At 46.8% G+C, this 46,398-nt stretch carries 36 protein-coding genes, 1 other RNA gene and 1 riboswitch; of the genes, 18 read left to right on the top strand and 19 right to left on the bottom strand.

Features of this window, described 5'->3' with window-relative positions; genetic code table 11:
• The 4 genes from ACWIP2_RS11160 to purB form a co-directional block, all read right to left on the bottom strand.
• Nucleotides 1-679 (bottom strand): NADAR family protein (locus ACWIP2_RS11160; protein WP_448520009.1); only part of this gene is annotated, 679 nt, incomplete at its 3' end.
• A gap of 2 nt (nucleotides 680-681) precedes the next feature.
• Nucleotides 682-1,824 carry a phosphoribosyltransferase-like protein gene (locus ACWIP2_RS11155; protein WP_448520008.1) on the bottom strand — a complete coding sequence of 381 codons (1,143 nt, stop codon included), beginning with the start codon at nucleotides 1,822-1,824 and terminating at the stop codon, nucleotides 682-684.
• Between the two features lie 238 nt (nucleotides 1,825-2,062).
• Nucleotides 2,063-2,971: a ribonuclease Z gene (locus tag ACWIP2_RS11150; protein ID WP_448520011.1), complete on the bottom strand. Its 909-nt coding sequence runs from the start codon at nucleotides 2,969-2,971 to the stop codon at nucleotides 2,063-2,065.
• Complete coding sequence (gene purB / locus ACWIP2_RS11145) at nucleotides 2,971-4,314, bottom strand: adenylosuccinate lyase (protein WP_448520007.1); 1,344 nt, start codon at nucleotides 4,312-4,314, stop codon at nucleotides 2,971-2,973. The genes ACWIP2_RS11150 and purB overlap by 1 nt, the downstream gene beginning before the upstream one ends.
• A 96-nt stretch (nucleotides 4,315-4,410) precedes the next feature.
• Here purB and ACWIP2_RS11140 point away from each other — a divergent pair, with 96 nt between their 5' ends.
• The 4 genes from ACWIP2_RS11140 to ACWIP2_RS11125 all read left to right on the top strand — a co-directional run bounded on the left by ACWIP2_RS11140 (nucleotide 4,411) and on the right by ACWIP2_RS11125 (nucleotide 8,374).
• The gene (locus tag ACWIP2_RS11140) at nucleotides 4,411-4,932 is read left to right on the top strand and encodes a hypothetical protein (RefSeq protein WP_448520006.1); all 522 of its coding nucleotides are present in this window, start codon (nucleotides 4,411-4,413) and stop codon (nucleotides 4,930-4,932) included.
• Between the two features lie 120 nt (nucleotides 4,933-5,052).
• Nucleotides 5,053-5,529 (top strand): MarR family winged helix-turn-helix transcriptional regulator, encoded by a 477-nt coding sequence (locus tag ACWIP2_RS11135; protein ID WP_448520005.1) that lies wholly within the window; start codon nucleotides 5,053-5,055, stop codon nucleotides 5,527-5,529.
• 112 nt (nucleotides 5,530-5,641) lie between these two features.
• A complete protein-coding gene (locus ACWIP2_RS11130; RefSeq protein ID WP_448520004.1) occupies nucleotides 5,642-7,438 on the top strand; it encodes an acyl-CoA dehydrogenase family protein in 1,797 nt (598 codons plus the stop codon).
• A gap of 291 nt (nucleotides 7,439-7,729) precedes the next feature.
• Nucleotides 7,730-8,374, top strand: coding sequence for a transglutaminase-like domain-containing protein (locus tag ACWIP2_RS11125; protein ID WP_448520003.1), 645 nt, complete (start codon nucleotides 7,730-7,732; stop codon nucleotides 8,372-8,374).
• Nucleotides 8,375-8,385: 11 nt separating this feature from the next.
• Here the strand turns inward: ACWIP2_RS11125 and metX are convergent, their stop codons facing one another.
• From metX to ACWIP2_RS11110, 3 genes are all read right to left on the bottom strand, one after another.
• A complete protein-coding gene (metX, locus tag ACWIP2_RS11120; RefSeq protein ID WP_448520002.1) occupies nucleotides 8,386-9,495 on the bottom strand; it encodes a homoserine O-acetyltransferase MetX in 1,110 nt (369 codons plus the stop codon).
• A 41-nt stretch (nucleotides 9,496-9,536) separates the two neighbouring features.
• Nucleotides 9,537-10,859 (bottom strand): O-acetylhomoserine aminocarboxypropyltransferase/cysteine synthase family protein, encoded by a 1,323-nt coding sequence (locus ACWIP2_RS11115; protein ID WP_448520001.1) that lies wholly within the window; start codon nucleotides 10,857-10,859, stop codon nucleotides 9,537-9,539.
• A 253-nt stretch (nucleotides 10,860-11,112) separates the two neighbouring features.
• Nucleotides 11,113-11,210, bottom strand: a riboswitch (SAM riboswitch).
• Nucleotides 11,211-11,311: 101 nt separating this feature from the next.
• On the bottom strand, nucleotides 11,312-11,836 hold the full coding sequence (locus ACWIP2_RS11110) for a shikimate kinase (RefSeq protein WP_448520000.1): 525 nt from the start codon (nucleotides 11,834-11,836) through the stop codon (nucleotides 11,312-11,314).
• A 101-nt stretch (nucleotides 11,837-11,937) separates the two neighbouring features.
• Between ACWIP2_RS11110 and ACWIP2_RS11105 the strand changes: the two genes are divergently transcribed.
• The 4 genes from ACWIP2_RS11105 to ACWIP2_RS11090 are packed head-to-tail and all read left to right on the top strand — an operon-like array spanning nucleotide 11,938 to nucleotide 14,805.
• Nucleotides 11,938-13,185, top strand: coding sequence for an MFS transporter (locus tag ACWIP2_RS11105; protein WP_448519999.1), 1,248 nt, complete (start codon nucleotides 11,938-11,940; stop codon nucleotides 13,183-13,185).
• A complete protein-coding gene (surE, locus tag ACWIP2_RS11100) occupies nucleotides 13,185-14,012 on the top strand; it encodes a 5'/3'-nucleotidase SurE (protein WP_448519998.1) in 828 nt (275 codons plus the stop codon). The genes ACWIP2_RS11105 and surE overlap by 1 nt, the downstream gene beginning before the upstream one ends.
• An 8-nt stretch (nucleotides 14,013-14,020) precedes the next feature.
• Nucleotides 14,021-14,473: a D-aminoacyl-tRNA deacylase gene (dtd, locus tag ACWIP2_RS11095; protein WP_448520010.1), complete on the top strand. Its 453-nt coding sequence runs from the start codon at nucleotides 14,021-14,023 to the stop codon at nucleotides 14,471-14,473.
• A 5-nt stretch (nucleotides 14,474-14,478) separates the two neighbouring features.
• Nucleotides 14,479-14,805 carry a nucleotide pyrophosphohydrolase gene (locus ACWIP2_RS11090; protein ID WP_448519997.1) on the top strand — a complete coding sequence of 109 codons (327 nt, stop codon included), beginning with the start codon at nucleotides 14,479-14,481 and terminating at the stop codon, nucleotides 14,803-14,805.
• 13 nt (nucleotides 14,806-14,818) lie between these two features.
• Here the strand turns inward: ACWIP2_RS11090 and ACWIP2_RS11085 are convergent, their stop codons facing one another.
• The 4 genes from ACWIP2_RS11085 to ACWIP2_RS11070 all read right to left on the bottom strand — a co-directional run bounded on the left by ACWIP2_RS11085 (nucleotide 14,819) and on the right by ACWIP2_RS11070 (nucleotide 19,276).
• On the bottom strand, nucleotides 14,819-15,679 hold the full coding sequence (locus ACWIP2_RS11085) for an SDR family oxidoreductase (RefSeq protein WP_448519996.1): 861 nt from the start codon (nucleotides 15,677-15,679) through the stop codon (nucleotides 14,819-14,821).
• An 83-nt stretch (nucleotides 15,680-15,762) separates the two neighbouring features.
• Nucleotides 15,763-17,262, bottom strand: coding sequence for a helix-turn-helix domain-containing protein (locus ACWIP2_RS11080; RefSeq protein WP_448519995.1), 1,500 nt, complete (start codon nucleotides 17,260-17,262; stop codon nucleotides 15,763-15,765).
• A gap of 17 nt (nucleotides 17,263-17,279) precedes the next feature.
• A complete protein-coding gene (locus tag ACWIP2_RS11075; RefSeq protein ID WP_448519994.1) occupies nucleotides 17,280-17,987 on the bottom strand; it encodes an RloB family protein in 708 nt (235 codons plus the stop codon).
• Nucleotides 17,966-19,276: an AAA family ATPase gene (locus ACWIP2_RS11070; RefSeq protein WP_448519993.1), complete on the bottom strand. Its 1,311-nt coding sequence runs from the start codon at nucleotides 19,274-19,276 to the stop codon at nucleotides 17,966-17,968. Before ACWIP2_RS11070 ends, ACWIP2_RS11075 begins: the two co-directional genes overlap by 22 nt.
• A gap of 320 nt (nucleotides 19,277-19,596) precedes the next feature.
• Between ACWIP2_RS11070 and aceB the strand changes: the two genes are divergently transcribed.
• Together aceB and aceA are read left to right on the top strand one after the other, a co-directional pair.
• Nucleotides 19,597-21,189, top strand: a complete 1,593-nt coding sequence (aceB, locus tag ACWIP2_RS11065; RefSeq protein ID WP_448519992.1) for a malate synthase A — start codon at nucleotides 19,597-19,599, stop codon at nucleotides 21,187-21,189.
• Nucleotides 21,190-21,246: 57 nt separating this feature from the next.
• A complete protein-coding gene (gene aceA / locus ACWIP2_RS11060) occupies nucleotides 21,247-22,524 on the top strand; it encodes an isocitrate lyase (RefSeq protein WP_448519991.1) in 1,278 nt (425 codons plus the stop codon).
• Nucleotides 22,525-22,714: 190 nt separating this feature from the next.
• Here aceA and ACWIP2_RS11055 read toward each other — a convergent pair whose 3' ends face one another.
• From ACWIP2_RS11055 to ACWIP2_RS11040, 4 genes are all read right to left on the bottom strand, one after another.
• Complete coding sequence (locus tag ACWIP2_RS11055) at nucleotides 22,715-23,566, bottom strand: alpha/beta hydrolase (protein WP_448519990.1); 852 nt, start codon at nucleotides 23,564-23,566, stop codon at nucleotides 22,715-22,717.
• 302 nt (nucleotides 23,567-23,868) lie between these two features.
• The gene (locus tag ACWIP2_RS11050) at nucleotides 23,869-24,735 is read right to left on the bottom strand and encodes an ABC transporter permease (RefSeq protein WP_448519989.1); all 867 of its coding nucleotides are present in this window, start codon (nucleotides 24,733-24,735) and stop codon (nucleotides 23,869-23,871) included.
• A gap of 76 nt (nucleotides 24,736-24,811) precedes the next feature.
• Nucleotides 24,812-26,719: a serine hydrolase domain-containing protein gene (locus ACWIP2_RS11045; RefSeq protein ID WP_448519988.1), complete on the bottom strand. Its 1,908-nt coding sequence runs from the start codon at nucleotides 26,717-26,719 to the stop codon at nucleotides 24,812-24,814.
• A gap of 5 nt (nucleotides 26,720-26,724) precedes the next feature.
• Nucleotides 26,725-30,522, bottom strand: a complete 3,798-nt coding sequence (locus ACWIP2_RS11040; RefSeq protein ID WP_448519987.1) for a gliding motility-associated C-terminal domain-containing protein — start codon at nucleotides 30,520-30,522, stop codon at nucleotides 26,725-26,727.
• Nucleotides 30,523-30,562: 40 nt separating this feature from the next.
• Between ACWIP2_RS11040 and ACWIP2_RS11035 the strand changes: the two genes are divergently transcribed.
• The 3 genes from ACWIP2_RS11035 to proB all read left to right on the top strand — a co-directional run bounded on the left by ACWIP2_RS11035 (nucleotide 30,563) and on the right by proB (nucleotide 33,027).
• Complete coding sequence (locus ACWIP2_RS11035) at nucleotides 30,563-31,348, top strand: hypothetical protein (RefSeq protein WP_448519986.1); 786 nt, start codon at nucleotides 30,563-30,565, stop codon at nucleotides 31,346-31,348.
• 73 nt (nucleotides 31,349-31,421) lie between these two features.
• Nucleotides 31,422-31,787: a transfer-messenger RNA gene (ssrA, locus tag ACWIP2_RS11030) on the top strand.
• A 169-nt stretch (nucleotides 31,788-31,956) separates the two neighbouring features.
• Entirely contained in the window at nucleotides 31,957-33,027 is a 1,071-nt protein-coding gene (gene proB, locus ACWIP2_RS11025; protein WP_448519985.1) for a glutamate 5-kinase, read from the top strand.
• A gap of 2 nt (nucleotides 33,028-33,029) precedes the next feature.
• Here the strand turns inward: proB and ACWIP2_RS11020 are convergent, their stop codons facing one another.
• Entirely contained in the window at nucleotides 33,030-37,787 is a 4,758-nt protein-coding gene (locus tag ACWIP2_RS11020; RefSeq protein WP_448519984.1) for a PKD domain-containing protein, read from the bottom strand.
• 105 nt (nucleotides 37,788-37,892) lie between these two features.
• Between ACWIP2_RS11020 and ACWIP2_RS11015 the strand changes: the two genes are divergently transcribed.
• The 4 genes from ACWIP2_RS11015 (at nucleotide 37,893) to ACWIP2_RS11000 (ending at nucleotide 42,248) form a co-directional block, all read left to right on the top strand.
• On the top strand, nucleotides 37,893-39,158 hold the full coding sequence (locus ACWIP2_RS11015; RefSeq protein ID WP_448519983.1) for an NAD(P)/FAD-dependent oxidoreductase: 1,266 nt from the start codon (nucleotides 37,893-37,895) through the stop codon (nucleotides 39,156-39,158).
• Between the two features lie 27 nt (nucleotides 39,159-39,185).
• Nucleotides 39,186-40,328: an ABC transporter substrate-binding protein gene (locus ACWIP2_RS11010; RefSeq protein WP_448519982.1), complete on the top strand. Its 1,143-nt coding sequence runs from the start codon at nucleotides 39,186-39,188 to the stop codon at nucleotides 40,326-40,328.
• Nucleotides 40,329-40,331: 3 nt separating this feature from the next.
• Complete coding sequence (locus tag ACWIP2_RS11005) at nucleotides 40,332-41,132, top strand: alpha/beta hydrolase (protein WP_448519981.1); 801 nt, start codon at nucleotides 40,332-40,334, stop codon at nucleotides 41,130-41,132.
• Nucleotides 41,133-41,195: 63 nt separating this feature from the next.
• The gene (locus ACWIP2_RS11000) at nucleotides 41,196-42,248 is read left to right on the top strand and encodes a sugar phosphate isomerase/epimerase family protein (RefSeq protein WP_448519980.1); all 1,053 of its coding nucleotides are present in this window, start codon (nucleotides 41,196-41,198) and stop codon (nucleotides 42,246-42,248) included.
• 130 nt (nucleotides 42,249-42,378) lie between these two features.
• On the opposite strand, the gene ACWIP2_RS10995 is transcribed toward ACWIP2_RS11000, so the two are convergent.
• The 3 genes from ACWIP2_RS10995 to ACWIP2_RS10985 form a co-directional block, all read right to left on the bottom strand.
• A complete protein-coding gene (locus tag ACWIP2_RS10995; protein WP_448519979.1) occupies nucleotides 42,379-43,323 on the bottom strand; it encodes a bifunctional riboflavin kinase/FAD synthetase in 945 nt (314 codons plus the stop codon).
• Nucleotides 43,320-44,006, bottom strand: coding sequence for a tRNA pseudouridine(55) synthase TruB (gene truB / locus ACWIP2_RS10990; RefSeq protein ID WP_448519978.1), 687 nt, complete (start codon nucleotides 44,004-44,006; stop codon nucleotides 43,320-43,322). Before truB ends, ACWIP2_RS10995 begins: the two co-directional genes overlap by 4 nt.
• Nucleotides 44,007-44,135: 129 nt before the next feature.
• Nucleotides 44,136-45,680, bottom strand: a complete 1,545-nt coding sequence (locus ACWIP2_RS10985) for a cryptochrome/photolyase family protein (RefSeq protein ID WP_448519977.1) — start codon at nucleotides 45,678-45,680, stop codon at nucleotides 44,136-44,138.
• Nucleotides 45,681-45,780: 100 nt separating this feature from the next.
• On the opposite strand from ACWIP2_RS10985, the gene ACWIP2_RS10980 reads away from it, so the two are divergent.
• The coding region (locus tag ACWIP2_RS10980) for a serine hydrolase domain-containing protein (protein ID WP_448519976.1) at nucleotides 45,781-46,398 on the top strand (618 nt) is incomplete at its 3' end.

The following is a 46,398-nucleotide window of genomic DNA, read 5'->3' as shown; positions in this document are numbered from 1 at the left end:
ATTCCTTTTCTTTTGATGTCCAATTTTTCAGATTTTCAATTTCAAAATATCTTGTTGATTTTTTAATTTTTGAAATAAATGTTTCTCGTTCATCAATTGTGTCAATTTTTTGTCCAAAGAGTGTGAAATTTGGAATATTTAAAGGCTCAACTACGAACATTTCATAACTATATCTCTTTTCATTGTAAAATTGTCTTAGCTCCATAAGTAGCCGTCCTAATGCATTTGTGCCTTTAAGAATGTTCTCATCTTGTTTATCTCTAATTGCACCCCAAAAATCATCCTTACTACTATCTTCAACTATCGGCTTATCAAAAGTGCTTTCTAATAACTTACCAAACTCAAAAAAATTCTGTGAAAGTTTTACTTTCAGGCACCATCGCATTATTTTGATACGAGTATCATCCCAATCTTCTCTTGAGTTATTCCTGTATGGCTTGCCAACCATTTTTGCAGACATTGGACTTTTCTCCTTAATTATTTTCTCTTGAATGTCTGGAAGATGTGGAAATCTACAAGCCTGATATAATGCTTCAGAAGTAAGTATATGAACCCCATTAACTCTCAATGGAAAGCCTGAGGCCATATTTGAAAGACCACCATAAAGCTCTTTTGTCTTTCTGAATACACAACACTCATTTGCGTAATAGACTTTATGTTCGTGTTTTTTCGTTTCCATAATTAAAAATGTAAATCATCATCAGGAGTTGTAGGATTAGCTACAAAGTTAAAGTTTACAATTGGGTTACCACCCCGTGTTACCTTAAATAGTGGAGTAAACCCATCACCCGAATACCAAAATACTAATGGAGCATTATTAGGAACATTCCGCCACGTAAAACACAATGCACCAAATCCAAAATCCTTTAATGAAGGAAGTGAATACCCTAAGGCTCTCATATTAGGTATTTGTGAATTTGCATTGTCAAGAATTTGAATTCCTTTTTGTAGGAATGCGTTCTCCACTATTTTACGATTTTCGGCTGTGGTGAAAAAAACTTCATTTATCGGTAGGTTTACTGGGCGATAAAACTCATTTGGCCCTGTTTTCCAACCCTTTTCATTTGCTCTTTGGTCAACACGGTTAGTAATTTCCGCTTGATATTCTTTAACTCTGTCCGTTTGTCCTTCTTCTAATGGAAATATTAAATCAATCTTTGAGGATTGGGAAACACCATTTTCAATTTCAATTAGTCTATACATTTTGTGCTTTGAGGATACGTCATTAGAAATCTTATGTCGCATCTCCGCTACTTTCTTTCTGTAATTTTTTTCGTGTATAAAAACGTATGCAAATACCAATGTTGTAGAATTGTCTGCTACTGCTTGACCATTAGTTTTATTTGCCGAAAAATTTTGTTCTGACCAGTCTTTTATGTCGGAAATAAGTGTCAGTCCTGTGCAAAGTATGTCGTCTATATAGATTGAGTATTTTTTTGAAGTCGTTCCACAGTCAGCAAGAGAAAGTCCATATTTATCCTGAATTAACTCGTCAAACAATGACAGCATTATCCTTTGGCTCTTGCCTTCTGGTTGAAGATTTAGAAAGTCAGAATTTTTCAGAAATTCCTTAGCACTTTTGAAGCCGAAGTCCTTTGTCAGAACTTGAATAACCTGGTCTAAGAAGTCCTTAACTTTTGATTTTGAGCAATACCTTTTCTTGAAAATATTGTCAAGTTCAGTAAGAATTGGCACTCTCAAGTCATTGTCAAACTGATTAATCCAATTTCTAATACTGTCGGTTGTCATACGAACATGGGGTCTGTTCTCGTCTGCCCGATAGTCTTCTAAAGTCTGATAAATACTGGTTATTAATTGTTCCATTGTCGTTGTCTTTTTAGCATTATCGCCAACTCTCAAATATACGCAACTCGCGCACATCCCTGTAACAATATTACGCATTGATGCGCTAACAAGCAAATACGTCTATAAAAAGTCATAAGATACTCATAATGAGCTTTATATGGACTACGACAATGCAAAATACGCATCGCGGCAATACAACTTGCGAAACAGGAAAATAATTGCGCCAATCCAACCGACAATACCAAACCCGCACCCCCTAACCCACCTCAAAAACAGCCCCGTCCGCAGCAGCCAGCGTGTTGGGGAATACCTCGCGGGCTTCGCTGAGCAGTATATCTACTTCGCGGTAGCGGGTCGAGAAATGTCCCAGCAGCAGTTGCCCGACTGCTGCTTTTTGTGCAATCGTGGCTGCCTGTCGTGCGGTGGAGTGCGTTGTTTCTATGGCTCGTGCTTCCATGTCGTCGGCGAAAGTAGCTTCGTGGTAAAGCAAATTGACACCTTTTGCCCATTCTATCACCGGCGGGTGGTACAGCGTATCGGAACAGTAGGCATAACTGCGCGGCGGCTTGGGCGGCTGTGTATAGTCATCCGCCGCCAGTGTTTCCCCTCGCCAAACAACATCTTCACCGCGTTTGAGCGCTTGCAAATGTCCGAAAGGCAGGTTGGCAGGTAGTTTTTCTTTGATCAGGTTGCGTGGCTTTGCTTTTTCGCGAAAGAGGAAACCGACGACGGGCAGCCCATGTACCAGTGGCAGCGTGCTTACCGTAATTACTTCATTGTCAATAATTACCGAAGGCTTTTCCATATCCAACGGATAGAAGTTAAGCGGAAAATGCAGTATAATGCCCGTGCAGCGAAATTGCACCGTCAGAATTTCTGCCAGTTCGCGCGGAGCGTAGAGATTGATTGGCTGGGTGCGTCCTTGCAGGCTCATACTGGAAAGCAGCCCTACCAGCCCTAAGTAGTGGTCGCCGTGCAGATGGCTAATGAGAATGTGGCGAATGCGGCTTGCTTTTATGCCAAACTTTTGAATTTGCATTTGCGTGCCTTCGCCGCAGTCAATCAGGTAGAGTTGTTCGTTAAAATTGACCACTTGTGCGGGCAATCCGCGCCCCCAACCCGGCACAGCGGACGAACTGCCTAATATGGTAACATTGAAAATCATCAAATTCCTGTGTAATTAAATGGACTCACCGCCAGCATTTCGGCTTTGACAGCGTCGGAAACCTCCAGCGAGCGGATAAACTCGGCGATGCTTTCCCGCGTAATATCGCCCTGACCGCGCGTAAGGGCTTTGAGCGTTTCGTAAGGCTGTGGATAGGCTTCGCGGCGGAGGATGCTTTGCAGCGCCTCGGCAACTACTGCCCAGTTGTTGTTCAGGTCGGCTCGCAGGCGATGCTCGTCTAATCCGATTTTACCCAAGCCCTTTTTGAGCGAGTGCAGTGCCACTACCGTATGCGCCAGCGGAACGCCCACATTGCGCAGCACTGTAGAGTCTGTCAGGTCGCGTTGCAGGCGCGAAACGGGTAGTTTTTCAGCCAAAAAGCCAAAAATCGCGTTGGCATAAGCCAGATTGCCTTCCGCATTTTCAAAGTCAATCGGATTGATCTTGTGTGGCATAGCCGATGAGCCTACCTCATGAGCGACGGCGCGTTGTTTGAAATAGCCCATAGAAATATACGACCACACATCGCGGGCAAAATCAATCAGGATGGTGTTGATGCGGCGCAGCGCGTCAAAAAATGCTGCCAAGTGGTCGTAATTGTCAATTTGGGTTGTCCATTGAGAGCGGCGCAAGCCCAATGTTTTATTGACAAAGTTATTGGCAAAATTTTGCCAGTCAATGGCAGGATAGGCTACCTTGTGCGCGTTCATATTGCCTGTGGCGCCGCCGAATTTGGCGCTGTAAGGAACTGATTGCAAGGCTTTTAACTGTTCTTCTAAGCGATAGACAAACACCTGAATTTCTTTGCCCAAGCGGGTGGGAGAAGCCGGTTGCCCGTGCGTGAAAGCAAGCATCGGAACGTCTGCCCATTGGCTTGCCATTGCCGAGAGTTTTTGAACAACTTCGCCCAAAAGCGGCAAATAAACGGCAGTTACAGATTCTTTCAGCAAAAGCGGAATGGCTGTGTTATTAACATCCTGTGAAGTAAGTCCAAAATGTACAAATTCTTGGTAACGAGCAATTTGTAGCCGTTCAAAATGTGATTTGATGTAATATTCAACCGCTTTTACGTCGTGATTGGTCGTTTTTTCTATTTTTTTGATTTGCTGTGCATCTGTTGCGGAAAAATTGCGGTAAATGTTGCGCAATTCTTCAAAAAGATGGCTGTTAAAATCGGCCAGTTGGGGCAGCGGCAACTCGCAAAGCGCGATAAAATATTCAATTTCAACCTGTACGCGGTAGCTAATCAACCCTTGTTCAGAAAAAAAGGAGGCGAGCGCTTCGGTTTGTTTTCTGTAACGCCCATCTATCGGAGAAATTGCAGAAAGCGGGGAGAGTTCCATGCCAAGCTTTATTAAGCGACAAATATCGGATTTTTTTTCATTGATATTCCTGCAAACTTTGTTACTTTGCTATATGGTTTTTTAAACTTTAGAACAATGAACGAAGGATTCAACCCCGAAAAAATTGCTGCGCTGAAGGAAAAGTGCAAGCAAGCCAAGAAGTCATTCATATACGTAACCGACGAGCAGCAACCTGATGAGGACTCTGCTTATTTTCAATTTGTGGGTAAACACGATGGCAAAGAAGTCATTTTCGATGCGTTTATTTATCCGCTTCGCGCAGAGTACGAAATGGCAGTTTTCGACATGGCAGAGCAAAAACTGAAGGAGAAATTCCCGAACTATACCAACTATGACGAAGCCACCGAAGAGCAACAGGACTATCTGGATCTGTTGATCGAAGAGATTGAGAGTGAAGACGAAGTTGGTGTTTCTGAATTTGTCAATATTGATGAAGCAGTTGATTTTGGCATTGGCATTGACATATGTTTGAATGTAGAAGAAATCAACGACGAGGTAATCGAGAAATTTGTTCGCCAATTTAACGACGGCACGCTTGAATTGGACGACTCTGTCTATTCATTCAGCTATGCTACTGAAGATGGCGACGAGGAATAGGTATGTAAGTGGCTCTTTCTGTAGTTATTCAATAACGAAATCCTGTTAGGTTTTTGCACCTGACAGGATTTTTACAAACAGACTCTTAGCCCCTTTTTTCATCAACAATTAAAACGATACATGGAAAATTCTACCGCTACTGGCATGGATTCTCAGATAGAGCAGGAATTTCTTACCCAGATTACTAACTATGGCTTTGTCATCGAGCGGACGACCAAACGCATCCGCCAGAACCTGCAACGCCGTTTCAATGCACACCACTTTGGCGTAACCGTTGACCAGTGGGTTGTGCTGGACTGTATTTACCAAAACAAAAGCATCAGCCAGAACGAAATTGCCGATCGCACCTTTAAGGATGCCCCCACTGTTACGCGCATTATAGATCAACTCTGCAAGAAAGGACTCACTACCCGTTCGACCGATGAGAACGACCGCCGCCGGTTCATGCTGAAACTGACTGCCAAAGGATATAAGAAAGTTAATCAAATGCTGCCTGTGGTAATCCAGATGCGCAAAGACGGCTGGAAAGGACTCGATATTACTGACTATCAGCGGCTTATGCACATCATGAGCACCATCTTCAACAATCTGGATTAGAGGCAAAATTTTTTTTCGATTATTATGCGTGCATAACATTTTTTTCTTTACCTTTGTATTGTTATGCTTGCATAACATTTTTCGTGCACCTAATCATTAAACGCTGTATATTATGGAAATGGTAGAAAGAAAAGAAGCTCTCAAAGGCGGAGAGTTTCTGATTCGCGAGTCTGAAGCACATGATGTATTCATTCCTGAAGACTTTACCGAAGAACAACGCATGATGGCGCAAGCCTGTACGGACTTCCTGCGCACCGAAGTTTTCCCCAATATTGAGAAAATGGAAGATGTGGAATCAGGTTTTACCGTAGAATTGCTGAACAAAGCAGGCGAACTGGGCTTGCTGGGCATTTCAGTTCCCGAAGAATACGGCGGGCTGGGCATGAGTTTTAACACCTCTATGCTTGTAGCCGACGTATTGGGAACAGGAGGCTCTTTCTCTACTGCTTTTGGTGCACATACAGGCATCGGTACGCTGCCTATTTTGTACTATGGCAACGAAGATCAAAAGAAAAAATATTTACCAAAATTAGCTACCGGCGAGTGGAAAGCCAGTTATTGCCTCACCGAGCCTGATGCAGGTTCTGATGCAAACTCGGGCAAAACAAAAGCCCGCTTGAGCGAAGATGGCAAATATTATATCATCAACGGACAGAAAATGTGGATTACAAATGCAGGTTTTGCTGATTTGTTCATCGTTTTCGCTAAAATTGATGATGATAAAAACCTCACCGCGTTCATTGTAGAAAAAAACTACGGCGGAATTACCATGAATGACGAGGAGAAAAAACTCGGCATCAAAGGTTCTTCTACCCGTCAGGTGTTCTTCAACGACTGCCACGTGCCTGTGGAAAACATGCTTTCCACACGCGGCAATGGCTTCAAAATCGCTGTCAATATCCTTAACATTGGTCGTATCAAACTGGGTGCTGCCGTTATTGGCGCCAGCAAAGATGTGATCTCGATGGCTACGAACTATGCCAACGAGCGCAAACAATTCGGAAAATCTATCTCTTCTTTTGGAGCTATCAAATACAAAATTGGCGAGATGACGGCGCTGACTTATGCTACTGAGTCGGCTGCCTACCGTGCAGGACAGTGTATCGAAGATAAAATCGAATCGCTCATTGCCGAAGGTATGGATGAAGCGCAGGCAAAATTGAAAGGCGTAGAGCAGTTCGCGATCGAGTGTGCTATTATGAAAGTACACGGTTCTGAAGTATTAGATTACGCAGTGGACGAGAGTCTGCAAATTTATGGCGGCATGGGCTTCTCTGAAGAAGCGCCTATGGCACGCGCCTACCGCGATGCACGCATCACCCGCATCTATGAAGGGACAAACGAAATCAACCGCATGTTGCTTGTAGGAATGATCCTGAAACGTGCAATGTCGGGCGAGTTAGACGTTATGGGCCCTGCAATGGCAGTTGCCAAAGAACTGACCAGCGTTCCAACTTTTACCGCTATTGATACTTCTGTACTGTTTGCAGAAGAAAAAGAAGTAATCAAAAACCTGAAGAAAGCCGTACTGATGGTAGCAGGTAAAGCTGCTCAGACTTTCGGTCCTGCACTGGAAGAGCAACAAGAAGTGATGATGCACGTTGCCGATATGATTATCGAAACTTATGTAGCTGAATCTGCTCTGTTACGCACCGAAAAACTGATTGGCATTCGTGGTGAAGCGGCTTGCCGCCAGCACATCAACATGTCGCGCCTGTACCTGAATCGTGCAGTGGACAAAGTAGGCTACCATGGCAAAGAAGCCATTAATAGCTTTGCAACCGGAGATGAGCAGAAAGTAATGCTGATGGGCCTGAAGCGTTTTGCTAAGATGAACCCAATCAATGCAACAGCGATCCGCCGCGAAATAGCTGACTTTGTGATTGAACAGAATAAGTATCCTTTCTAATTCATCATATTTCCATTTCATTTATCCCTGATACAAGCATGAGTCTGATGGCTTATGCTTGTATGCCTTTTCAGTCATTCACCTCAACATGCAACTAATACCATATATGAATTGCATGATGGGTAAATCTACAACCATTGTCCTCTTCTTCCATTGTTCGATTAAGAGCTTCACCAATTACCAATACAGCTCCTAAGGAACAGAAAAAGGGGCAGGGATAATTTCAACGCTAACCATATGCCATTCCTACGGTATAAAAACTGCATGGTATCTGACTTATTTTAGTATAACATGGAACAATATCTTAGAAGCACCTACTTCATAGACCATACGAGCGAAGCTATCCGGTCTTTTGTGGCAGCTATTGATTTTTCAGAAGATACAACTGCTACTGAAAAAGCAGTGCGACTCTACTACACTGTTCGCGACGGCTTCCGCTATAATCCGCACAAGATTTCCATGCAGCCCGAAGATTTTCGGGCTAGCGCACAGGTGCAGCAAGCCGAAGGACATTGTATAGACAAGGCTACTATTCTGGCAGCAACAGCCCGGGCCATCGGTATTCCTTCAAGGCTGGGTTTTGCTAATGTGACCAATCATATCGGAACGGAAAAATTGGAAAAAGTGCTGGGAACTAACGTGCTGGTTTTTCACGGCTATACAGAACTCTACTTAGAGGGACGATGGGTGAAAGCCACCCCCGCCTTTAATGCAGCACTTTGCGAAAAACTGAACGTAGATCCGCTAGAATTTAATGGAAAAGAAGACTCTGTCTTTCAGCAATTTAGTCGCGATGGCAACCGCTTCATGGAATACCTGCACGACTACGGGTCTTTCGATGATCTGCCCTTCGAGCAAATGATTGGCGAGTGGCGCAAACACTACCCCAAACTATTTACCGAAGATATTGAGCAATTGATCATCTCGACAGAATAAGCCTTAGTTGATTACGCCGCTACCCTCAGTAGCGGTTTTCTTTTGTAGAAAGATACTAACAGTGAAGTAATTTGCTCGTATTCTACCAGAAAACCATCGTGTCCGTAAACGGAATCTATTTCGGCATAGCCTGCATCAGGAATCAGACGAGCCATGAACTGCTGCTCTTCAGGCGGAAACAGGATATCGGAAGAGATGCCTACAACCAATGTTTTGGCACGAACTCCTGCCAGTACATCGGCAATATCGGCGCGTCCCCGTGCTATGTTGTGGCTGTCCATCGCCCGCGAAAGGCGCAAATAGGCAATCACATTGAAGCGCTTGATCAGTTTTTCGCCCTGGTATTGCATGTAGCTTGCTGCTCTGAAATCAGTAAACTTTTCGTTCGAGCTTTCGCTTTGGCGCAGTTGGTAAGCCTTATAGTTGCGATACGACAGCAGTGCGATAGCACGGGCTGCCTTCAACCCATTTCGACCTGCGTCAGGCTGCGCCTCTTTCCACGTTGGATCGGCATAAATAGCCATGCGTTGCGCTTCGTTGAATGCGATTCCCCATGGCGAATGATAGGCATTAGAAGCCAGCATTACTAAATGACGGATGAGCGCAGGCTGGATAATCGCCCACTCAAGCGCCTGTTGCCCACCGAGCGATCCGCCTATGCAAGTATGTATTTGCTTGATATTCAAGTGTTTGCGAAGTAAATCGTGCGCGCGCACCATGTCGCGAATCGTTACTTCGGGAAAGTCTGCATAGTAATGCTTGCCCGTTGCCGGATTGATGGAAAGCGGTCCGGTACTGCCATAGCACGAACCAATCACGTTAGCACAGACAATAAAATACTCCTGCGGATCGTAAAAACGCCCCTCGCCTATCAGACCTGCCCACCAGTCGGCAGCATCGGAATTGCCTGTCAGCGCATGGCAAACCCAAATGACATTGTCCTGTGTCTGATTGAGTGTGCCAAGCGTAGTATAAGCCAATTGTAATTGTGGCAACACTGCCCCCTGCTCTAAGACAAAAGGCTGATTATATTCAAAAATACGCATGGAGGTCTTGTTTTCCATAGCTGCATGATCTGTATTGAGCGCGTGGAGTGCGGAGGTTTGCCTCGCCTTATCCATTTTTGCAAACCCCGCCCTCTCTGCGTTTGGTTGATAGATGATTATACTAAAGCGCCTTCCGGTTCTGTAATTTTTGCAAGTGCCTGCTCAATATCGCCGATGATGTCATCTACGTGCTCGATACCGACAGAAAGACGCAACAAAGTAGGCTGTATGCCTGCTGCTAACTGCTCTTTATCAGAGAGTTGCTGGTGGGTAGTTGAAGCAGGGTGAATAATCAGCGTTTTGGCATCTCCTACGTTGGCCAGATGGCTGATCAGTTGCAGGCTGTTGACAAATGCTGCCGCCCGTTCGCGATCGCCGCGCAAGGTGAAAGTCAGTACGCCGCCAAAGCCTTTCTTGAAGTACTTACGGGCTATCTGGTGGAAAGGACTGCTCGCCAGTCCGGGATAGTTAACAGCAATCACCTCAGGATGCGCCTCTAACCAACGTGCGATTTTGAGCGCATTATCTACTGTGCGATCTACACGCAGCGAAAGCGTTTCCAAACCTTGCAACAGCAGGAAGGAATTGAAAGGACTCAGCGCGGGTCCGAAGTCGCGCAGCCCCTCTACCCTTGCGCGAATGATAAAAGCAATGTTGCCAAACGGGCCTTCGCTACCAAACACCTCCCAGAAATTCAATCCATGGTAGCCTTCAGCAGGTTCTGAAAACTGTGGGAACTTGCCGTTGCCCCAGTTGTAGTTACCGCCGTCAACGATAACGCCGCCGATGCTCGTACCATGCCCGCCGATCCACTTAGTGGCAGAGGCTACTACAACGTTAGCTCCGTGCTCAATCGGACGGAACAAGTATCCGCCCGCACCAAAAGTATTATCAACAATCAGCGGTAGATCGTATTTACGTGCCAAAGCCGCTACGCGATCAAAATCAGGCACGCTGAATGCGCCATTGCCAATCGTTTCAACATAAATAGCTTTAGAATTAGCATCTATCTGCGCTTCTAAATCTTCTGCACTATCGCTGTTGGCAAATTTAACTGTAATACCCAATCTTTTGAAGGCTACTTTGAATTGGTTGTAAGTGCCGCCATATAAATAGGGGCTGCTGACAAAATTATCGCCTGCCTGCAAAATATTATTAAGTGCGATAAACTGCGCTGCCTGCCCCGAACCTACCGCCAAAGCAGCTACGCCGCCCTCCAAAGCGGCTACGCGTTTCTCAAATACGTCGGTAGTAGGATTCATCAAACGGGTGTAGATGTTGCCAAACTCTTTGAGCGCAAACAGATTAGCCCCGTGTTCAGCATCTTTGAACACATAGGAAGTAGTCTGATAGATCGGTACAGCTCTAGAGCGTGTTGTGGGATCAATTTCTTGTCCGGCATGGAGCTGTAATGTCTCGAAATGAAGTGATTTTGACATGGTTTGTTAATAAATTAAGATGGAATGTATAAAATTTGCATAAAAGATAGTAATACACACCAACCGAAGCGGTGTATCAACCCCAAAGGATCAGCAAAACAACAGGAGGACTAACAACAGTAACAACAACACATTTGAGCGAATGTGTTGGCAAAAGATCTGTTAGTGAAGGGATAATTCACAGACAAAGCTGCAAATGAATGAGGATGTGAATTTGTGGAATTAATGCTCTGTGTGTTCATAAGTAGCAATCAATTTATATTCCCCTTTTGGGTTAGGAATTAGCACCTTGAATGATTCAGGTTGCTAAGGGTTCATCGAGCCTAGTCTCTCCCCCTTTCTGTATAAATCAATTGCACGAGCAATTGACTGATATAGCAAAGTAATAAAGTGCTTTTCTAAACTCCAAACTTTGCAGGCGTTTTTTTGAAAAAAATGTACAGTCTCTTTTTTTATTGCTCGGAAAGGTATTTGTGGATCTTGTTGTAGATGTAGTCGGCGTTCAGATCCAGCCCGCTAATGGCTACTTCTGCCTGATCATAATACGGGAATCGTTTTTGATACAACTCCTTGAGTTTTTCTAAGATATGCTCAGCGCTTTCAGAGGCGAGCAGCGGGCGCTCTTGTTGCTGGCGTTCAATCCTACCTGCAATTAATGAAAGCGGTACATTAATAAAAACTGCTAACCCATGAGTATTAATCTGCTCCATGTTATCGAAAAAGCAGGGTGTTCCGCCTCCGGTGGCAACTATGGTACGCGACATTTTAAAAGTGCTATGCAAAGCCTCTTTCTCAAGCTCGCGAAAATACGCTTCACCTTTTTGTGCAAAAATATCGGCAATGCTCATTTGTGCCTGTTCTGCAATCAAATCGTCCAGATCAACGAAGTGGTATGCAATTTTGCCGGCTAATTGTTTACCTAAAGTTGTTTTGCCCGATCCGGGCATACCAATCAAATAGATACGCGAAGGAATCATTCGTATTGTAAGGGTTTAACTTTTGGTTGGCAATATACAACACAAATGGGTTTCTGAGAGAAAATTGATACATTTGCTTTGTTGTCTTGTCGGATAGTCCCATGAATGAAGTCAGACTAAAGAATCTACTATATTGGTCTTATGCTGTAGTAGCAACGCTGGTTTTTTCGGCTATTTTTATCAGTGTGGCTGCTTATCAGTACGATATAGATAGCAGTAGCATCCGCAATGTAACCTTGTACAGAGAGTTGGCAGGCCTGGTAGGCGGCGTGCTGGTAGCTTCGCTTGTTACAAGCATAAATCTGCGCAAGATCCTATTGGCAGGCTTTTTATCGCTCGCAGTAGCTTCTTTGTTTGCCTTTGCAGTACCCGGTTCATGGACATTCTGGTCGCTTTATATAGTTGTCGGTTTCATATTTGGCATTTTTCGCCTTTGCTTTGCTTATGAACTATCGCTGCAAAATAGCAGGGAGGAAGGTTTGCTTTCCGATATCTGCCACTTAGAAACTGCCTACATGTCGGGTGTAATGCTTACTGTATTGCTCTCGGGTGCAATGATTTATGCACAACAACTCGAACTGCATCAGTTATATTTAGTATCTGGTATCGCCTGCCTGGCACTCGGGGCTTTGGTCTTTTTTATGAAAGATCGTTACGAGTTTGGCAAGCCCTCTCCTATATCGGGAAATCAGTTCAAGGCTGTTGTTATGAGTCTTCCCAATATTTTGAGTACCTTATCGCGTACACTTATTGCACTGATGGCATTTTGTCTTGGGCTTATTATCATAGTTAATACTTTTATTTTTGCATGGATGAGCTACTACAATGCGAGTTTTTTACAACTAAGCGATACGCTGGTATGGCAATATACGATCCTATTAATTGCCTCTATCATCAGCAGTCGTTTGATTACTGCTGCGCTGGTACATTATTTTCCTTTACAGGCTATTCTGATTACCAAACTATTGATAAGCATTATCATCATTATGATTTTTGCTGTTAGTATGTTTGATTTTCAGCCCACTAGTACAATAGACTCGATGCCCGATCTGCCAACACCTATGTTGCTAATATTGGTACTCTCTTTTACTACGGGAAGCATTGGCCCTGTATTGGTAGGCATTGCAACCTTCCACTCCCCCATTGAAAGGCGCGGACACATCTTGGGTCTAATTACTGTTGTTACGGTTATAGGTGCAATTGCAGGCAGATTACTTTTTAACCAAATGAACAAACTGTTCGATCCTGTCGTACTTTTGGGAAGTATGGTGATCCCATTGGCTATCACAGTGGTTTTGAGTACATTATTTATCTACGATTTAAGAAGAAGCACTTCATCAGCTGCCTAATGAAAGAATCTGACAGACCTCTTATACTAATTTCTAACGATGACGGCATTACAGCCAAAGGTATCAGCGTACTGGTAGAAGCCATGCGTCCGCTGGGCGATCTGCTGGTAGTAGCGCCCAACAGCCCGCAGTCGGGCATGGGACACGCCATCACGATCCACTCGCCGCTCAAAATCTACAGATCATCTGTTTTTGAGGGCGTAGAGTCTTACGAAAGTTCGGGAACTCCAGCCGATTGCATCAAACTGGCAAAGTATTACATCCTTAAGGATAGAACCCCTGACCTTGTCGTTAGCGGCATTAACCACGGCAGCAATACTTCTATCAGCATTCTCTATTCGGGTACGATGTCGGCCGCGATCGAAGCCGCGATCGAAGGAATGCCTGCCATCGGCTTTTCGCTCTGCGATTTTAGCAAAGATGCCGACTTTAGCCATGTCATCCCCTATGTAACCTCGATCGCACAGCAAGTGCTCAAGACAGGGCTGCCACGCGGAACAGCACTCAATGTCAATTTTCCAAGAAAACAGGAAGAAGAGATCAAAGGCATCAAGATCTGCCGTCAGGCAAAAGCCCGCTGGAAGGAAGAGTTTGACGAACGAACTGATCCCTACGGCAGAAAATACCTGTGGCTGGCAGGTAGTTTTGAAAATCCCGATAAAGGCGAAGATACCGACGAGTGGGCAATTGCACATAATTATGTCTCAGTAGTGCCCTGCCTCTTCGACCTGACGGCGCATCATGCGATGGCGACGCTTAACTACGAGTGGGATATCTTGCGCGAAACAGCGCCTCGCATTATCAAAGAACACTACGATAACTTCTGATGCTACTGATGATTGCTGTTGTGCAACGCGTTACAGAAGCCTCTGTAACCATAGAAGGACATGTACACGGGCAGATTGCAACAGGCTTTCTGGTGCTGCTGGGCATTGCCAACAACGATACCACCGAAGACGTAGAATGGCTGGCAGGAAAAATTGCCGGGCTGCGTATTTTTAGCGACGAGGAGGGAAAAATGAACCGCGCACTGGCAGATATTGATGGTAACATCTTGCTTATCAGCCAGTTTACGCTGCATGCAAGCACCAAAAAAGGCAATCGTCCCTCGTTCATAGAGGCTGCCCCACCGCCTGTGGCTATTCCACTTTACGAGGCAATGATTGCCCGCTTGCAACAACTGACCGGTAAAAAAATTGAAACGGGTATTTTTGGCGCTGATATGAAAGTGCGCCTGCTCAACGACGGCCCCGTAACGATCATCATTGATTCCAAAAATAAAAAATAGTTCTTATGACCATCCGGGAAGCCCAAAAAATTGTTGATGAATGGATCAGCACGATCGGTGTGCGCTACTTCAACGAACTGACCAACACTGCCATATTGATGGAGGAAGTCGGCGAAGTGGCCCGCATCATGGCTCGAAAATATGGCGAACAGTCGTTCAAAGCATCCGATCAAGAAGTAGATTTGGGCGAAGAGATGGCAGATGTACTTTTTGTATTAATTTGCTTAGCCAATCAGACGGGAATAGACCTGACCGAAGCCTTCCAACGGCGCATGGACAAAAAAACCAAACGCGATGCAACCCGCCACAAGGAAAACGAAAAGCTGCAATAAACAGTCTTTTCATTTAATATCGAACGCCGGTCAGTTGTTCACTCATTTCCCAAAGTCGGCGGGCAATTTGCGCGTCTGTAGCAGCGGCAATCATATTTCGTCGCATTCGTTTTTTATAGAAGTAGCCACCGCTGATGCCTTTGACATCGGGCGAAGTAGCCAGATAGATTGAGGTTTCAGCACCTTCTTCCTCGCTGATCAGGAAAGGTTTGGCAATTTTGAACAGCCACGCGAACCAGCCCGAAGTATCACCTGCAAAACCTGAGTTAACAGCCCCGGGATGAAGCGAATTGGCTGTAATATTTTTTCCTGCCGTTTTTCTGGCAAGTTCTGCCGTAAAGATAATATTGCACAACTTAGAGACGCAATAGGCTTTTATACCACTATATCCACGTTCCATTTGTAGATTTTCCAAACTAAAAGGAGCATAGCGATGTGCTTCGGAAGCCACGCATACTACCCGTGCCTCTCCGTTCTGGGCAGCAGCTTTTTCCAAGGCAGGCATTAGCAATCCTGTCAGCATAAAATAGCCCAAATGATTGACCGCAAAAGTTGTTTCTATGCCGTCTTCAGTCAGTTGTCGCTTGTCGGAAGCCAGAAACCCTGCATTATTGACCAGCACATCTAAGCGATCGTAACGGGCAAGGAACTGCGCAGCCGCCTTCCGAATCTGCTGCTGTGAGGCAAAATCTACCTGAATAACCTCCACTTTGTCGTTGCCCGAAAGGTTGATGATTGCATCGCGGGCTGCATTTGCCTTTGCAAGGTTGCGGCACATCATCACAACCCTATCCCCGCGTTTGGCAAGTGCGATGGCTGTTACTTTGCCAATACCCGAATTAGCGCCCGTTACGATGCTGATTTTATTTTCCATAAGCCGATATATATCAGCCAACAAGTTAAAACAACCGAAGGCTTTTAGCAAGTATCGCGGCGGCAAAATGAAAAGAGTTGTTTCTAATCCTCGCGCTGCAAGGTTTCAAGGGCTGCTTTCAGATTAGCGATGCGCTGCTCCTGACGGCGGATCGTCGGTTCGGCTGCCCGCGACTCGCAGTCCGTAGCAATACATCGCTCGCAGGTTTCACCTACTAAGCGGATGGGAATTGCTGGATCGTTCCAAAAGCGAATACTCTTCTTAAGCGCATCATTGACAAGCAAGCCAATCGAAACGCTGTGAATTATAGGCGAACCTTTAAACGAAGGCTTTGCCATACTCAGAATCAGGTACTCTTTTTCAAGCCCGTAGTATTTGGAGCGCTGCGCCTTGCACAATACGTCCGCCTCGCCTGCCTGTAGCTTTGCCCGCAAGTCCTGAATGACCTGAATGGACACCCAACGACGACAGTAATGCTCGTTGAGCATAGATGCGTGAGGTGCTTGCAAACCTGAGAGATGCAGTTCTTTGCTCAAATCGTAGAGGTCTGTACCTGCCCGATTGTTGAAACGGAGGAAAAACAGCTCATGCAACCCAAAAAAACGCGGCAATAAATTGGTCAATCGGTGGTAAAACAACTCTGGGGCAACTTGGTATTTATCCAACAGTTGCAGCAGTAGCTCAGGCTGAAAGGCTTTGGACTGAAAAACGGCTCGCAGATCTGCCAGAAACTCTTCGCGAGGTAAAAAAAGTGCGCAACTAAAATATGACCCTTTAAAATTATTGACTGCCTGATCAAAAGAGTTTACCTCTACCCACGAGGTAGTATAAGAGCGATCCGTGATTTTCATAAACTGAAAGCCCAGCTCGCGCCCCAGAATAAAGCATTTTTGCGTCTCGCTTAGGTCTTTGTTGAGCAACAGCCGCGGCTGTTTACCCTTCAATGTTACCGAACGAAGTTCTTGTAATTCAGGCTGTTGTGAAAGCCCATTTTCCTCGATGCGATAGTTGTACGCATCGCTGAGAATACGGATCAGCTCTTGCGCACACAGCGGGAAATGATGAATTGCATGTTGCTTTTTAAAGGCTTCTACCTGTTGCTCGATATCGTCAAAATAATTTTCGTGCATTTCTTGGTAGGAGCGCAGCGCCGAGAAGTAAATATGCTCTACCTTCATGCCGTAGTTGCGGCTGATTTCAATGATGGTGTTGATAAAGGCATTGAGTTTTACAGGCGCAACCGACAGAATGTCAAATAGTTGAGACTTATCTATCCCAAAAAAATCCAGCGGCAACTCTTCCAGCAAGTTGGTGCGCAGCAATTCGGCGACAGGTTTGAGACTCTTTTGGGTCTGAAGTGAAACCAACCAGTCGTAGCTTACGCCGAGGCTATCTGCCAACTGGGCAATCTTTTCAATTTTAGGCAGCTTTTTTCCTTTCTCGATTTCGTTGAGATACGATACCGAAAGGCCTGCCTTTTCGGCAAGTTCGCTTTGAGAAATATTTTTTTCACTGCGCAACTGTCTGATTTTCAAACCAAAAAGTAGCTTAACTGCCGATTCGCGGATAGGAGGACGGGACATAGAGTTTTTCGTTAGTTTTATTCATTATACCATGCAATGAGGTCTCTCAACTGAATTATCAGCCGGTACACCATTGTACCCGGATTGGCTTGCAGTGGCTTATTTCCTGCTTTTTGATGAAAGTTTTCCAATAACTGCGCACGCCGAATAGCTTCCGTTTCATTGCCTATTGCCTCTATTATGTCCAAAATAGTAAGGTTGCCATGAACATACTCAAACTTATCGTAACTAAGGTACTGCCGTATAGTTTCCTGTAAACGCAGATAAACTTCTTGCCTGCCTATCGGATGATCGGGGGCTACATCTGCTACGTGTAGCAGCAGCCATAATTCAAACACCTCATTGCTAAATGCAAGATTCAAATTTTCAGCAATCGCATTACCCCACGCCTCCTCAAAATTTTGCAACGTAGTTGGGTTATTACCTTCATCATCTTTGTCAAATACAAGCCAAACCTCATCTGCTTCTTTTTTAGCTTCCTCATGTAGCAGGTTTCGCTCGCGGATTGCCTGTTCTACAATGCCTTTGGTCTTCCTGCCTGTACCTACTGTCCTGATAAAAACTGTTTCAGGTGGAAAAAGTAAAGTAAAACGCTCAAAATAAGCAGGTTCTGTTTTCTGGTCTTCGCAAATAATCAGCATAAAATGCTTGTACTTGCGCCAGCGAATAGGACGACTGATCTCACTGCGCGCTTCCTTACCTGTTAGCTTGCCTCTTTTTGCCATTGCATCTGCCGAATAAGTTCTTGAAATTTACCCAGCAGCGGCACTGCGCCATAGCGCCCTTCCATGTAGCGCTTTTCTTTATTGGCATCCATGCGTTCTTTGGAAGGCTTTGCGCTGCCTTGCTTATCTGTGTAATAGATAAAATCGGAAAGTGCATATATTTCGCTGCTTTCCCAGTCGTTTTTTTCTACAAAATAAATTTGATCGCGGCGCAGATGTGCGTAGCTGAGCAGGTTGGTATCGTGTGTGGCAAAAATCAGTTGTGCCCGTCGGGGATTGGTTGCAGGATTCAGAAACAGTTCAATGATTTGCAGGGTCATTAGCGGGTGCAATGTTGCTTCTATTTCATCGGCTATCAGTACGCCCCCATTCAACAGCGTCCACAGTACAGGCCCGCTCAGATGAAAGGCTTTCTTTGTTCCGGCAGATTCCCGCTCATCAAAATCCCAGCGAAGCAGGTTAGCTGTCGGCTTGCCATTTTCTGCATATAACTTATGTGCAGCTTGTACTTTGGGCGTAAGGGTTTGTATCGGTATTGGCTTTCGTAAATTATCCTTATTTTCATCAGACGCTCCTGTAAGTTCAATATCTGCCAGCCCTACGCCGACTTTTTGCAAGTAATGCCGAATGAGCGTCTGATAATCAGCCTGTTGCAGTAGATTTAATGTCGTAGGATTGTTGGCAAGCTGCAAACTGTCAATGCTTACCAGATGGCGAAACCAGCTCATAATTTTGACAGCCTCTTCTACGTTCATCATATCGGCTGTTGAAAGGAACAGACCATTGGCGCGGGTGGCATCAACAGCAATATTAATCACTGACTTATTGCCTTTGAACCCGTGCTTAATGTCAATCGTCTCACCCTCACGTTGAAACAGCAGCACTTCGCGCCCTGTTGTTTTACGAAAAAGCCATTCCTGTTCCACCGCATCAGCCTTGAAAATCAGCCCGTAACGATAGCGTGAAGGCGGAATAACAAAAGTAATTTCTAAGGTACACGGGCGCTCCTGCCAGCCTTGGCGCAGCAAGAAAGGGTCGTAGGGCAACTTTACAGTTGACGAGTCTTTGGCTGAATACTTGACAAGACGCTCCAGCAGGCCAATTGCTTTTAGCAGATTACTTTTTCCGCTACCGTTAGCGCCATACAAAGCAACCGCATTCAATGCTTCAAAGCGACCTGCGTGAAAGATATTCTGCGGATATTCCTGCTGTTGCCGCGCCGGAAGCAGACTAATAATCTGCTCCTCACCTACGGAACGGTAGTTAGCAACTCTAAATTCAATCAACATGGCTTAAAATGTGGCTTTTTTGTAAAAATACACAAGTTCGCTTGAAATATAAAGAACTACGCCAGTTCATTAAATACTTTGCTTGACCTGATCACACCACACAACATTCCAGCGAATTTTCGCTCAAAAAAAGAATTTCGGTAAAGCTAAAAAAATTTTTGGGCTTTTCAAGCAGCGCAATACCCGCTCTGAGACCTCCCTGATGCCTTTCGCTTAAAAAAATCATTTTGCGAAAAAATTTATTTTGCGAAAATTCGCTTGACTTGTGTTTTTCTCTTTTGTAAGTTTGTATCATCAATTACATCAGACACCAACAGGATATGGAAGCCATGCAGACAGATACCGCCATTCAATTTTTAGCGCCCGTAACGCCGCAACAGGAGGAAATCCTCAGCCCCACAGCACTAGAGTTTTTACACCATTTGCACGAGAGTTTCAATACGCGTCGCAAGGATCTGCTCGCCCACCGCAAGGAACGGCAAGCGTCTTTTAATCGAGGCGAGTTGCCAGACTTCTTACCCGAAACTGAACACATTCGTCAAGGCGATTGGCAGGTAGCACCCATTCCTGCCGACCTGCAAAATCGCCGCGTTGAAATTACCGGCCCCGTAGATCGTAAAATGGTGATTAATGCACTCAATTCAGGTGCAAAAATTTTCATGGCAGATTTTGAGGATGCTAACGGCCCGACATGGGAAAACTGCCTTGAAGGACAAATTAACCTGTATGACGCTGTACGCAAGACCATTGATTTCCGTTCGCCCGAAGGCAAGTTGTACGAACTCAAGGAACAAACTGCCGTGCTCAAAGTGCGTCCACGTGGCTGGCATCTGGTCGAAAAGCACCTGCGCATCAACAATGAACCTATTTCAGCCTCGCTATTTGACTTTGGTTTGTATATTTTCCATAACGCACATGAACTGCTATCCCGCGGCTCAGGTCCTTATTTCTACCTGCCTAAGTTAGAAAGCCATCGCGAGGCAAGACTTTGGAACGATGTATTTACCGCAGCGGAGAACTACCTGCGCATCCCACATGGCACGATCAAGGCGACTGTACTGATCGAAACCATTACAGCAGCTTTTGAAATGGATGAAATTATTTACGAACTCCGCGAACACATGGCGGGATTGAATGCCGGTCGCTGGGATTATATATTCAGTTTTATCAAAAAATTTCATCGGCATCGCGCTTTTCTGCTGCCCGATCGCTCCGATATTACGATGACTGTTCCTTTTATGCGGGCTTATGCAGAGTTGCTCGTTGCTACCTGCCACAAGCGCGGCGCACACGCTATCGGGGGTATGGCGGCGTTTATTCCCAGCAAGGACGAGACTATCAATGCACGTGCATTTGCCAATGTTCGAGCCGATAAGGAGCGCGAGGCGCAGCAAGGCTACGACGGCACATGGGTAGCACACCCCGGACTTGTACCGATTGCAGAAGAAGTATTTAACCGCATACTTGGCGAGCAACCGCACCAGAAAAACCGTCTGCGCGAAGATGTTGCCGTTACAGCCGATCAACTGCTCGATGCGCAGGCAACGCCAGGTCAAATTACTTTACAAGGCATCAAAACTAATATCCACGTGGGTATCCTCTACACAGCCTATTGGCTCAAAGGACAGGGCGCTGTAGCGATTAACAACCTGATGGAGGATGCCGCTACCGCTGAAATCTCACGTGCGCAACTATGGCAATGGCTGCATCACCGTATTTCCGTAAATGGCGAACTGTTCGATGAAGCAACTTACCGCAACTTGCGGGCGCAAATCTTGGAAGAACTGATAAGACAATACCCTGAAACTTTTGCCGATAAACTCATCACTGCTGCCGAATTGCTTGATCAGCAGGTGCTTTCCAACGAATTTGAAGATTTTCTGACCATTCGGGCTTACCAACTACTGGCTTAACACAAGCACACAGATTCATCTAAAATACATTTTCATTAAGTAAATTTTTTGTCAATCATGCAAAACAAACAAGAACGCATCAGTCAATTAGTAACTGATTGGACAATCAACCCACGCTGGAAAGGCATCGAACGTCCTTACACAGCAGAAGAAGTAATCAATCTGCAAGGCAGTTTTACTTTGGAGTATTCGATCGCTCGCATGGGCGCGGAACGCCTCTGGAATCTATTGCACAGCGAAAATTACGTAGCTGCGCTTGGTGCGCTGACAGGCAATCAGGCTGTCCAGCAAGTGCAAGCAGGTTTGAAAGCGATTTACCTAAGCGGCTGGCAGGTTGCGGCAGATGCCAATTTGGCAGGCGAAATGTACCCGGACCAAAGTCTTTATCCGGCCAACTCAGTGCCGATGGTAGTCAAAAGAATTAACAACGCCTTGCTCCGCGCCGATCAGATCGCGACATTGGAAGGCAACAACGATAAGTATTGGCTTGCGCCCATTGTGGCAGATGCGGAAGCCGGTTTTGGTGGCAATCTGAATGCTTTTGAATTGATGAAAGCCATGATTGAGGCCGGCGCCTCAGGCGTACACTTCGAAGATCAGCTCTCCAGTGCCAAAAAATGCGGGCATTTAGGCGGTAAAGTATTGGTTCCGACCCGCGAAGCAGTAGATAAACTCGTAGCAGCAAGGCTGGCAGCCGATGTAATGGGTGTACCAACCCTTTTGATTGCCCGTACCGATGCGGATGCTGCCAATCTGATCACCAGTGATATAGACGAGCGCGATCGTCCGTTTATCTACGGCCAGCGCACCATAGAGGGCTTCTACAAAGTCCGCAACGGCATTGAGCAAGCGATCAGTCGCGGACTGTCCTATGCACCTTTTGCCGACCTAATCTGGTGTGAAACTTCTCATCCGGATCTGGGCGAGGCACGCGAATTTGCAGAGGCGATCCGCGCACGGTATCCCGGAAAACTATTGGCCTACAATTGCTCACCGTCTTTCAACTGGGCTTCCAAACTGAGCTACGAAGAGATGCTTACCTTCCGCGAAAAAATCGCCGAAATGGGCTATAAGTTTCAGTTCATCACGCTGGCAGGTTTCCACTCGCTCAATGCAAGTATGTTTGAATTGGCAAGCGCCTACCGCGACAAAGGCATGGCGGGCTACTCTGAATTACAGCAAAAAGAGTTTGCACTAAGCGCTGAAGGTTTCCGCGCTGTTAAGCATCAAGCGTTTGTTGGTACGGGCTACTTTGATGCTGTTCAGAATACTGTAATGAATGGACAAGCCTCTACTCAGGCTCTGAAAGGTTCCACAGAAGAGGCCCAGTTCTAAATCCGCATGTGAATTGCATAGCATATAAACAGACCGATTTTAGACGAGTAGTATCTTACACTATTTACAAAAGAGTGAGATGCAAATCATCATCAATCAGTTGCCTGAAACATGGCAGGTCTTTCAGGCCTGCTATGTTTATTTATGAACAGGCAAACGATCATTACATTTTGCCAAATACTCCCTAATATCAGAATAAGTCAGGGCGAATATCGAAACGATCGTCGGATAAGTGTTCCGCTTCAGTCAAAATTTTATGCATCGCATCGTGATATTGCTTAAAAAGCGGTAAATTATTATGTCCGCCGCTTTTAATGGCAAAAAGCTCTATTTGATGCGGCATGAGTTTTTGTAAATCAACACTTTGTTTAAATGGAATCAAACGGTCATGGGTTCCGTGTAGAATCTTGATCGGACACTTAACGTACTTAATCCACGTGTAGGTACGGATCGGGTAGCGCAAAATCCATGGAATCGGTAGAAACGGCAGGTAGCGCTTAGCCACGCGGCTCATGCTATAGTAAGGCGCATCCAAAATCAGCATGCGCGGGTGGTTGGCAGAAGCCAGTTTGGTAGCAAATCCCGATCCAATCGAGCGCCCATAGACCAGAATACGACTTTCGGGATAATCTGCTTTTAGTTGGTCATAGACAAACTGCGCGTCTTTCTTCAGGGCTTCCTCGCTGCGCCGCCCGATGCTTTTGCCAAAGCCTCGATAATCAATCATCACAACGTCGTAGCCATGTTGCGTAAAATCGGTCGAGTATTTTCCCCAACCTTTGATGCTTCGGCTGTTGCCATGGAAATACATAATCAATCCTTTGGGCTGACCTTCCTGTAAGGATGTGAATTTCAGTCCATTAATCCGAACGCCCGGTTCTATGTCAAAAAAAAGTTCTTCGAAGGGAAAATCGTATTTGTACTTAAAATGCTGCGGCAATTTTTCAGGGCGAAACAAAAAACGCTCTTGTATCCGAAAAGCAATAATATTGATCGAAATATAGCTCAGGATCAGTAAGAGGATGATTTGCCACGTTTCCATAGCCACTTCAGTCAGGTTGATGAATTTCCATTTGCTGCAAGGTAACACTGAAATGAATCATGTACCACGAAGATTTTATCCCGTAGGCATTGGTAACATGGAAATCATCCCTGCTCCCCTTTTTGTGCTTCGTGAGACTGTCCCAAAAGTAACAGGGACTTTAGTATGTGATTTGTTAATCACTTGATAATCAAACAGCTATAGATCAACATCTGTGCTACATTCATCCTTTTTGGATAGCCTCGATTGGCCCCATCATGCAATTCATAATGGTATTATAGCTCAAAACTCGTGTTGTGAACCTACACACTATCAATAAACGTCCGTTCGGCGCGGTTGAACATAGCTATGCCCACAAAGAAAATCAGTATGGCAAAGCCGGTGCTAATCAGTAAGCCGCTGAGGCTCACCTCGCCAACGCCGAGCAGCGCATGACGACCCAGTTCCATCAACGGTACAATCGGGTTCAGGTTAACATAGCGCTGGAAGCCATCCGGAACAGCAGACAAAGGGAATACTACCGCAGATATATACATCAATATAGACAAGCCATAGCCAACGAAGAGATTCAGATCGCGGTATTTGGTAGTTAGCGAAGCCACGATTGCACCAAGTCCCATTGCCGTCATCGCGAAAAGCAGCAGCCACACGGGTAGCAATGCAAAAAACAGCCAGTTAATCGCGATTGATTTGCCCTGCCAGCTATACCATGCAACACACAACACATAAAAAACAAACAGAATACCAAACTGAAAAAGTGCAGAAATAGCACCCGATACGGGTACTGCCAGTCTTGGAAAATAAACTTTACTAAAGATACCTGCATTGCCCAGAAAAGTATTTTGCGCAGCATTGAAACAGCGCGTAAAATAGCTCCAAAACATCATACTGGTAAATTGAAACAGAAAAGGCGGAATACCTTCCATAGGAATCTGCGCAATGGCCCCAAATACGATGGTATTGATAATCGTACTGACAAAGGGGTTGATAAAATGCCACATCGGGCCGAGCAGCGTCTGTTTGTAGGCAGCCACAAAGTCGCGCCAGACAAAAATGCGTACCAAATCGCGGTAGCGGTACAACTCCCTCAGTTTCAGATCCCACCACGGGGTTTCAGGGCGGATAATTTCCGTCCATTGTTCCTGATTTTCTGTTGACTGATCCATCATTCGATTGTGTAGCAATCCCTTTTTGTTCGGTAATTTCGAGCGTAAATGTAGCCAAACAATCTGTATTCAGCCTTTTTTACTGTCGGAACAACTGATAAAACGACTCAAGTACATTCGTCCGCGTACTCAAATCTGAAAGGAGGTTATTGTTGCGGGAAGGATTTACGCGATTGGAAAGGAATACATAGAGCAGTCCGTTGGCAGGATCTGCCCAACTAAATGTCCCTGTAAAACCCGAATGCCCGAAACTTTGCGGCGAGGCAGAGGGGGCAGTGTTGTTGCCGCGCATTCTGTCAAAGGCAATGCCTCGCTGGTTGCCTTTGGTAGGGTCTTTACTGTCGCAAAAGTGGCAGCGCGTAAAGTACTCGATCGTTTCGGGGCGGATGTATTGCTTGCCTGCATATTGCCCTCTGTTCAGATACATTTGCATCAGTTTGGCAATGTCTGCGGCGTTGCCAAACAGCCCCGCATGCCCCGAAATGCCTCCCATCATTGCTGCACCTTCGTCGTGCACTGTTCCATGCAGCAGTTGCTGGCGAAACGCTATGTCCAATTCGGTCGGGACGATGCTGCGCAGCGGTATGCCGTTTTGCAAGGGGTTGAAAGTAAGCGTAGTTGCGCCGAGCGGTTGGTAAAAATTCCTGCTCAGGAAATCATCAAAGCTCCGCCCTGAAAGCCTGCGAACCAACTTTGGATAGTAGTAATAAGACAGATCGCTGTACACATACTCGCCGCGCTTGTCCAAAGGTGAGTTACGAATCTGAAGCAGGAGGCTATCGGGATAATTGCGTTGGATGTACAAGCGATCAGCAACTTTCAGAGGATAAGCAGCCGAAGAATCCTTGCTGAAAACTGTGCTACGCAATGCACCATTGGGCTGGCGAGCGTTCTGCCAAAAAGGAATCCAAGCCTTTAAACCTGCCTGATGCGTCAGTATTTCCTTAAGTGTCAGACGGCTTTTATCTGTTTTAGCCCAAGATCTTTCGTAACGCGAAAAAGGTCTTTCCACGTCTATCTTTCGCTCGTCCTGCAATTTCATCAGGGCGGCAGCAGATGCACAGATTTTGGTAAGAGATGCCAGATCGAACACATCGTTTTTCTGCATCGGCAGCAAGGAGTCAAAAGTGTGATACCCAAAAGATTTGTAATAAAAAACTTTACCACCTTTGGCGGCAAGCACTACAGCTCCGGGAATAGCCCGCCGCTCAATAGCAAAACGGACAATAGAGTCGGTTGCGCGCAGTTGCAGGCGCGAAAGTCCCAACTCTTCGGGCCAAGTAAACTTCAACCGTCCCAGCGGCTGTGTAGCTATGCCCGCCTCCCGCTGAAAAATAGGTGGCAGATGAAAGGGTAACTTTCCCTGAAAACCAATCGCACCAAAGATTGCTTGCGCCATCAATTCTTGCGAATCCTGCGTATCGTCGTAGGTGAGCGCTACAGCCTCTACCCTGTCCAGACGGTCTATTTGCAGCAGTTGGATCGGGCTACCGAACACAGCCAGCACAAGTTTTGTTTGCTTGTCTAACCTGCTGATCAGATAAGCCACGTCCGACTCGATCGTGCGTGTACTTTCCAGCAAATCCGGCTTCCCGTGCAATCCGATAATGACAGCATTAAAGGGCTTCAACTTTGTTACCAACGCATCCGCTGCCTCTTTTGTCAGGCTGCGCCGTGCCGTAAAGAGTTTTACGGGGGCATAGAGTTGCAGGGTATTCTCAAAATCGGGCAGCATGGGCCCATCGCTGATAGAAACGGCTGCAAACTGATAATTTTCAAGTGCATCAAAAGGCAGCAGGTTATTCTTGTTCTGCAACAAAGTCAAGGCCTGCTCTGACGCCCGTCGCTGCTCCCATGCCGCCTGCCAGATATAGTATTCCAAACTATCGGCGCGATTGCGCAGGATCTGTGCACAGGCAGCAAATTGTAGTATCGCCGCATAAAAACCTATCCATAAGGCAAAAAATCTTGTCTGTGTCCTCGTCATGGCGACTACATCTCATCAATTTTCGTTACCGTACCTTTAAATTTGCTGTTGGTGAAAAAAATCGTGTAGTAGTACACGCCCGAAGGGAATCCCTTACCGTCCCACTCAAAATCTTTGCGGTCGCTTTGGAAAACCAACCTGCCCCAACGGTTGTAAATCTCAATTTTCAAGAACTCATTCCGACAGTCGTCGGGCGGCCAGTTTGGAATGCGGAACGTATCGTTGATGCCGTCTCCATTAGGCGTAAAGACATTAGCAGGCTGAAAATTGCGCAAATCAAACTCGGCAGCATAGCGCATCTGTACCAAAATAGTATCTGTGCGGCTCAGTCCGCAGTCGCTCTTATCGCGAACTGTAAAACGAATATCAAACTCGCGGCGGCGGTTCAGCATTTCGCAGTCGGGAGTCCATGCAAATGGCACCTGCAAAGGTGCAGCGCCTTCCCTGTTCTGAAAACTCATGCCAAACTCTGCCAGCGAAAAACCCTTTGGTTCGGCCGAAATGCTGATAATATCGCGATCGGGATCGTCGCCGCGCACATCGAAGTTAATCGGCTGCCTAGGCAGAATATTGACCTGATAACGACGGGTTTGCGGTACCTGCGTCAAATTAGCGCTGATTACAGGTGGATTCGGGTTCGGTACAGGCAGCAAACGCAGCGTTACGCGGATCGTATCAGAGCGGTTCAGGTTACACAGTTTTCTGTCAGTGGCAATAAACGTCAGTTGAAACTCTCGCGGCTCGTTATTGGTCAGCAGGCTGCAAGGGGGTTGCCATGTAAATATACTTTGCACCATTCCGCGCCCTGTAACAGGGTTGGGAACAATTGAAATGCCTGTTGCTGCCAAAGTAAAACCATTAGGCGCACCTACCAGTGTCAGCGTATCGTTGTCTGCATCGGTAGCGCGGACAGTAAAACGCACCTGATCCCCTGCACGTACCTCGCGGAAATAGCTTTTAGCCGAAGTTTCTGTCAAATCTGCCGTAACTACAGGTGCACGGTTATTTTGCTGACGATAAAGCAGCACCAATCGCACGCGAATGGTATCACTTGCAAAAGGCTGGCAATCCCTGAAATCGCGGGTCAGAAAATCAATTTCAAAAGTACGGCTGAATACGCCCCGCGCCAGATCGGGCAGTAAATCACAATCAGGGTTCCAGGTAAGCGCAGAGCGCAGCACTGGTCTGCCACTGCGATCAGTAAAGCGCATACCTACATCTGCCAGATTGAATCCTTGCGGCAATGCACGAAGCAGCAGGCTGTCTCGGTCGGCATCATCAGCCAAAATATTGGCGGTGTAAGGTCTGCCAAGTTCTACCGTATCTACATAAAATTTGGTGAAACCGGCCCGCAGCGGAAGCTCCGCACTTGCTACAGGCCGCCTGTTGGGGCTTGTATTGGGCAAAATACGCAGCCGTACACGCGCCGTATCGAATTTAGGACGACCGCATTCGTCAAAATCATTAATCAGGAAATTGACAAAGAAATCCTGCGCACGGGTACTGTCTGCCAGCATCGAACAAGCGGTCGGCCATCGGAAAGTGCCGCTGACGGGCGCTCTGCCGCGCACATCGGGGAATACCATGCCCAGTGCCTGCGGGTTCAGGTTGATACCTTGCAAGCGCAGCAGTACACTATCGCGCTCATTATCAATTCCTTGTACAGTAAAGTTGAAAGCCCGCCCTACGACCACCGAATCAACATAGGTGCGAGTTTGCGCATCAAACGGCAAGTTGGGTCGCACCTCAGGGCGCAGGTTCGGAGGCGTTTTGACAAAAAGCCGCACACGAACTACAGAGTCGGAAGTAGCAGGCGGGCATAGCTGAAAATCCTGTGCGCGGAATTCTAAATCGAAGGCGCGATGCGCACCCGGCGGCAGGTTTTCCACCAGTTCGCAAGGCGGAATCCAGCGAAATGTACCACTCAGCGGCGGCAGACCAGCCAACGTTGGGAACTGCGCCCGCACAGCAGCCAGATCGAAGCCGATACCTCTGGCGCTCAGACGGATGCTATCTCGGTCGGCATCTGTACCCCGCACGGGAAAGCTGATCGGGCTGCCAACAAATGCAGTATCGTAAAATACGCGAGCTACAGGATCAAACCGCAAACTTCCAATCGTCGGAACAGGTCTCTGATTGGGTAGCTGCTTGTTTTTCAAAATGATGCGCACAGTAGTTTGCGTACTTCGCGGGGGCTGGCAACGCGGCTGGTCGGTTGTTGTAAAGCGCAACACATACTCGCGCTGGGCTTCGCCGGATGCGAGCAAATCGCAGCGCGGAGTCCACTGGAAAGTATTGCGCAGAGGCGGCGTTCCCGTCAGATTGCCGCCCAAGGTCATTCCCAGCGCAGCAGGATTGAAACCCACTCCCTCCATCAGTTGGCGCAGTACATCGCTCTCGCCGTCAGTGGCTGTCAGGTTAAAAGTAAGGCTCTGCCCGATCTCCAACTCGACTGTGTATTCCCGCCGCACGCTATCGAAACGCGCCAGATCTGCTGTCAGTTGCGGCGGCGTATTAGGGGCTACCTCTACCAGCACATTCACCCGAACTGTGTCGGACTGCGGCAGCGGGCAACTATTATCCGTAACAATCAAATCGAAGGTATAGGGCAGCGGTCGTCCGTTTGCATCGAAGCGCTGCGGACATTCAGGTACGCAAAACTGCTGACGCGTTGTTCCGCCATTGGGCAGCGCAACCCTTCCCGGAAATGTAAAGCCATCAGCCCCTGTGAAATTAATCGGCAGCGCACTGATGGTAAGCACTGTATTCGGGTCTTGATCGGAGAGCGCAAGCGTACCGCAGCGGTTGGCATCATCTACTCTGAAACGGATCGTATCGCGGGCGGTTAGGAAGGTTCCGGGACGATTGGGATTGTCTATCTGCGCCACCGGAGGACGGCTGCGCGGGCAATTCAGTACATATAATTGATATTCCCGAACCGTTTCGCCAATTTTCACACCATTTCTGAATTCGGAAATCCCAATAGCAAATACATACAAGCCCGCAGTCCGCGGCGTAACCGTCAGCACGCCCGTATTGCTTACCTGCAAAGGTGGGCTGCCGGGAATCATATTCGCCAGTCCAATACCGGGTACGAAGCGAACCAACGGATAAGGCCCGGGATTGGGTGGATTAGGTGCAGGATTTACCTGTGTACTTGTACCGTTAATCGGCGTGCGTAGTTCATAGACCAAGCGATCTCCATCGGGATCAGTTGCCCCGTAATTAAAAGTAAATGGCTGCCCCACACAGGCATAATCGCTTACGGGCGGGGTCAAGTTGGGCGAGGAATTGATGAAACGCACGCCGTTGCGCATGAGGGGCGGAAACTCCATGTAAAAAGTCTGCCCGGCACTTCCCGGAGCCACAATGTTGTCTATCACATTATTACGGCAACAGCGCTCCCAGCTCAGGTAATAGCCTGCCGCTTCATTGTAGATATTCGGATTGAGAACAACATTACTAATGTAGGTGATGCGCCTTGTTACGATCTGCCCGACAGCACAGGCAGGTACTGTATAATTTACAGGGCGTTCTTCTACCAGAGGCAACTCAAACACCTGAATCAACCGATTGGTTGCTTTTGAAAACGAGGCAATGCGTACTGTAGGACGATCTATTGCGGCCGGATTACCATTAACAGCGTCAAAATACACATTGAGCGTAATCCTGTAATTATTGCCGGCCACATGCGCCAACTGGATTTCGCCGCCTACAATGTGTGTTGCTTTTGCGGGCATTGCCCAAAACCCGATGAAGGGCAGTAGCATACAGCAAAAGCGAATGAAGTTTGTATTGGTCATGTATGAATATGTGTTCTTTGTACTAAATTAGCAAATAATAGTGAATCGTTTATTTTTGCCGATGGTAAGACTCAAATTCGACACAGTGCTAAGCCAACAACTCACACAAAGCATTAAACGGCAAATAATGCCTCTGCTGATCGGCTGCGTGGCTTTCTTGTTTGGCGGTTGTGGAGAGGGGCAGCCCAATGCAGTGCTGGAGCTTTATGTACTGAACGGTTTTGGCGATGGCGTACCCGATGCAGAGGTAGCGCTGTACCGCACTCGCGAAGATTGGCTCAATGAAAAAAATCCCGTCAAACCTCCCCGCAAGACTGCTGAAAACGGTATTGTGCGCTTCGTAGGATTGGAAGCCGGTGAATATTATTTTAACGCCGTCAGCGATAGTTTGAACAACTGGGAGGGAAAATTCCGCACCAACGTCCGCTCAATCGGCTCGTTCTATGTCAATACAGAATTTACAGTTATCAGTAAAAATAACAGCGGACTGTTGGCCGGTCCGGGTGGCAAACGCTGGCGCATTACTGAGGTAACGCTCAATGGACAGCCATTTCCCAGTGGCATACCTTCTTGCGTGCGCGATAATGTGAATATCTTTTTTAAAGCAAACAAATTCGTTCGCGATGAAGGCCCAACCCGCTGCAATCCTACCGATCCGCAAATGCTCGAGGGAGTCTGGCGCTTCAATAGCACAGGCACTGATCTAATCTTTGACTATGGCAATGAGATCGAAATCTGGAAGATTATTGATATCACCGATACGCTCCTCCGCTTCCAGTTTACTTTTGGTTCAGCAGTAGTTGTTGTAAGTCTTCAGCCGATCTGACAATCTTTTTCGAGGTTCTTGCAACTTTTTTGCTACCTTTGTGGTCTTATTAACAGAAGTTCACTGACTTATTGGGGTTGACTGGTTTTGACAGCATGAGTTTTTGCGTGTAAGCATGCCGGGAGTTGGAGGTATTTCCCGTAAATAAAACCTGCCAAAAAGATAACTGGCGAGACTAACTACGCCTTGGCTGCTTAATCCGGAGGATTAAGCGCCTTTGTTCCGGGTAGCCCACGTGCTGCCGGCTATCAATCGGGACATCACGATGCAGCGCTGGTCTGTGCGATGTTGTTAAGCACAGATGAGACTTGAACAACTAAGGTAGAGTTTCGGCGTGTTTCCTGCCCGGCTCTTCCCGACAATTAAAGGAAACTAAGCATGTAGAAAGCACGACAAAGCCGTGTTCTGGACGCGGGTTCGAATCCCGCCAACTCCACTGCATTCACACGCATGAGAGGCTGTCTCCAAAGGCTGAATGTAGCACAGACTTCAGTCTGCAACTATTTGATTGTCAGTTATTTAGCAAATCACACACTAAAGTCTGTGTTACTTTTTGGACAGCCTCTTTTTTGATTATACAACCTATCCCATCACTGTTACCAACTCCAATGGACTACTCCAAAGTTGTCATCAAGATTGGTTCAAATGTGTTGGCAACTGCCGAAGGTTTGCCTAACGAACAACATATCGCACATTTGGTAGCACAAATTGCGGCATTGCGCCAGAAAGGCATACAAGTACTGCTGGTGTCTTCGGGGGCGGTAGCCTCTGCTCGTGGACGCATCCAATTATCCGATAGCGCCGATCAAGTAACCAAGCGGCAGGTACTTGCCGCAGTAGGACAGATCCAGCTCCTCCAGTTGTACAATCATCTGTTTGGCACACACCAGCTGACAATTGCACAGGTGCTTGTAACCAAAGACGACTTCCGCGACCGCAACCACTACCTGAATATCAAAAACTGCTTCACAGGGCTGCTGCAACATCAGATCATCCCGGTTATCAACGAAAATGATGTTGTCTCGATAACCGAACTTATGTTTACTGATAATGACGAACTGGCAGGGCTTGTTGCGTCTATGATGGATGCCGATGCACTGTGCATTTTGAGTAATGTGGAAGGCATTTACACAGGCAACCCAAGCGATGCAGGAAGTGAACTCATTAGCGAAATTACCCCCGAACTGAACCTCAGCCGATTTATCAGCGCCGAAAAATCAGGTTTTGGACGCGGTGGCATGCTAACAAAAAGTAACATCGCGCGCAGGGTTGCACAATTAGGTATCAGTGTACACATTGTCAACGGCAAGCGTCCGCATGTACTCACCGATTTGCTCATAGGCAAGCAGCAAATAGGCACGCTTTTCAAGCCGTTGCGCAAGGCTTCTGCCGTCAAGAAGCGCATTGCACACAGCCGCGATTTTGCCAAAGGCAAGGTCTTTCTCAATCAGGGGGCGGTAGATGCCATTAGTTCGGCGCGCGCTACCAGCCTACTGCCTGTTGGTATTGTTCGGATAGAGGGCAACTTTGAAAAAGGCGATCTTATTCAGATTTACAATGCTGAAAATCAGCCGATTGGCTTAGGTATTGCACAATACGGTGCAGACAAAGCATTGGAGCGCCTCGGAAAAAACGGGCAAAAGCCGTTGGTGCACTACGACTACCTGTTTATCGGCTGAACCTACTCTTTGATCAGGCGGATGTGTTTAGTCAGTTCGATGCAGTTTATGTGTATTAAGTAGCTGCCTGAGGCAAGATGTTGTATCGGAATCTCTATTAATCCTTTCCTCATTTGCGCAGAACCTTCCCAGACGATGCGCCCCAGATGATCGGACAGCCGAAGACTAACCTGCTGCAACTTCGACAGATCCAAGCTAAGTAATGTACTACTTTTTGCAGGATTAGGGAACAGAGTTGCCTGCGGCTCGTGTGTCGGTATCGGCGGCTCAGGCAACGAAGTTTTGTTTTCTACGTTTAGTAATTTTGTCTGCACTTGCTCGCAATTATTCAAATCGCGCACCGTCAGCGAAACAGTGAATGCCCCTGCGCGCTCGTAAACTACCCAGACCTCTTTGCCGAAGGCAGGCCGCCCATTACCTAGATTCCATGTCCAAGAAATAGCTGTGTTGCTCTCTGCTGTCAGGCGAATCGTATCGCCTACTGTAAATGCACTGCCTTTACCTGTGGCAGTAAAACGCGCATTCAAATCGCTTACCTGCAAAATAACCTCTAAGGGAAGACTCTCGCGTGTTGAGTCTATATTAGTAATGTATATTTTCCGTGTGGCTTGCAGCGCCCCTATGTTCCACGATGTGCCCTCAGCGGCAGGCGCTCCTCCCAAAGAAGGCGGAGTGGCGTAGAAACGGAATCTTGTGCCATTAGCAGGCGTAATTATAACCGTTGCACCAGGACAAAAAACGCCCGGATTGACCCAGATCGGAACAGGCCCCTGCCCTACTACTGTGATTACTTTTTCTACAGATGACAGACATCCCAGCCGATTCCTAACTTGCAAACGCACCCGATACTGTCCGCCGCGGGCAAAACGATGGACAGGATCTTGTTGAGTGGACGTAGTCCCATCGCCAAAGTCCCACAACCACTCAACTGCGCCGAGGCTGCGGTCGTAGAGTATCAGCGGCGGTGTATCGGGGCCCAAGCCAACTTCAGCCGGCATTTCAAAATCTGCAATCACCTCTCTGGCAAAAATCATAATTGCCCTCGCATCACTTTCTATGACAGAATCTACGCTAGTAATTAGCAATTGCTTGTCTCTGTCTGCTATCAACTGATAAAACGCCCCTGTGTGTACAGGAGGCTCATCTGTACTACCCAAATAGAAATTGAAGCGCGAACCGCCCGAAGGTTTCACTGTTACCAGTTGTCCCCGACACGCCTCTATATCATTAACAATAGGTATCGGTGCTTTCCTGCCAACGCGGAAGGTTTGCATAGTGCTATCGCGGCAACCAAATGAATTAGTAACGATCAGTTTTACCGTAAAAGTGCCTTGTCGGCTGTAGCTATACGACGGGTTCTGCTCCATCACGCGCGGCGAGCTATCGCCGAAATCCCACTCCCAGCGCGTGATTGATCTATCGCTCGTGCTGCGATCAGTAAAGTTAATGCGATCGTAGATGACAGTATCGAACCGGGGCGAGTAGTCGAAGGCAGCACGCAAACGGATGCGACTGATTTCTATCTCGGCAGGAAGGCTCTCTAACGCAGAATCTATACTGGTAATCAATACCTTACGCACCCTGTCATCGTTCAGTACATAGCGCTGACCCGTAGCAGCGGGTGTTGAAGAAAGGCTGTCGTGATAGAAATTGAAATTTCGTGCGTTGATTGTCGAAGGACTAATCACCACAGGACTACGCTCACAGGCAAAGGTAATAAAAGGAATCTGCGGGCGGTTGCCACGTGCTAAGCGCACCACTTTGATTGTTTTCGAGTAGGTCGCCTGACAGCCCTTATCATCGGTTATCGTCAGTCTAACATTGTAATTGCCCGGATTTCGGAAATTTACAACCGGGTTTCGCACCGTCTGTACGGGTATGTTTTCGCCAAATTCCCAGCGCCAACTGACAGCATTTACGCTTTCGTCGAACAGCAACAACTTGCTCGAATCGGCGATATTGAGCGAGTCTATGGATCGGAAACGCGCTACCGCCGAGTGGATGCGCACAGTGTAGGGAACTAAGCTGCTCTCGATCGGGTGGTCGTAGCCGCTGACAAAAAAAGTTCTGCCTTCGTCTTCCATGCGCAAGGGCAAATAGCCTCCCTCGCTGAGAGGTGTTTGCAGGTTATCTGCGGTATAGAATCTGAATCTTGTGCCATTGCCCGGAACGAAGCGAACCGTATCGCCTCCGCACAGGTAATCAGGCATGACGGGCGGCTGGCTGCGTACCGTCGCAGGGTTCAATTGCAAAGCGCCTTCATTGATTGATTGCTGCAGTTCTGCAAGATTTTGTCCTACGGCGACTACGAAAGAAACACGGCGCTTTTCACCCGCTTCCAATCGCGGAATGATGCCCGTAACTACGTGTGCTACGTCTGCGCCTCCCTGTCTGTGTGTACCTGCCTGCGCGCGTCTGATACCTGTGGAGAGTGTGGTAAATTTCTCTCTGATGCTAAACCCATCCGTAAAATTAAACTGATTGGCGTGTATATCCTCTTTATCAATTGCGTAATAGCCGTTTACCTCACTCAACACTTTGACTCCTGCCCACAGACCATTTTCTTTGTAAACATAGCCAAAAACATTGACTGCATCCCAGCCTGCCCGATTATTCAGGTCGCCGATGTCCCAATCGGCATACAAGCCGATGCGTAGGCTGTCATATCGCGAGTTGGCATTATTGGTTACGTCGTAATGGATGACGATATAATTCTGATGCGGCGTGTTGATCCGCCCGCTAATGATCTGTTCAACATTGATATTCAAGCGATTAAAGTTATTGATCGCATCTGTAAACGAAGCGTAGGCAACTGTATGTTGCAAACCCTGATCGAGTACGCGCGGATGTTGAATGGGGGTAAAGTCTGAAGATCGCTGACCGGGACTAATAAAAATGCCATTGGAAACCACCGTTGGCGCAAATCCCACCATCAGCCCCATTTCAGCCAAAATCTGCTGGTTATCGAATCGCAAACCGATACCGGACAAAAACTGGTTATCTGTCATGCCGATTCGTCCATTAGCAGCAGTAGATAAACTAATGCGGTTGAATTGAAAATTCATCGGACTGGACGAAGTTTTCAAGGCAAACATCTGCCAATCCGAGTAATCGCCGTCTGTGTAATTCAAGCGCAGGTGAATTATTTCACCAGGAGGGGTATCGGGGGTTAAGTAGATGCTGAAAGGTTGCTGCCTGTTATTGACCGAATCAAGCGAGGCTAGCGCACCGATCGTAAAATTACCCTGTAAAATACGTACATAGCGCGAATCGCTGGTCAAAGAAACACGTGCATTGACAACAGGGCGCAAGATATTTCTAAACACCGCCGACAGTTGGATGGTATCATCGTTGGTTGCATTTCCGCTTGCGCCTCGTGCTGTCCACTGGAAACTACCTGCCACAATCGCTGCCGTTGTAGCTTCGTTCTGCAAAGCGCGAAGGACATTCAGCCTGCCCCGCCCCAGTTTATTGACGAAAGGCGTATTTTCGGGAAGTGCATATACGTCATCTGCTGTATTGCGCAGCAAAGCAGCCACCTGCACAGCCTTCAGGTGAGGAAAGCGCGAGCGCACCAAGCCGGCAGCGCCCGATACAAAAGGCGCGGCAAATGATGAACCTGAAAGCGAAGAGGTAAAATCAGGGCCGGTAAAAGTACTCCAAATATCTACTCCCGGCGCCATCAGATCAATATGGTTGCCAAAAATGCCATTGCTTGCCCGCCTATCCTGTCGGTCTGAAGCCGCAACCGCCATTACATGCTCGTAGGCTGCCGGATAGAATGCCACCTCTGCACCGCCTGCCGTTACCCAGTTACCCGCAGCAGCTACCACCAGCACATCTTTCCGATGGGTAATATAATTGATAATATCCTGCTCCCACTGAAGAAAAGCAGTAGCCTGACCGAGAGAAACGTTGATAATTTTAGCGCCATTTTCCGCAGCATAAAGCATCGCGCGGTATAAACCAATTGGGTTTAGCGAACCTATCCGCGTTACTTTGAGCGGCATAATACGACAGTTGTAGCCCACACCTGCAAAACCGATGTTGTTATCGGGTACAGCAGCGGCAACGCCTGCAACAGTTGTTCCGTGAAAATTGTTGTAAATGTTTGTGTTCTCTGCAAAATCAACTCCCAGACTATCATCTACAAAACCATTGCCATCGTCGTCTATCCCCGGTCTGCCAAAGCGTTCTGCGTTATTAAAATACAAGTTTCGGCGAAGATCCGGGTGATCGGTGCGTACCCCCGAATCAACAATGGCTATCACTGTGTTCGTATCTCCACGGCTTTGTTCCCAAGCCTCAAACACACGGGCAAGGCGATGTCCAAACATGCGTCCGGGAAAAAATATTTCGTTAAAGAACGGATCGTTGGGCGTAAAAGACTCATTGCCAAGTAACTCATAATGCGCAGGAACAGGCTCTGCATAGGCAACCTGAGGAAGCTGTTGCAAAAGTTTTTGTGTTGCTGCAAAGGAAACTCCGGGCTTAAGCTCAATTTCATACAGATAAGCAACATCGTAGTTACCAAAAGAAGTGCGTCTTGCAGCAGGGTGAATCTGAGTAAATTGCCGGATACCTATTTTATCGGCGGTAGCCAACGCAAATGGCTGTGCAAAGTTGAAAGAAGCAGAAGGTTTGAATTTGACAATTAATTTGTGTGGTAAAAAAGCATCTGTTTGCCTGTCTGAGAACTGACGAGCAATACTTTTCCCATAATAACAGAGGCACAACAAACAAAGTAAGAGTCTTCTCAAGAGCCAAAAAGTTTTAAACACATTAATGAATTGAGTAAACTTGCTGTTGAAAATCAAAGTTTACCTTGCTGCTAATTTACGAGAGAATACGTAAATCTTGAGGCTATGTTGCACGATTTCACTCATAATTCACATCAGGCAGACATTGCAATTATCGGCGGCGGAGCTGCAGGTTTTTTCGCAGCCATCAATGCGGCAAAAAATTCACCTCAAAGTAAAATTTTATTACTTGAAAAAGCAAGTAAACTACTTATGAAAGTCGAAATATCCGGCGGTGGCAGATGCAATGTTACTCATGCCTGTTTTACCGTCGGCGAAATGAGTAAAAACTATCCACGCGGCGAAAAGCTAATGAAAAAGCTGCTTCCGCATTTTATGACTACGGATACGGTACAGTGGTTTGAGGCGCGGGGAGTACCCATCAAAGCAGAAAGCGATGGCAGGATGTTCCCCGTCAGCGACGACTCTCAAAGCATCATCGCCGCACTGATGACAGAAGCCCATCGCAACGGCGTACAAATTGCCAACAGGAAAGAAGTAATCGCTGTAGAACCGCAAAATCAAGGATTTAAGCTACATTTGAAAGATGCTAAACAACCGATCTCATGCCGTAAACTCATTATTGCAAGCGGAGGCAGCCCCAAAGAAAGTGGACTGCAATGGCTCAAAGAACTTGGACACAACATAGAACCTCCTGTGCCTTCGCTTTTTACTTTCAATATGCCCGATGAAAACATCACAGAACTTCAGGGCATTACAGTACCTCACGTAGTAGTTAAGATTTTGGACACTCGTTTTTCATATGAAGGCCCCTTACTGATTACGCACTGGGGCATGAGCGGGCCTGCCATATTGAAACTTTCCGCATGGGGTGCGCGGTGGATTGCTGAAAAGAACTACCGCTTTTCGGTAATGGTGCGCTGGACCGGCAATCGGGAGGAGGAGCAACTACGCAACGAACTCATGCGCTATAAGCAAGAACACGCTCAACGCCTTATCAGTAATCGCAACCCTTTACAAATACCTACTCGTCTCTGGGAGTACCTCCTTGCTAAGATCGGTATTGCCACAAACAAAAAATGGCACGACATTGGAAAATCAGACATCAACCGATTGGTCAATATTTTGCGTAATGATACCTATAAAGTGTCAGGAAAAACAACTTACAAAGAAGAATTTGTTACCTGTGGTGGTGTCTCATTAGACGATATTGACTGGACAGATATGCAAAGTAAAAAAGTCCCGGGCATGTATCTGGCAGGTGAAGTGCTTGATATAGATGGCATTACGGGTGGATTCAACTTCCAAGCCGCGTGGACGACGGGCTACATCGCAGGAAAATCCGCAGCCTTATCGCTTAAAAATAATTGATCAACTCGTTCTTTTCCTTATCTTCCGATGAAGTTCTCCTTTCACATATACCTCATCATCAGTTTTATCGCCTGCTTTTCGCTTTCAGGATGTAAATCTAAGCGACCGCAGGACGATCAAAATCTTCAAATAAGCAGCACGCAATCCGTTCGATATGCTAATTTTTTCAGTATTGAAGAACAGCAAGGATACACCCTGCTTCGCGTAACTCCTTTTGAGGGTAAGCAAATAGATTATGCTATCTATCCGAAAGATAAGCCACTGCCCAAACTGCCGCAGGGCTGTCAGCCTATTGCTGCCCCGATCGAGCGCGTGGCGCTATACGGAACTACCTATGCACATCTCTTTGAAATTATTGGTTGTCAGTCAGTTATCAAGGCTTTTGCGGGTAGTTCCTATCTCTTCAGCGAGCGGTTGCGTGCTGCAGTGGCCAACGGTCAGATCGCCGAACTTGGTTCCGGTAGCCAACCCAATGTAGAGTTGCTAAGCCAACTCAAACCCGATGTTGTAATGCTGTATGCAGGTGCAAGCGATGCAAATAAACTCTCACTGCTGCAAAGAACGGGAATAAAAGTACTGATAAATGCTGACTTTATGGAAAATAATCCACTCGGAAAAGCAGAGTGGGTGAAAGTAGCAGGCTTGCTGTGCAATAAAAGCAAAAAAGCTGATAGTATTTTCAACCAAATCGAAGAAAAATATATGCAACTTGCTGCCAAGACGCGTAATGTCCAGCAAAGACCTACAGTATTCCCCAATGTGCCTTATGGAAATACATGGTACATGCCGGGAGGAGATAGTTTTATGGCCAAGCTATTACAGGATGCAGGTGCAAATTATCTCTGGCAGGATGAAAAACAAACAGGAAGCCTGCCGCTAAGCCTTGAAGCTGCTTTTTCCAGAATCCAGACTGCCGATTACTGGATCAATCCGGGTAGTATGGAATCACTGGACATGATCCGTAAAACCGATACCCGCTTCGGGTTGCTCAAGGCTGTTCAATCAGGTCGGGTTTTCAATAATAACAAAAGGCAACTACCGCAAGGCGGCAATGATTACTGGGAATCTGGAAGTGTACGTCCCGACCTTGTACTGGCAGATTTAATCGCTATTTTTCATCCTGACATACTGCCTAACCATGAATTTGTTTACTTTCAGCGCCTGCAATAAGATATGAAAATTATCATTCGCATGGTCTCTGTACTGGCTGCTATTTATTTATTGCTGATACCGCTCGCCTATTTTGGTCAGACTTATGTGATATTTCATCCTGTCAAGCTCCCCAAAAAATACAAATTTCAGTTTGATGCAACCTTTGATGAATATACACTCTTTACATCTGATGGAGAAGAGCTTAACCTGCTGTATTTCAAATCTGAAAATCAACCTGCTAAAGGACTTGTATTGTACTACCACGGCAATGCAGATAATCTACAACGCTGGGGAAAGTACAATGATATATTTCTAAAAGCAGGCTATGATTTCATGGTTTGGGACTACAGGGGTTACGGCAAAAGTACGGGCAAACGCACCGCAGACAATATGCGTAGCGACGCAGATTTAGTTTATCATTTTGCCAATAAAAAATACAAAAGCAATCAAATTATTATCTATGGTCGTTCCTTAGGATCAGGCTTGGCCGCTTATGTAGCCTCGCGTCATCAGGCAGCCCGATTAATTTTGGAAACACCTTATCACAGCTTTGAGGATGTTGCCTATACCTATGCCCCTATCCTTCCCTATGCAAAACTACTCCGCTACGAGTTTCCAACTTATCAATACATATCTCAGATTAACTACCCTATTACGATTTTTCACGGAACAGCCGATGAATTGCTGCCGTTTACATCAACTATCAAATTAAAAAATTTCATCAAAAAATCTGACGATTTTATTGTGATCGAAGGTGGCGGGCATCACAACCTCGGCGAGTATGAGGAATACCGAAGCCATTTGCGGGCTATTTTGCGCTGATTGTTTGCAGAATTAGCAGCAGGCGGCTAACTTCATTCCCGTTACAGTCAAAACTATTCCGGTATGAAAACAATTAAAGGGCCAGCCATTTTTTTGGCGCAGTTCATGGGCGACCAAGCCCCCTTCAACGACTTTAAAACAATTTGTGAGTGGGCGGCTTCGCTCGGATATATTGGTGTACAAGTGCCTACATGGGACAGCCGCTGCATTGATCTGAAAAAAGCGGCAGAAAGCAAAGATTATGCGCAACAGGTGCAAGGCATTGCCAAAGAAGCAGGCGTAGCCATCACAGAACTTTCCACCCACCTGCAAGGACAATTAGTTGCCGTACACCCTGCCTACGATGCGATGTTTGACGGATTTGCACCTGCCGAACTGCGCGGTAATGCCGCAGCACGCACTGAATGGGCAGTTCAGCAACTCAAGTATGCAGCGCAGGCAAGCCATCATATGGGACTAAGCGCACACGTTACTTTTTCAGGGGCTTTGGTCTGGCCATTTATGTACCCTTGGCCACAGCGTCCTGCCGGACTGGTAGAAACAGGCTTCAGCGAACTTGCTAAACGCTGGCGACCCATTCTAGATCATTTTGACCAATATGGCGTAGATGTTTGCTACGAACTGCACCCCGGCGAAGATCTTCACGACGGTATCACTTTTGAGATGTTTTTGGACAAATTAAATAATCATCCACGCGCCAATATTAACTACGACCCAAGTCATTTTATTCTGCAACAACTGGATTATCTGCAATTTATAGATTTTTATCACGAGCGCATCAAAGCCTTTCACGTAAAAGATGCAGAGTTTAATCCGACTGGTAAACAGGGAGTTTACGGAGGTTACCAAGGCTGGGTAGATCGCGCGGGGCGCTTCCGTTCACTTGGCGACGGACAGGTTGATTTCAGCGGCATTTTCAGTAAACTTACCGCCTATGACTATGACTCTTGGGCAGTTTTGGAGTGGGAGTGCGCACTCAAACACCCCGAGCAAGGGGCTGCAGAGGGCGCTCCATTTATCGAAAGCCATATCATCCGCGTTACCGAGCGTGCCTTCGACGACTTCGCAGGAACAGGAACTGACGAAAATTTTAACCGAAAAGTGTTAGGCTTGTAGCGAGAAAACCGACGTAGAGGCTGTCCAGAAAGTAACACGGACTTTAGTCTGTTATTTGTTAGTTAGTTGATAATCAAATAGTTACAGACTGAAGTCTGTGCTACATTCGTCCTTTTTGGACAGCCACACATTAATACAAGACTTGCAAAGCGCTTTCTTTGTCTCTGAGCAGTTGCTGTTGCATATGCTCGAGGCTATCAAACTTTTCTTCGCCGCGCAGATAGGCTATAATTTCAACCGTAAGGAAGGTGTCATAAATTTCACCATTAAAGTTGAAAATGTTTACCTCAATGGTTCGCTCTAAGTGATTTCCTAAAGTAGAGCGAACCCCAATGTACATCATGCCACCATAAATCGTCTCTTCTAATCGGATGCGCACTGCATAGATGCCATCTTTAGGAATCAGTTTGTAACTTTCGCTGACATAAAGATTGGCCGTTGGGAAACCGATCGTGCGCCCCAACTGGTTGCCTCGAACAACTTTTCCGTACAGCGAATAAGGTGCGGCCAAGTAGCGATTAGCAATATCAATTTGGCCTTGCAAGAGCGCATGACGGATCTTGGTACTGCTCACCCCAACTTCCTCTATGTCCTGACGCGGAATTTCTTCTACGACAAAGCCAAAGCGCTGTTCGTTGGCTTTCAAAAAGTTAAAGTCGCCTGCGCGGTCTTTTCCAAAGCGATGATCGTAGCCGATAATGAGTTTGCGCGTATTCAGTCCTTCAACCAGAATTTGCTGTACATATGCTTCGGGCGAAAGATTGGAAAAAGTTTTATCAAAAGGTAGGATAACCAGCCTGTCAATACCGATGGCGGCTAACGCCTCGGTCTTCTCTGCCAGTGTAGAAAGTAGTTTTAGGTCTTGCTGTTCCGGAAAAAGTATCAGGCGCGGATGCGGCCAGAATGTAATAACAACGCTTTCTGCCTGTGGATCGTGCGCTTTGATACGTTGCGCCTCAGCTACCAGTGAGGATAATATTTTGCGATGTCCGACGTGTACCCCATCAAAAGTTCCTTCCGTTACGATGGCATACGAAGGCGGTTTATGTCCGGCTATTCCGTGCTGTACTTTCATGCGTCGCTTCGTTCTGCTTTAATTGCTTCAATAAGTTTGGGTAGTTGCCAGGCATCATTTACCGAAAAATCGCCGATGCGGGTGCGCCGCAGGCTATCCAGATAAGCGCCCACGCCCAATGCCTGCCCAAAGTCGTGCGCAAGGCTGCGGATATAAGTACCCTTTGAGCATACTACGCGAAAATGAACGATGGGAAAAGCGATTTGCTCGAGTTCAAAACTGAAAATTTCTACGGGGCGCGGTTTCACCGCGACGGTTTCACCGCGACGGGCTTTTTTGTAGAGTCGCTCGCCATTTACTTTAACGGCTGAAAAAACAGGAGGCAATTGTTCAATCGCGCCCTTAAAATTGTCGGCGGCTTCATACAACATCTCCTCAGTCAGATGGCTAATGTCCACAGCTGCTGTCGGTTCAGTTTCGGCATCATAGGAAGGGGTCGTTTGTCCCAGCACAATAGTTCCCGTGTACTCCTTCACCTGCGCCTGATAGCTATCTATCAACTTGGTTTTCTTTCCGGTGCAGAGAATCAGCAAACCGGTGGCAAGCGGGTCTAACGTACCTGCATGACCGATTTTTTTCTGCCGGATAGCATAGCGGATTTTATTGACAACATCAAAAGAAGTCCAGCCATAGGGCTTGTCCACAAGCAGCGTTTCTCCTGTTTCAAAATCAAATGACGGCATAATGCAAAGTTATACCATAAATTGAGATGTAAACAGAGATGCCGCTATGGTTGAGGCGACTGCCGGCGCAATTGTACGAAATGAGAGTTATCAGAATGCAAGTTTGGACATGTCTTGACTTTCAAGTGCTTACAACGCATTGATGTTTGTCAGATAATGCTCGGCTTGCGTCAGAATTTTTTCTTTCTCAGCAGCAGCCATCTTGTCCCAAGTAACATACATCATTCCAATGCGCGGATTGCGCGCTAACTTATCGCGGTGTCGTTCGTAAAAATGCCAATACAAACTATTGAACGGACAAGCGCGCTGACCATATTTGAGGTCTTTGTTGTAGTGGCAGTTTGTGCAGTAATCGCTCATTTTGTGCATGTAGTTGGCACTGCTTACATAGGGTTTTGTGCCAACTATGCCACCATCGGCAAATTGGCTCATGCCGCGCGTGTTGGTTATTTCCACCCATTCAATCGCATCTATGTAAATGCCCAGATACCACTTATCCACCTCGTCGGGATGAACACCCGCCAGCAAGGCAAAGTTGCCTGTAACCATTAGCCGCTGGATGTGATGGGCGTAAGCCTTTTGCAGCGATTGCCCGATGGCATGCCGCAAACAGTTCATTTTAGTTTGCCCGTTCCAGTACCAGCTGGGCAGCGGGCGCTCGTGCTTGAAGAAGTTCAGTTGAGAGTAGCGCGGCATTTGCGCCCAATAAACGCCGCGCATGTATTCGCGCCAACCGATGATTTGCCGCACAAAGCCTTCCACTTGCGCCAAACCGATGCGCTCTTTGTTATTTTGCCAATGCTCAATAGCCGCATGAACAACTTCCAAAGGATGTAATATTTTTACATTCATGGCAAAAGAAAGCCGCGAATGGAATAAATAGGGGTGCCGGCTTGTCATCGCGTCTTGATAGCTGCCAAACTGAGGCAACCCGTAGCGGCAGAAATGCTCCAAAAGTTGCAAATTCTCTTCGCGTGTCGTTAGCCACTCAAACGATTCTATTTGCAAGCTGCCAATAGTTTCAATATGGCTGTATTGAATATCTGCAAATACTTCTGTTACTATTTGTAAAGAAATCGGTGAAATTTTCAAAGGTGGCGGCAAAGGCGCTTTGCCGTCGTATTTTTTGCGGTTTTCCGCATCGTAATTCCACTTTCCGCCTTCGGGATCGCCAAGTTCGGTTAATAAAATATTGTACTTTTTCCGCATGGCGCGGTAAAAAGTTTCCATCAAATAGGTTTTCTTTCCTTTAAAAATCTGCGCCAACTCATCGCGTTCCGTTAAAAAGTGTTCGCTACTTACCGCTTGCGAAGGAATCGGCAAATGGCGACAAAACTCGGCAAGGTAAACATCTAACCTGTACTCGTCGGGTTGTTGGTACTCGAAGCGTTCCGCTCCGATTTGCCGCATGATAGCCGTAAGATTATCGGCAAAATTTTGGCTGTTCTCTTTATCATTGATTTTCAGATAGATAACCCGATGTCCTTTCTGCCGCAACTCATCGGCAAAGCGCCGCATGGCGGCAAAAAAAGCGATGAGTTTTTGTATATGATGTCGCACATAGTCGGTTTCTTGACGAATTTCCATCAGCGCATAAACCACATCGGGGGTAACTTTTGCAAACCAACTGTGTCGGATATTGAGCTGGTCGCCGAGCAAGAGTCGTAACGTCATTGTTTCAGCAGATTGTTGGCATTATCAACTCACAACACGCATTTATGTTTTGCCCCGTTAAACCTTGTCGCCAATCGCTTGTCTTACCAAAAACGCCTCTATGAAAACCCTCTTTGTCGCTTTTGCCGCCTGTTGTCTGCTCACGGCGGTCGCTTGTCAAAAAAATACAAAGGCTTTTATCGTTCTGAAAAACGGTAAAATTGTCATTGAGCGCTACTTCGGGCGGTTTACGGCAGACAGCGTCTGGTATTGGGCTTCGGCGGGCAAAACGCTGACGGCAATGTTGGTTGGCATCGCACAAAAAGAGGGACTGCTGCGCATCAGCGACCGCACTTCGCAATATCTGGGCAACGGCTGGACATCGCTGCCTGCCGATAAAGAAAACCTGATTACCATTGGCCACCAACTCACCATGACTACGGGTCTAAACGATGCCGTACCCGATAACGACTGCACCCTGCGCGCCTGCCTGCAATACTCTGCCGATGCCGGAACGCGCTGGGCGTATCATAATGCCCCTTATACGCTGCTGGAAAAAGTGGTGGAAACGGCGGCACGCGCCGACTACAATACCTACTTCCGACGCACTATCGGCAACCGAATCGGCATGAGCGGTTTGTGGCTAAAAGTAGGATTTAACAACGTGTATTTCAGCAATGCCCGCAGCATGGCGCGATTCGGGCTGCTGTTGCTCAATCGGGGCAAGTGGAACGGCGCG

The sequence above is a fragment of the Rhodoflexus sp. genome (assembly GCF_053489755.1).
This window is presented reverse-complemented; position numbering and strand designations above follow the sequence as displayed.

Bases quoted from the DNA above. Each gene is read 5' to 3' on its own strand.
- truB (WP_448519978.1), bottom strand. From the start codon at position 44,006: ATGCCGTCATTTGATTTTGAAACAGGAGAAACGCTGCTTGTGGACAAG.
- metX (WP_448520002.1), bottom strand. From the start codon at position 9,495: ATGGATAAGGCGAGGCAAACCTCCGCACTCCACGCGCTCAATACAGAT.
- aceA (WP_448519991.1), top strand. From the start codon at position 21,247: ATGCAAAACAAACAAGAACGCATCAGTCAATTAGTAACTGATTGGACA.
- ACWIP2_RS11155 (WP_448520008.1), bottom strand. From the start codon at position 1,824: ATGGAACAATTAATAACCAGTATTTATCAGACTTTAGAAGACTATCGG.
- aceB (WP_448519992.1), top strand. From the start codon at position 19,597: ATGGAAGCCATGCAGACAGATACCGCCATTCAATTTTTAGCGCCCGTA.
- surE (WP_448519998.1), top strand. From the start codon at position 13,185: ATGAAAGAATCTGACAGACCTCTTATACTAATTTCTAACGATGACGGC.
- ACWIP2_RS10985 (WP_448519977.1), bottom strand. From the start codon at position 45,680: ATGACGTTACGACTCTTGCTCGGCGACCAGCTCAATATCCGACACAGT.
- dtd (WP_448520010.1), top strand. From the start codon at position 14,021: ATGATTGCTGTTGTGCAACGCGTTACAGAAGCCTCTGTAACCATAGAA.
- ACWIP2_RS11080 (WP_448519995.1), bottom strand. From the start codon at position 17,262: ATGTCCCGTCCTCCTATCCGCGAATCGGCAGTTAAGCTACTTTTTGGT.
- ACWIP2_RS11135 (WP_448520005.1), top strand. From the start codon at position 5,053: ATGGAAAATTCTACCGCTACTGGCATGGATTCTCAGATAGAGCAGGAA.
- ACWIP2_RS11040 (WP_448519987.1), bottom strand. From the start codon at position 30,522: ATGACCAATACAAACTTCATTCGCTTTTGCTGTATGCTACTGCCCTTC.
- ACWIP2_RS11005 (WP_448519981.1), top strand. From the start codon at position 40,332: ATGAAAATTATCATTCGCATGGTCTCTGTACTGGCTGCTATTTATTTA.
- ACWIP2_RS11130 (WP_448520004.1), top strand. From the start codon at position 5,642: ATGGAAATGGTAGAAAGAAAAGAAGCTCTCAAAGGCGGAGAGTTTCTG.
- ACWIP2_RS11115 (WP_448520001.1), bottom strand. From the start codon at position 10,859: ATGTCAAAATCACTTCATTTCGAGACATTACAGCTCCATGCCGGACAA.
- ACWIP2_RS11110 (WP_448520000.1), bottom strand. From the start codon at position 11,836: ATGATTCCTTCGCGTATCTATTTGATTGGTATGCCCGGATCGGGCAAA.
- ACWIP2_RS11045 (WP_448519988.1), bottom strand. From the start codon at position 26,719: ATGACGAGGACACAGACAAGATTTTTTGCCTTATGGATAGGTTTTTAT.
- ACWIP2_RS11050 (WP_448519989.1), bottom strand. From the start codon at position 24,735: ATGATGGATCAGTCAACAGAAAATCAGGAACAATGGACGGAAATTATC.
- ACWIP2_RS11090 (WP_448519997.1), top strand. From the start codon at position 14,479: ATGACCATCCGGGAAGCCCAAAAAATTGTTGATGAATGGATCAGCACG.
- ACWIP2_RS11125 (WP_448520003.1), top strand. From the start codon at position 7,730: ATGGAACAATATCTTAGAAGCACCTACTTCATAGACCATACGAGCGAA.
- ACWIP2_RS11085 (WP_448519996.1), bottom strand. From the start codon at position 15,679: ATGGAAAATAAAATCAGCATCGTAACGGGCGCTAATTCGGGTATTGGC.
- ACWIP2_RS10995 (WP_448519979.1), bottom strand. From the start codon at position 43,323: ATGAAAGTACAGCACGGAATAGCCGGACATAAACCGCCTTCGTATGCC.
- ACWIP2_RS11070 (WP_448519993.1), bottom strand. From the start codon at position 19,276: ATGTTGATTGAATTTAGAGTTGCTAACTACCGTTCCGTAGGTGAGGAG.
- ACWIP2_RS11055 (WP_448519990.1), bottom strand. From the start codon at position 23,566: ATGGAAACGTGGCAAATCATCCTCTTACTGATCCTGAGCTATATTTCG.
- ACWIP2_RS11140 (WP_448520006.1), top strand. From the start codon at position 4,411: ATGAACGAAGGATTCAACCCCGAAAAAATTGCTGCGCTGAAGGAAAAG.
- ACWIP2_RS11000 (WP_448519980.1), top strand. From the start codon at position 41,196: ATGAAAACAATTAAAGGGCCAGCCATTTTTTTGGCGCAGTTCATGGGC.
- ACWIP2_RS11015 (WP_448519983.1), top strand. From the start codon at position 37,893: ATGTTGCACGATTTCACTCATAATTCACATCAGGCAGACATTGCAATT.
- ACWIP2_RS11010 (WP_448519982.1), top strand. From the start codon at position 39,186: ATGAAGTTCTCCTTTCACATATACCTCATCATCAGTTTTATCGCCTGC.
- ACWIP2_RS11105 (WP_448519999.1), top strand. From the start codon at position 11,938: ATGAATGAAGTCAGACTAAAGAATCTACTATATTGGTCTTATGCTGTA.
- ACWIP2_RS11150 (WP_448520011.1), bottom strand. From the start codon at position 2,971: ATGATTTTCAATGTTACCATATTAGGCAGTTCGTCCGCTGTGCCGGGT.
- proB (WP_448519985.1), top strand. From the start codon at position 31,957: ATGGACTACTCCAAAGTTGTCATCAAGATTGGTTCAAATGTGTTGGCA.
- purB (WP_448520007.1), bottom strand. From the start codon at position 4,314: ATGGAACTCTCCCCGCTTTCTGCAATTTCTCCGATAGATGGGCGTTAC.
- ACWIP2_RS11075 (WP_448519994.1), bottom strand. From the start codon at position 17,987: ATGGCAAAAAGAGGCAAGCTAACAGGTAAGGAAGCGCGCAGTGAGATC.